We start from the raw sequence: 56,680 nt of genomic DNA on the forward strand, positions 1-56,680 counted from the left end.
CTGCGCAGGATCTTTGCCTCGAGCGCCGCGGCGACGAAGGCCCGTCGAGCGGCAGGCGGATGCGTCTCACCGCGCAACACCTGCAGGCAAGCATCCATGGCCTGTCTGCGTTTTTCGGTTTGACTCTGGAGGTCTCGGACCAGGATCATCGCCGCATCGTTGACATCGAAGACACTCCGCTCGGGACTGTGATGGCCAATCCGAACGACCACTGGCCTCTCAAATCTGGTCAAGCCGGCCATCATTCCCTCCCCTAAGGCGACGACAAGCAGCAAGGATTGCGTTTGCGCTTCTGCTCAAGCGGGCAACTCAGCTAAGTGGCAGAGTCGAAGAGCGCTGGCCAGCCCCGATACCTGTGCCTGGGTCAGGCTCCGTGCGAACGGACCAACCTTTGCACCTTTCCACGGCAGGGAGGTTTGCAAGTCGATAAGCCGCTGCGGAGCGCACTTGAGGGGTTCAAGCCGTCCCACGCGTCCCGGCACGCGCGATGGGCGGTCTGATAGATCATGTCCCTGCCATCTCCTGGCCACGCCCCGGCGAAATCGATAGTATCCGCAAGCTTCGCGATCTCTTGCAAGAGGTAGGTAGAGCGCGCCTAACGAATTTGGGACTGCTGACAATCTCAGCGTCATACGTGCTTCTTGGCCGAACGGATTATCCTGAAGACGCTGCCAGATCCGCAGCTTTGCGACGTGGCCGAATGTCTTGTCAGGAAGGTGACGGTTCAAGACGAGATAAGTGCGGCGCCGATCTTGAAGCACACCTAACACCCGACCCCGGCACGACGATGCAAGTGTTGCATTGGTTTAGCCACCGGCTCGATCGGGAATTCGGGCCTTGCGAGCTTCGCCGCTCTCATGGCCGAGGGCCTTGTTGACCGCGGGGATGATCTTGTCGCCCCAGAGCTCGATTTGGCGCAGCATCGTCTTCTCGTCGAAATCCCCCAGCTGGGTCTGAATTGCGATCTGGTCCGGTTTCAGGATCTCGATCTCTTCCAGCAGCCGATCGACGACGCGGTTGATGCCGCCGACTGGTAGGTTTTCGCGCATGGTTTCGAAGGACAGGTCCTGCTGGGTCGGCATTTCCCGCAGCAGATAGCCATCGTCGCTTTGCTGGCGCCGCCGATGCAATGCTTCCGATAAGCGACGCTGGAATCGGGCATTGTCGAGATAGCAGTTGATTTCCGTCTCATCCTCGCTGGCAAAGCAGCAGCGCAGCAGCGATATCTTGGCCGCCGCGGGGTTCTTACTCTCGCAAGCAGCGGCTTTCTCGATCTCCTCGCGCAGCATGGTCATGATCTCCAAGCCGTTGTGAAGTGCCGTGACGAGAAGATTGTGGCCGTCACGATAAGCTCGGCGCATGCTGTGCGCGGAGCCTGTGGCGATCCAAATCGGGGGCTGCGGCTTCTGGAAGCTGCGCATCGAGATCGCCGTCGGCGGCACCTTCAAATATCTCCCCTCATGTTCGAAGATCTTGCGATGGAGGCCTTTTAGAAGGATGTCCAGGTATTCCGAAAAGACGGCTGGGGCCTCATTTATATCGACGCCGAAGCGCTCGAACTCGAACTGCTGGTAGCCCGAGCCGACGCCGAGTTCCAGGCGGCCGTTTGAAACGATATCGGCGAATCCGATCTCGGACAGCAGTCGCTGCGGCTGATAGAGCGGCAGCACGCACACGGCGGTGCCCAGGCGAATGGTGCGCGTAACCCCGGCGCAGTGCGCCACCATCATCAAGGGCGAAGGAATGAGGCTATAATTATTGAAGTGGTGCTCGGCAAACCACGCAGTGGTAAAGCCGGCCTGCTCCGATACGATCGCCTGTTTAACGGAGTTGCGGATGACACTGTCGCACGACTGATGGTAGCCGCGCTGGCCAGCGAGGATAAAAGTGGCGAATTCCAATACTGCCTCCTTTGCAGAAAATTTTGCACACCACGCATGACTTTCCGGCCTGCCCGGGATTGCATTTGAGGCTGCGTCGCCTTCGCCTTGGAGCAACACTGTCGAGCAACTTGGCGCGAGAGTGGCTACTATCCGACCGACTTGCCAGGCCTGAGGCGTTGAGGCGATCTTGGCCCGGCAGTGGATACTTGCGTCATCGAAAACGGAAGCCCGCAGGGCAGGATGCTCATGGTCTGGTCCGCCAGCACCGAATGGCTCCGAGCGCGCGATCGGCACCCTCGCAGATGATAGACGCGAACTTGACGCCGCCGGATTGCAGGCCGCGCCAGAAGGCCAGCTTCCCGCGCGACTTTGGCAACCCCTGACCCGTCCTGGCAAAGCGGTACTTTACCCCCAGGAGTCCAGCCCTGGTCCGCGCAAAGTGGCTTTCGCCTTGTTCCGGTCCAAAGCAGCTATCGAAGTCGTTGCAGTCGCGACAATTTGGTGCAGCGCACATCGAATACCCTTCTGCACCACAGACCTTCCGATAGAGATACTTCTTCCATCGCATGTTTTGGGAATTCCCAGCCGCCAGTGTCGGGAAATGGCTGGCAAGGAGACGGCTGAGCTCGGCACGATCAAGAAGTCCAAGGTCCTGCCACAGATGGGCAGGGCGCATCGCACGGCGTGCAATGATTTTGGCGAAGGAGATGCTCATTGGGTCGCCTGGCCGTGCATGTGCCAGCAGCAAGCCGAGCAGCAGTTGTTCCTCCATGCAGGGATCCGGATCGGTGGCTTTCATCAACGCAAATGCAGCGATGTCAACCGCAGGGAAACTGCGAGCGAGGATCTCTGCCAGCTCGGATACCGAAAGCCCCGTTGCGTCGGTTGCCGTGATCTCGCCGGTGTCGATTTCGTCGAGTGCTCGCGACAGGACACAAGAAAGCACATGCTGGTCGAAGCTGGTCGCCCGCCTGGCCCGCTTGATCCCGAAATTTCGGACGGGGAAAAACGGCACTGGGGCCGTGCTGGCCATGCCCTTACGCGGCAGAACGCCGGTCTGGGACTGACCAGAGCTTTCGCTTCCCTTGGCTCGTGTCATACTGTCGCCTTCAGTGCCGTTGCGAGCGGACAGAACCTGTCCGCGCGGGCCACCCTCTCGCATGAAAGCAACAAGAACCGTGCCATTCCAAGCCAAGGGTGCCGTTCCCGAAGTTTCTCCTGTCCAGCTCGACTGGCCGATGTCGTCTAAGGCCCGGTTTGTCGGCAACCCGACAAAATTCGACAGCAGAAATGTCGGATGGCCAGCCGGCCACGAGCGATCGACAGCATTTGATCGGAGCGATCTTCGAGCTGCTGCTGCGCCCAAGCCCGCGGCGGCGCGAAGGACGACACTCGCCTCAACAATCCCGCCGATCTCCCCAGAGCTGTTCGACGCAGAACGGCCCTGCCTGCCCTCGTTGATCAAGACATTGATCTGGACACGGCGGAGATTTTTTTCGGGGGCTTCCGCGCGAGGGGGCATATCTTGCCGACCGCCCCTGCTTTGCCGGTTCGGGTCGACGCAACATGGATTCCCGGATCGAGTTCCAAGAGTCGCCTTGCCGGAGATTTTGAGGGGAACTGACAACCAGCTTGCCGGAACGCCTCATAGGCTGCGGGAGCCCGACCTGGAGGACATTTATGCCGGGCGATGAAGGTGGTTACGTCGCTGCGGGAAGACTGCTGGACGGGATTTCGTCGCGGTGGTGAATGAGATCACGCTCCGTTTTGCTTGATGGTCGGGGCAATCAAGCCCGACGGGCACCAAACCCGTGCTCAGACGATTCTTCCTTTCGACATCGACCCGCACAAGAATGTCTTAATGAAGGACCCAATGGACATGCTGCCAAGCCTACCCCCGGACCATCGACCCTGTCTTGGCAAGAGGGCGGGTCAATCCTTGTTGACAGCTGAGCCAAACAGCGTGCCGGGGCCGCCGATCAATTTGGGAAATGAAGGCCACATGCGAGCAAGACTTTGCCCGACTGAGGTGTGAGGACGACCGGCATGGGCTTACGGACGCTTGAACAAGAAGCCCGGCCCTCGTCAACCGATTATGCGGATGGTTTGGACCTCCGGGCATTTCTTGCCGGGTCTGCATTCGATGAGCACCCTTTGTCCCTCAAACAGTCCGCTTAGCTCTGAGCGCGCTAGCGTGGAGGCATGAACAAAGACATCTCTCCCGCCCCTTGCAGGAGTAATGAAGCCATAGCCCTTCCTGGGGTTATACCATTTCACCGTTCCTGTGCTTTCCCGAGCGTTTGTCGATGTGCTCGAAGTTGACTCCACAATCTCCAGCACTCGAGCCACCTGACGGCCCTTTTGCGTCTCTTCCAAGGTGACCGTGAGACGCGTTCCGTCGGAAACACCGTTGCTTGCAATCTCCTCCAGTACCCGCATATGCAAAAAGGCGTCCGTTCCGTCTGGAATTTTGACGAAGCCGTATCCCTTTCTCTCGTTGAACCACTTTACCTCGACGTCGACAGGCTTTGCGATGGCAGATGATGGCTGCTGGAAGGAGCTTGGCACGAAAGGCTCGTCAGGAGAACCTGACGCGTCGTCGTCTCGATTCCGACCCGGTTTGCGGTGCTTATTGTATCTGCTCATATCGTCTCAGCTGCATTGGAAGGCCGGTATTTCGACGAAAAAAAGGAATAAGGCGGCGGCGCATTGCTTATCAACATCAGCATCACAATGGACTCTGCGTCACCGAGGAACGTTCCTGCGTAGCCCGAAAGCTGGATGTAACCGCGTCCCGCTGCACGCTGGACAAGCCCGAACCCGTTCCTGCAGCCAAGGAAGCCTGCACCGGCGGCAGGTATGCAAGTCTCCAATCGCAAGTGTCCAAGTCGATGACTTCCTTGTCTAATAAGGAGGCTGACAACGGTTCATCGGCCAGCCTGCGGTCAATTCTAGGCTGCGCAGCGGCCCGTTATCTGTTGCGCATTTCGCCAATGATCTTTGGATATCGGTGCTTCCGATGGCGTGAACACGATCGTTCGCGAAATCACAGCCAGCGGTAGTCACCCGTCGACTGCTGCCTAAGGATCGACGAGATCGGCGGTGTTCGACAAAGCCCCGCTCGCAGTATCGATGTTTATTCGCACCCGGTCCGATGCTGGCCGGCCAGGGTCCATGCGACCTCGCCGGGGTTCGTAGCCCAAAGTCACAACATCGGCCAAGCCGGTTTGCCGCAATGGCCGTCTGCTCGTCGCCATCAGTCGCCATACCTACTGCAGTACGAGTTACGCCACCGCTTGCCTTGTTGGATCGCGTAATCACTCGGCCGGTCTCGGTGTCGCGGTAACGCTTGGGGGCAAATTTGGATATGTGATCTGCGGCTGGTCTCCAGTGAGGGCTTGCAGGAAGGCAGTGATTTTTGCGACCGACTCGTCAGGGAGTTGAATGCCGAGTTGCGCCCTTCCCATCACCGCCACCGCTTGCTCCAGGTCCCACACGCGGCCGCTGTGAAAATAGGGAGCCGTGAGTGCGATGTTCCTCAAGGTGGGAACTTTGAAGACATATTCGTCGTTCGGATTCTTGGTAACCTTGGCCCGGCCCTTATCCGCTGGCGGCAGCAATTGCTGACCGGGACTCTCAGCCAAACCAAACCGAGCATACATGCCACCGCCGACGTTTCTGCCGTTGTGGCAGGACGAGCATCCCTCGTCGATGAAAAGCGCTAGGCCCTCCTTCTGTTGTGCGGTGAGCGCGTTTTCGTCACCTTCCAGATAACGATCGAACGGTGCGTTGGGCGTGGTTAGCGTCGCCTCGAAGGCAGCAAGCGCTCGCTTGATGTTGTCGTAGGTGACGGCATCGTTATCCATCGGGAAGGCTTTGCCAAACGCATCGACATAGCCTGGGATGCCTTTTAGCTGGGCCACTGCTTGATCGGCAGTGCTGCCCATCTCCACCGGGCCAGCGATGGGACCGCCGGCTTGTTCCTCCAAGTCAGCTGCACGTCCATCCCAGAACTGAGCGGCATTGAATGCCGAGTTGAGCACTGTTGGTGCGTTCCGACCGCCGTGCTGCCAATCGTGGCCAAGCGAGGTGGAGCGGCCATCGGCACCGCCGCGTCCGATCTGATGGCAGGTGTTGCAGCTGATATTGTGTGCCTTGGAAAGCCGGGTCTCGAAAAAGAGCATCTTGCCCAGTTCGAGCTTTTCTGGGGTAGCCGGATTGTGCTCCAGGTCTGTGGGATCCTTTGGTACGATATCGAATTGCGATTTCGCCTCGTCGAGGAGATCGGCCTGACCCATGGTCGTGGACAGGAGCAGACAGCATCCTACTGCGACATACGGAAAGATTCGTGTCATCATGGCGACGAGATCCGGTCTGACGGAACGCATAAACATAGGCTGCTCCCCTCTCCGCCGATCAAACCTCTGCATCGTGCGCGTGCGAGGTTTGCCCCAGTCGCCATGGCCACACGGTCTGCAGACTGCCGGTTGCCCGAAGACGGTTTTTCGACGTTTGGAATTGAGACGAATCGCGAGGCCGGTCTTGCGCTTGCGAAAACGGACGGTTTGCGAGGATCCGGTGGAGAACGGCACATAAGAACAGGCTCGGGCACATCGATCTGTGGGCGCAACGGTAAGCTCATCGGTTCGGTCTTCATCTAATTTGCGGCAGCGCAGGCCGGCCCCGCGTAGGATCGGAAGTCCAGCTGAAACGAACTTCAGCAAGGAACGTGAACGAACTTCAGCAAGGAACGTGCCAAGCGGTCAGAACCCTCAGTTGATTTGGGATTCTCAGGCGAAGGGACATGTTGCTCGACCAGCTTCAGGATCGGTTTGTATGTTTTTGTAAGAAAACAGCCATTGGTGACATACAGCTATCGCGGCGAAGTCATATGCCGACCGGCGGCACCGAAAACTCCTCTGATACCCACCAAAGGATGGCCAGATAGCGCTATTCGAACAGCTTGCCGTCGTGGCACCTGCCTTTGCGTCTAACGTGATCAGCCTGTAAGTAGTCAGCGAGAGGCCTGCTCGATCAGCAGCGCAACCGCCCCCCGCTCGGAACGGCAAAATCTAGTCGGCGGACAGTTCAGTCTTCCTGCTCCTCGGGCGCTTAACCAGCTGAGCGTACGGTTCGGATGAAGCAATGGGGCGCCAGAGCCTTCCTGAGCCGACTGATGTGAAAATCGACGGTCGGCGAACCGATATGGATGTTGTTGGGTCAAGCCGCCTGAACCAATTCGTCGCGACAACAGACTTTCCCAAGAATTTCGATCAGGTGGCACAACAGGTTGTACTCGATCGGGCTCAATGGAGCTGCTCGCCGTTGTAGCTGACGCGGTGGCTGGCAAGCCGGATCTCGACCGGGCCGTCAAGTCAGCGACTCCCGACCATTCCAGTCATTGAGAGCGGGACGCGCAAATCGCCAGTTCCCTGCGCAGATAGGCAAGCAGCTTGGCGGGCACCAAGTGGCGCACGAAAATCTCGTCGATGCCTGTCTTGATCAGTTCCACATGCTGGAGCTCGGCGCCCGGCGCGATCAGAGCCACGATAGGAACTGCACTCACCTGCACCTCGCTCTTCAGCCGCGCACAAATCGTCGGGCCGATGGGCGCCAGCCGGCTGGCAGTCCAGGACGACTGCTGCGGTTCCCGCTCCACGGTCTGCGGAACCGCGTGTGCGACATCGATAAGCTATGCCGAGAAGCCGTGGAACATGAGAAGGTGGCTGAGGAACAGGCACAACTCGATGTCCTGTGAGCAGATCAGGACCAATGGCTTCATCTGTAGCCCTACCTCGCTTGGCGATATCGGCGCAGCTTGTGCAGCAGGTATTACAAGGCCCACAGGTTGCGTCTGGGAACCTCCAATCGCCGAGGCCGTCGGTCTCACCAGAGTGCCAGCGCCTCGGTCGACTTGAGCGCGCGACCAAGCGCTGCCGAAACCGAGTTGGAACGGAATGGGTCACGGATTCAGGCTGCCCGCGCCAGGGGGCGAAGCCGAATGGCCGAGACCGCCTGAGCGACGCGAAGACAGGCGGGCTCGGTTCACGAGCACCCGATGCGCGCCTTCAGGCGCGCAGCTGCCCAGCAATTTGCCAGCACAGACCGATTATTTGTCGGGACGAATCAAATCCATGTGGCTGACGCCAAGCGCCAATGCCAGTTCATAGATGGTGACGATCGTCGGATTGCGGCGGCCCTTCTCCAGACCGCTGATATACTGCTGGCTGAAGCCGGAAACTTCGGCGAGTTGTTCCTGAGTCAGACCTTTCTTCAGCCTGATGCTTATCACATTCCGACCAACCAACTGACGCATGTCCATGCGTGAGAAGTCAGCGGATCAGGCTGCTTGAGTTTATCAACTATAATATGTATTCCACACCAAGCGTCTCAATCCACCCGCGGACGGGTCTTGCGCGACCGCTCTTGGAGATAAAATCAGCGATGTTGCAGCCTGAATCGACTGTACCGGTAGCGGATGAAGCGCCATGGTCGGATAGCCTCACGGCTTACGACAAGGAGCACTTCACCATCTATATGCGCTTGCTGGATGCCGCCGCCGATGACGCCAGCTACGAGGAGATGGCGGATCTGATCCTCGGCATCGATCCGGAGCGCGAACCAGAACGCGCCCGCAATGCGGCCCGCAGCCATCTCGACCGGGCGAACTGGATGGTAACGACGGGCTACAGGGAGCTGTTCACCAGCTGACGCATTCAGGCGCGAGACACGTCAGGCAAGAAAGTCGAGATAGCCGCCATTCATGAGCACGCGAGCCCGTGCCACGGCACGACGGATGCGATCACGCAGATGGTCGCGAGGATCCGTCCAGTCGGCCCGGACACGCGTCTGACCAATCAGCGCTTCGGCGATGTCTCGGTACGAGGCGCCCGCAACTGAGCCGTCAAGAGCCCGCAGAACAAAGCACAGGCGACGACCGCGCGCTTCCGGCGGAAACAGCCTTTTCGGCAACCGTCCCCGTGCAACGAGACTATTGAGGCATTTGAGCGCCCAGAGGCGTTGCCGCCACTCACCGGCTGGCCAGACCGCATCGGTGCGCAGCCGAACGGAGCCAACGATACTCGGCCCCGAAACGGCGAGCTGAAGCTGCCGGCCGGCGCTGTGCAGCAGGAGATGCTGAGTACTGTCAACCAGCCTGAGCACACTCGCACGGCAGGGCACACTGGCCGGTTCGAACGCCGGCATCGCCGGCGAGGAGGACACCCGTTCGGCGACGACCGGCAATACCTGAGCGCATCGGCTCGGACACCAGAACGTGGCTGCGTCACGGTGGATCGAGGACGCGAAACAAAAGCCCCCAGCGCGACAGGTCGACGGAGGAGGCAATGACGTCGAGCGATGGCCGCTGATCGACAGACCTGGCCCGTTCCAATGCGTGGGACAGATCATGCCGGAAGACCGGATTGCGCCGCAGGAATTCCCAGGCCCAGCCGCGCCGCGTCAGCTCAAGGGTGTAGTCATAGGACCGCTCATCGCGCCAGTCCGGCCGGTAGGTTTCAGGTTCTGGCAGGCTCATAAGGTATCTCTGCGCGAAGCACGAAGTGAAGCCATCATGCGGCCTCGTGGATTGACGGGCGCCCACAGCGCCGGACCGGCCAGACCGCCATTGCGGCGAACGGCATTGAGGCGCTCGCTTGAGACCTCGAGGTAACCGGCCAGGGCTCGGGTGGGGCCGATCTCGCGCGGCTCGCCGAGCCGCTCGAGCGGCCAATCGGCCCGACGCAGGATGCGCTCCATGCGCAGGTCGGTGACGGTGACAATGCGGCTTAGACCTCGCCACAGGCCGAACTCGATCATGCCTGCGAAGAGCGCGTAGGTGCCGGCAGCGATGCCCCCTGCCCCCTTGGCGGCCGACGGCGGCAGGTCGAGCGCGAAACGACTGCTTTCCCAGATTCTTGGATCCTGCGGCGCCGGCTGTCCGTCCAGTAGGGCCGGAAAGATATCGCCAAGCATGGTCGGGCCGGTCGAGGCAAGCAGGCGGACGCAGCCGTCGACGCTGCCAATTGGGCCGCGCAGCAGCAGATAGTGGGGTTTCAGCGCGTCGAAGCGATCGATCTCGCAGCCGCCGCTGGTGTCGACGTCCCAGTCCAGCCGCTCCTTGAAGACACGGTGGCGCAGATGGTGCATTTCGTGGAGCTCGTCGGCGAAGTCGCCGTACCATTCGGGAGCAATGAGTTGCAGCATGATTATCGGCCTCCTGGCAGGATTGACCCTGCCATTGGAGAGCAGGCGTCAGGCCGAAGCAGCCTGTACAGCGGTACAGGTGCCTGATCAGCCGAGACCCGTTCTGGCGGCTGAGAATTGCGCCACGGCCTGCATGCGGGTGCGCAGCCCAAGCTTCTTTCTGGCGTTCTCCAGGTGAAAGGCGGCGGTGCGGCGCCTGATGCCAACAATCGAGGCGATGTCGGGTGCGGATTTGCCCTGCGCCGCCCATTCCAGGCATTCATCTTCGCGCGGCGTCAGCTGCACGCCGTTGACCACCCGATCGGCCGGCAGCTTGCGGCGCACGCAGATATGAAAGCAGGCCGTCATGAAGCGAAATGCCTCTTGGTAGCGCTCGGTCACCCGCAGGAGGGCCGGATTGAGCCCGTCGGCGGCAAAGCTCATGGCGGCGACGTTGCCCTGCTTGTCGAGGATCGGGACGGTCAAACCGCAGCGGATGCCGAATGCGGCCGCCTCGTCGAAGAGCTTCTGCTCGAAATGCGACAGCCCGGTTCGGCTGTGGTGCGGCCCCCATAGAAACGGGCATTGGCCGCCCTGCGCCCGCGCGATCACCGGATCGATGGCGTGATAATGGTTGCTCAGGTAATGAGCGGTCCAGCGTGGCGGATAGTTCGAAATCAGCCTTGGCTTTCCCAGCGCCCGTGGCGGCAGGCACAGATAGGCGAATTTGACGAGATCGAATGCCGCGGCAGCACGCGCCATCGCGTCGCGGAAATCCGTCTCATCGACGCTTTCCGAAAGCTGCTCCAGGAAGGTCTCGAAGACAAATTGCATGCCTAGTCGCACCCAGACCCTTCCGCCGCGCGGCATTCGCAGTCGCGGAAGCCGGCGAGCAGCTTGCCAAGGTGACATGGCCAAGTTCGCCGGCGCGGAGCGTTACGCGATCGCCAGTCCGACACCTTCCGGTTGGCATTCCAACGATGGGAGAATAGGGATTCGAGTCTCTTCAGCATCCGATTCGAACCGACAGGCGATAACACCGGATCTGCGGCACGCGCCATTCACCGTGCAGCCGCGACAGATTTTCAGCCGTTTCGCCAACCATCTGATTGCGCTTGCGCCACGCGACAGGCTTGCCTGGCCGCTGATCAAGCCGAGGCTTCGCCAAGCACTTGAGTATTGCCAGCCGGACCTTGACGAGCTTGCGCACCGGCACGTGATAATTTTGAGGAGCAGCGTCCACAACAAACACCAAGGAAGCTTTCGTTACATCATTGTTTGAAGATTGCGGGACTTGGGAGCAACTATTAAACAATCGGCCACAGACATGCTTGGCTGTCGGACACTTTCAACGATATTGGCTCTTTCGCTGTCACGCCGGAAAACGGCTGATGTGGCCACCCGGCCGACCGCATCGCCGAGCAGGCTCGAATTCCCGTGCGTCCGGTGAGCGCCGTCTGCGCGCAGGCGCCGCTGACTTCAAGGGGTGAACGCCGCCATCTAACCAGTCATGCCAACGGGGAATATGGATTGCTTGATCACCGGGGCGGCTTGATCAATTCGCAAGGATCGACATTCAGAGCTTTTGCGAGCCGACCCAGGACACTTACGCTCGCGGAGACGCGGCCACGCTCGATTGAGCCCACATAGCGCATGCTGAGCTGCGCGCGAGCCGCCAATTCCTCCTGCGTCAGGTCCTGATGATGGCGCACGCGACGCATGTTGATCGCCATCACCTCTTTGAGGTCCATGGCGATATACGGACCAGAACCGGAACTATCGTTCTAGGAACGATCGTTCCTATTCGTTATAGTGTGCCGCTCAAAACACATCTGGGATCGTGGAAGACGCACCCGGAAGCCGAACTCGCACAAAGCCACTTGGACACCGAAATGCAAGACGAAGTTCCCTGGTCGGATAGCCTCACGGCCTACGACAAAGAGCATTTTATGACCTATATGCGGTTCCTGGACGCCGCCGCCGACAGTGCCAGTTATGAGGAAATGGCGCAGATGATCCTCGGCATCGATCCCGAACGCGAACCGGAACGGGCCCGCAATGCGGCCCGCAGCCATCTTGATCGGGCGAACTGGATGGTCACGACGGGGTACAGGGAATTGTTCGCCGGCTGACCGGCGTTCCGTCAAAAATGAAGACGGCAGTCCGACACCGGCGGCGGTGCCAGTGGCGAGATATGGACCGGGGCGCTTCGCCTCATCCAGCGGACGGGGCGCTTGGGCCAGCATACGGTGATGCGGGCTGAGGCAAGATCCGACGGAGGCTCCGTTTCCTCAGCCAACACGCCCCTGCGGCCGACGAAAATGTCACTCAGGAACTTGGGGACGAAGGACCTCCAGCAGGAAATCCCTGCCCAATTGCGCGCCATGGGACAGCAACTTGCTTGCGGGAACTTCACAGCGCACCTGGCAATCCATCCGCCGCAACAGCCCACAATCCATTGGCAGCCTTTTCATCGCCCAAGCATGTTCGCAATGCCGTGCCGGACGAATGGGAGATATCCACCCAAGCGAAGCCCCACATGTCTTGCAAATCGGGCCGCCCGATGCTCGTTTGAGTAGATCCCGACCAGTATATTGGTAGCGTGATACAGAGGTGCCGCCCTCAAGCGCAGGTGGCTCTCGTATCTGCGCAACATGTCGGGGTCGGCAATGTCGTGACCATTGCGAATAGCCGTCAGTATTCCGTGGGCGAGTCGCTTTTGGCCGCCGAGGCCGATGTTGAAGCCATGGGCGGTCACGGGGTGCATGCCGACAGCAGCGTCACCGACGAGTGCGGCGCTCGGAGCCCAGAAGCTATGCGCCCAGGTCGTGACCAACGGATAGATATGGCGTTTGCTTGCAAGGGTCATTTTTCCGAGGCGCCCTCGACACCGGTCCGTCAATTCGATCAGGAATAAATCGTCGTCTAAAGCAAGAAGTCTATTGGCCTCGTTTGCGCGCAATGTGAGAAGCAATGACGACTCGCCTTCCATCAGCGGCAAGATCGCTATGGTCTGATGGTGATCGAACCATTCGATTGCGAGCTGATGGTGGGCGCGCTCGTGCCTGACCCGGCAAATGACCATCGAGCTGCCAAGCCGATTGATGTCGGCGGCGATGCCGAGCAGGTCGCGCGCTCGCGACAGACGCGAATCTGCTGCAACGAAAAGCCGAGCGGCCAACCGCGTGCCGTCGGAAAGCTTTACGACCGCCCCTTTGCGGCTGTTGGAGACACCAACGACCGAGCGGCCGCATAGGAGCTGGACTCGGTGTTGCGAGCGAATGATCTTGAACAGGGCATCGCGGATTCGACAATTTGGGACCAGAAATCCGAGTGGTTCTGCAGATCCTCTTGGAGAATCGAAACACAGAGCGAAAGGGCTCGATCCGTTGAGCACGCGCGCGCCTTGGACCGGGGACTTGTGACCAGCGGAGATGGCGTCCCAGGCGCCGAGCTCGCGAAGGATGCTGATCGAGGCGAAGGTCAGCGCGATCTCGCGACCATCGAAAGGCGGCTTCGCCAGGCTTTCGAGGGCCTGCTGCTCAACCACCGCCACTTTGAGATCGCTCTTTGCTAGCGATGCGGCGAAGGAAAGTCCGACCGGCCCGGCTCCGGCGACGATGATGTCGAAACTGTCGTCGCAGCTGGCCATCAGAGCGCTGCCATCGCGTCGGCTATCTGGGTGAGGTGCTGGTTGCGTTGAGCCGCAATCCGTGGACCAGTTGCCCTGGCTGCCAGCGTGCGCCGCATTGGCTCAAGCCGCTGGACACAAGAATGCGCATAAATCCGCAACGAAGGATGCAGCCAGTAACGCAGCCGATAGGACCGCGGGCCGAGCCAGGCCGATTGCCAGCCAGCAAGGAGGATTCTCACCTCGGCGGTTCGCTGAAGATAACGACCATACTGTCCGCTAGACATGCATTCTCCCTTGAAGGATTGGTCGACGTAACCACGCCGGTCAAAAGATAACCTTGATCTGGATCAGTCAGCCGCGGCAAAGCCGACAGCGGCGTCTGGATCGGCGGCCTGGCCATCTCCTGGGGCGTGTCCTATCGATATAGTTCTCAACGCTAAGATCGCCCTTGAACTGGCGATGCCTTCGCCGCCAATCCCTTATTGCCATGGCCGCATGTTGGCGAACGCTGACACAAGAGTCGATCATTATGATCTGGCCGTCGAAAGCCTTGGAAAATGCCGCGAGCACCCTCCAATGAAATAATAATTAGCGTAGGCTAATATCATTAAGGCGTTGGCCGAAATCACCTCGCGTCGAATCACATTTCAAATGAAACCGTTCTATGCTTGTCATCGCCTGCCTGGCCGCGATATCGCCGACCTGTGGCTCAGTTCGCTCCGTCCCACCTCGGGCAACACCCTCCTGTCCTGAGCGAATTGAGCCACACCCAGTTAGGCAAGCGGATGAAACCGAACAATCTAGGAGGCCACCCGGTCTGGAAAGCCTCAAGGCCGATGTCGTGGCATCCGTGATCGCTTACGACTTGGCCAAGCACCTCAAGGCACGAGATCGAAACACCTATCAGGTGCTCTGCGACGCATGGCTTAAGGACCCGTCTATCTTCAAGATCAACCGGAACCACCCAATTGCGGGACCGCGCCCGTCTATGCCGCCCGGTGCGCTATCTGCGACCGGTTGCCTAAAGATCGCTGTGAGGATCGTGACGCCGCTCTTTGCCCCGCCCCGCTTATGAGCGGACCGGGGTGTCAGCGAACTGTCGCGGCAAGATTTGTTAACCCGAGTCGAGATAGCGCCGAGGCAATGCTCCAGGGCCTGCCGATCGGCGACGAGAGTGTCAAGGCGCAGCGGCTGGGTCCCGGGGCCGTTCGCCTCTGCCACGCGTGCGGCCAGCGCCCGGGTGGCATCGAGCTCGAAGACGCCGCAATCATAGTGGTTGTCCTGCAGGGCCATGCGCACAGGCTGCAGGCGCGAGCGCGGCCGTGCGTTCTTGCGCCCTGCTGGACACTGCCATCCGAAGCGACAACCAACGCGAGCGGTCGCTGGCCCATGGAACGATCGTTTCCCTGTTTGACAGACGAAAGGAGCCCTGAGCCATAGACTTGGCGCCAGGCGCCGATCTGGAGGCAGTAATGCCATGGACCGCAGTTTCCAGCTCAGGCGACGGACAGGTGCAGGGGTAGGCTCATTCGGCGGTCCGCCCAACGGTGTGTCTCGGCGACTGTTGCAATGGTTAAATCTCGACGACGAATAGCCGAAGGTCGGTGGCCGACCAGATGCGAATGCCCCGGTCGGTTATCCGTATCTTCTGCAATTGGAAAACCCTCGCTCGGCGACCTCTGCGACGCTGCAGGTCTGAGACAGCCAAAACCGCTCTTCCCGCCGGCCTCAGGCTCCGCTGATTGGTATGCGCGCGTCTCGACGAATGACAGACGACGCAAGCGCAGGAGATCGCACTCCGCTCGACCAGCTGCGACGTTCATCGTTCAAGAAAACAGCTCCGGTGCGTCGCGCACGCCCTGCCCCTACTTGGACATCAGGGCCGGCGATACACTCGTGGTGGCGCAGCTCGATCGCTGGCAAGCGTTTGGCCCTGGCAATTCGGCAAGTGGCGACAATTCCTCCCCAATCGGACCTCTAAAACTTTCGGCATGAGGCGGGTCGGCGCGATCTACGTCTTTACAACTCTGCTCGAGATCGAGACCCCAATCGGCCTCACCTCGCCCATGGTTGGGAGGGGTGCTTAACCGACATTGGAATTGCTGCCGATCGGCTACGAGGTTGTCGAGACGCAGTGGCGCGTTGCCCGCCCGGTTACCAACAACTTTGCAACAAAATCACCAAAAACTCTGCAACAAATCCGCCAAATTGTCGTTCGGAGGTTCGGCAAGTTGACGATGCGCTGCGGTCAGACAACACGCCAAATCAGAAATTCTTGAGTTGGTACGGGGCTTGCTTGGTCATAGCAGCTTCCGATCGCTTGTGAGAGCGAGATGGAGAGTTTGCCCACATTAAGCAAAAGGCGAATAGCTATGCCGCGAACTGAAGTAGAGCGATTCATCAATGATCTTGGAGCAAAAGGCAGTCCGCTCGCAAACCTCAAGCCACGCGCTGGAGGGCTTGCATCGATTGTAGCAATTGGAAAGAGCCTCGACTACGACATCACGCTTGCCGATATCAAAAGGCACATACGTGCCCACAGCCAAGGAAGGTTAAGTAAGAAGCTTCGCGCGATTGCAGCCCGCAAGCGTGGTTCGAGTGTTTCGACCAGCCTTGTACACACGGTCGCGTTGGCTGATTCCGGTTCACATTTACCCATGAGTCCTCTGCAAGTCGGGGAAAAGGCTGCAATCGTCGCGGTGGTCATCGTTATTGTAGTTGTTGTTGCGGTCGCCAGTTGATGAAATCTGGCTCTGACCGATTTGGCTCGGACGAGCCTGAAGAGAACATGAAAGCAAACCTCGTCGAGCATGAGATCATGCCATCAATCCGGCAAGGGGCCGCTTCAGCGGCTCGCCTGCACCCTCGCAGCGAAGTCTGGCGGCAAGTTTTTGACCGGCGCACGCCCGAGGAACGGCGCACGTTGCCTCACATCAAGCGCTTCATGGAGCGGCTGTCCGGCGATAGGAAGTTCCGTACGGCGCTTTCGGAGAACGTCGACAACCCTCGAATAGTGAGCGCGTGCTACGGCATCGAAGTTGACCCAATGCAGATACTGCCGCTCTGGTGCGGTGACTACGTGAAGTACCGCTTCAAGTCGGAGTCGGCCCCGTGGCCGCTGGCTGTGATGTGGGATGAGTATGTGCGCGAGATGTTGCGCCATCGAGACCTCGTGCGCCGCCAAGGCGAAATGTCGACGATCAACCCTCGCTTTCATGGCTGGCGCGAGCGCCAAATCCGGCGCTGTAATGACGAATTGGGCGAATTGGGGACATCGATCGCGCACCACACCATCGCATTCGAGCTGAGCGAAGGCTGCACCGTCGGTTGCTGGTTCTGCGGCCTCTCGGCGGATCGCTTCAAAGGTTACTATGAATATAGTGAGGAGCATGCTGAGTTTTGGCGCGGCGTGGTCGGTGCCGCAAGCGATATGTTTGGTCCGGCGGTCCGCACTGGCTTCTGCTACTGGGCTACAGATCCAAGCGACAACCCGGACTACGACCGTTTTCTGTTCGATTTCTATCAAATCACGGGCGAATTGCCACAAACGACGACGGCCGCCCCTCTAAAGGATCAAGCACTCACTAGGCGCGTGCTCGAACTGTTCGAACGCTACGGTCGCGTGCCGAATCGTTTCTCCGTACTAAGCACGAAACATCTCGATCAGATTCACGCGGCGTTTTCGCCCGAGGATTTGATGGGGGTCGAACTCATTTTGCAGGGCAAGCATGGGCGGACCGCAAAGGCTGTTGCCGGGCGCGTGCGCGAGCGAAAGGAGAAGCTCAGGGCAACCAACAAAGATGAAGCAACCCTCTTGCCGGAGGGCTATCCCACGACGATCGCCTGTGTTTCAGGCTTCCTCGTAAATATGCGGCAGGGGCGTTTGCAACTGGTGGCGCCGGTACCGAGTAGCGACCGCTGGCCTCTCGGGTACCGAATCGTGGCTCAACGTTTCTTCAGGTCACCCGACGAGTTCCGGGAAGGGCTTGAGAGCATCGTCGACGAGCATATGTTCGAAAGCCCACCTCCGGACCTGCCGATCCGCTTCCGCGAAGACCTGCAATACGAGGCAGGGAATGGTCACTTCCATCTGCGCTCACGCAATACTGAACATTGGGTGCTCGACGGGCTCGTTCCGATTTCCATTGGCCAACAAATCGCGTGCGGCGCCTATACCGCCTCGGAGCTGATTATGCAGGTCGCGACGGACGGAGCGAGCGCCCTTGCAGTCGCCGACCTGCTCGATCAGCTTTACGCGGCCGGGGTGATCGAGGAGGATCTCGACGATTTTTCCCTCGGCAGAATGGGATGACGCGCTGCAACCCGTTGGCCTCGGCATCCACGCGACAGCGGCATAGGCAGGACGACAATCATGAGGCGCGGCTAGCATCCACCAAGCGAAATTCGGTGGCCGGTTCGGCTGGAGAACCAAATGAGCTCTAAAAGGCTCTCTGATTGGGGTCGTTGAGGTTAAGCTCCTGCTGATGATTTTCCGGACCATGTCGCCCCGAGGGTCACGGTCGATGTTAGGCCGTCGCATGCTGGGTCAGCAGAGCGAGGCATATCAATCTGTCGAACGCTTAGGAGAGTTCGTCCCGGGATCGTGCCTGCTAACGAGATCGCCTTGCCCATCGTTCTATCAACGAAGCCGCCTGTGGCACCGTTTGTACTTGTCGCCTGATCCGCACGGGCATCGTTCGTGGCGCCCAATCTTCTGAATCGTTGCAGGGGCTCATTCCAACAGGGGGCGCCCGTTCTGCTTCAGTGCTGCAATCGGCTGGAGCAAACTTGGCGCAAGGACCCATTTGGGTGGCGGCCGGACCGCAAGAAGCTGCCGGATCAAAACGCCCGGTCGAGTAAGACGGTGATGTTGTGCGGCGGCATCAAGCGCACTCAGGACGCCGACATCTACCGGGCCTGTGGCTATTGGCGCCGCTGGCAGAGCCGTACCGATTGAAGGAGTGATGACAACGAAAGACCGTAGCCAGATGCAATGGCCGATCTGTTTCGAGACGATCCGGCGACGGCAGCCGCCACGCTTGATGCGATCCTGGCCGACGGCGATCAGGGTGAATTACTGGCGACGCTCCGACAGATGACCAAGGCGTTCGGCGGCGTCCCTGCCGTCGCCAATTCGGCCGAGCTTAACCTCACGCAACTCTACCCTACCCTTTCGGAGAAGGGAAACCAGAGCTACCCAGCCTGAGTGCGGTGCTTCGCACGATGGGCCGACGCCTGGCGGTGCAGCCACTTGGCCAGTCCGTGCCGCACGTCTGACCCTGATCTTGTGCGCGGCGAGCACCGGTTCGGCGGGCTTACGGCCGCCTGCCGGAGCCCGAAATATCCGGGCTGCCTCAACGTTCGGGGCCGGTTGGTCGGCTGCGTCAATTGCTCCAGGCCGGAATCCAGTACTTGATGATCAGTCACCATCCCCCTCCCGACTTCGACACGATCACCGCCGGAAAAAGAAGCTTCCCGACTCCTCCCGCCTACGAGCCGCCCCGGTCGGCCGCTCGATCGCAAGCCTGGTGCGGGGCGGAAGCTCTCCGACATGCAATTCGAGAAGGCGATGATCCACCTCCTTGTCCGCCCCGGTCAGGCGATGGTTGAGGCGAAGGTAGTCCATCCAAGTGGGCGTGCGGAATGTCTCTGTCCAATGCAACGGCTCCTGCAGATCGCGCTGAAGGTTCCAATGCCGAGCGCCGACTCGGCTTTGCACCCGGCGTCGTTCCCGCATCAGGTCCAGGAAAGCTTCGACATTGGCCTCCGGTATCGAGTACTCGATCTTGATGACGATCGGACCGCTTCTTGACTTTAAGTCGAGGGCGAGTGCTGGGGTTTCGAAGCCAAGAGAATCCTGGTCGGACTCTTTCCACTGGCGGATTGGGAGCAGCAATCCGGTGGCGGCAACCAACAGCAAAGCGGCAGCGGAGCTTTGAAGGGCCAATGTGAGAGAATAGGCATCGGCCACCACGCCCCAAAGCCAGCTGCCGGCCGCGATACCGCCCGACGCGAGGGCGGAGTAGATGGAAAGCGTGCGACCCACGACCCACCGCGGGCTCGACAATTGCACGCTCACGTCAAGTCCCGTCCAGGTGACGACCCAGCCTGCGCCGCCGAGTGTCAAGGCAATCGTCGCCACCACCAGCGAAGGCGTAAAGGCAAGAGCCAGGCAGCTGGCGGCGCAGGAGATGCATGCCAGTGTCGTCAGGCGCTCCTGCGACAGTGAGCGTCTCAGCGCATTGTTGGAAATGCCCGCGCACAAAGCGCCGGCGCCAAATCCAGCCATCAGGACACCATAGGCGATCGGCCCTCCCCCGAGCTGGTCCCGGGCAACCATTGGCAGCAGTGCCAGTATCGAGATGCTCGTCAGACCGAAAAGGAATCCCCGCGCGATTGCCGCCTTGATCTCTCCGGATAGCGCCGTGAAGCGGGCCCCGTCACGAATGGCCGTGGTCAACGGCTCACGGGGAAGAGGCGAAGCGCTACCGTTCCATTTGTAGAGTCCTATGGACCACAGCATCGCCAGATAGGTCAGCGTCGCCGCGGCGAAAGCCGTCAGCGGCCCGAACGAGGCGACAACGACGCCGCCGAGCGCCGGACCGATGCTTCGCATGGCATTGTAGCCGACCGAGATCAGCGTGACCGCGGCCGGAACTTCGCGCTTTCGCAGGATGTCGCCAACCGAGGCATGCCATGCCGGATCAGTGAACGCAGCGCCGCATCCGGCCAGGCAGCTGAAGGCGAGGATCAGCCACGGATTGTAATACCCCAGCCCGACAAGCGCGGTCAGCATGATCGACGACAAGGCGATCACGCACCAGCCTAGCGCCATGACAGTGCGGCGGCTAAAATTGTCGGCAATGGCCCCAGCGAAGATCGACAGAATGAATACGGGCAGCGTGGTGGAAGTCTGCACCAGGGCGACCATCACGTCCGAGGTCGTGATGGTCGCCATCAGCCAGCTGACCGCAACCGTCTGAAATAGCCAGCCTAGACCGGAAACCTGTGCGGCAAGCCAGATCGCCCGAAAGGTTGGGTTCTCCAGCGGCGCGAACGTCGCCGACGAAACGGAAGCCGCGTCTGCGCGCGCCACCCTACTCATTGAGCGAGGCCTTCTCTGTTCGCGAACACGTTTAGTTGGAGATTTCTCTCTTTGGCGCCCTTGCCCATGAAGAGTGGCAGGATCAGGGCGTTAACGGTGCCGAACCGAAGTAATTTTCGAAGGCTGCTTCAAAGCCAAAACGAAACCGTTCTGCTGGAAATACCTATCCATCACCAATGCGCCTGAGCGCCCCAGTCGATCACTCTACTGGAAACCTGAGCCGTGGCGATGTGTCTATTCACGCGCGTATGCGCGTGCCCGCTCTGAGAAGACCGTATTGAGGGGATAGAACGCAACTTTCATTGCGTTCGGTGACTGCCTTCATTAATCAAGCTAATTCTTGCAGAAGCCATCAAAATCAGGAGCATTCCGTGACAGAAGAAATCGAGAACAATAGTGATGCCCTCATCGAGCTTACCGCCGACGTCGTATCGGCTTACGTCTCGAACAATCCGGTCCCCGTAGGCGATCTTCCGGGTCTGATCGACCAGGTGCATGCCGCCTTAAAAGGCACGATCGGCGGCCCGGTCGTGAAGCCTGAGGAGCTTAAGCCTGCCGTTCCCATCAAGAAATCGGTCACGCCCGACTACATCATCAGCCTGGAGGACGGAAAAAAGTTCAAGTCGCTGAAGCGGCATCTTTCAACCCACTATGGTCTGACGCCTGAAGAATACCGCGCCAAGTGGGGCCTGCCGGCAGATTACCCGATGGTTGCCCCGAATTATGCTGCAGCTCGCTCTGCTTTAGCCAAGACCCTGGGCCTGGGTCGAAAGCCTGATCAGGCCGAACAGGCCGCACTGGCAAAGAGGGCCCGCAAAAACGGCGCCCCCTGAGCGTTGTTCGGGCGCGCTGACTCGAAAGACGGGGAGTTTTGCACTACGTTCCCCGGCCTGCAACAATTTGCGCGAGGCTCCCATCGACTTCATGCACGCACGATTTCATTGCGGTGGTCGGTAGAGGCTCGCCGTCGGGCGGCTGTTGCGCCATGCGCAACAAGCCGTCAGCTCACTTTACTTTGCTGAGATTGCCGGCTGAGGATTTCCCGGTTCGGCGGTCCTGCTCGATCTCGTAATTGACCTTTTGGCCGTCAGCGAGAGTCGACAGACCCGATCGCTCCACAGCGGAAATGTGGACAAAAACGTCCGGGCCGCCCGCATCGGGTTGGATGAAGCCGAAGCCCTTCGTGCTGTTGAACCACTTCACCGTGCCAGTTGCCATCCATTTTTCCTTTGTATCGGTTGCAGCGTTGGTTTGCCCAAGCCAGTTAACATTCTAACTCGGGGATAGGGGCAGCAAAAGCGAGAAATCGCAGGCCCCCTGGATTGCCAGGAGGAAAATCAACTGCCCGATACCGGCTGTGAACGCTGAACTACTGCTTTGTCCCTTGGCTGCAACGGCTCGCCATGACCGGACTGTTAGTCCAAAAGCGTCGCGCCAGCCAGGATGGCGAAACTTCGCTATGACGCGCATATCGAGAATGCCGACCATGCGCGTTGCACCTTGGCTAGACCGCCTCAACGTGTTCATTGCGCTCGCCGTCTCTTCACGGTCGGCAAAAAGATCTGGCCTTCCCTTGCGTTACCTGCCGCTAGTGTCGCGTTTGGACCAGTTTTGTGCAAATGCCAGCACCAAAAGACTGCACGCCGTTGACGCGCGGCCCGGCATGGTACACGTTGATTAAATCGGTTTAGCCGCGTCGCCTCACAGAGGACGGCAACGTTCTGCAACATGCACGACCAAGCAACACCAAAAAAAAATAGCAACGCTCGGGGAGGCCGCGACATCAACCTGGACTTGATCGCGGTTGTCGCTGCCGTGACCGACCGCGAACCTTGTGTTCTCACCATCGGGCAACAGGACGCCCTGCCCTCCGGTCCGTTCGCGCTCAGTCACCGATCGTTGCAATCCGGCCTAAGGGACTGGGTCGAACAACAGACAGGCCATCCGCTGGGCTATATCGAGCAGCTCTATACGTTCGCCGACGGTGACCGCATCGAGGCTGGGCGCAAACAGCGCAACATCTCGATCAGCTATCTCGCGCTGACCCGGCAGGAAGCTGTGGCGGTGTCACGCAAATCCCACTGGAAAAGCTGGTATGAGTATTTTCCCTGGGAAGACCATCGAGCCGGCACGCCGGAGGCGCTGAATGTCTTGCGGCCGCGCCTGATGGCCTGGGCGAAGGGCGCCAGCAGCGCTGCGACGCGACGCGAACGCCGGCAGCGTGTCGCGATTGCCTTCGCCTTCGACGATCGCCCTTGGAACGAGGATCTTACGCTCCAGCGCTACGAGCTGCTCTATGAAGCTGCGTTGGTCAAAGAGTCCGGGGTGAAACCAGAGCCCACTCTATCGGTAGCCGTGTCAGGCAAGGCGATGGTCTGCGATCATCGCCGGATCCTTGCGACTGGCATCGCTCGGCTGCGTTCCAAGATCAAATACCGTCCGGTCGTCTTTGAGCTAATGCGAGCGAGCTTCACCCTGCTCCATCTGCAGCAAACCGTGGAAGCGCTGGCTGGCCGACTCATCAACAAGCCGAACTTCCGCAGGCTCGTCGAGCAGCAGGAACTGGTCGAAGAAACAGGCGAAACTGCCCTCGACACGGGCGGGCGGCCGGCGAAGCTCTTTCGCTTCCGTCGCAATGTCCTCGATGACCGGGCAGTCGCCGGAACAAAATTGCCGCTCTCGCGGGGCTTGACACCTTTATAGTCGACCTAGATATATGCCGCTTATTGTCAGCCGGAACATAAGCGGAGGCGCGGATGATCGGCGCGTTACCTACGGCCGCGTCGCTCTACGAGCGCGTCCGACGAGTGATCCCGCCAATCGAATGGCAGGCCTTTGCCGACGACATCGAGGCCATTCTGGCGCTGAAGCGTGAGCGCAGCGCCGTCATCCTGGCGCATAATTATCAGACGCCAGAGATCTTCCACTGTGTTGCCGACATCGTCGGCGATAGTCTGGCGCTGGCGCGCAAGGCAATGACGGTCGATGCGGACGTGATCGTGGTCGCCGGCGTGCATTTCATGGCCGAGACCGCCAAGCTTCTCAACCCGGACAAAACCGTGCTTATTCCGGATCTCGGTGCCGGCTGTTCGTTGGCCGACTCGATCACGCCCGAGGACGTGCGACTGATGCGGCAGCGCTATCCTTCCGCTCCAGTCGTCACCTACATCAACACCTCTGCCGCCGTGAAGGCCGAGTCCGACATCTGCTGCACATCCGGAAACGCGCTTGCGGTGGTGAAGTCGCTCAACGCGCCACGCGTCATCATGCTGCCCGACGAATATCTGGCAAAAAACATCGCGGCGCAGACCAAGGTTGAGATCATCGCCTGGAAGGGACGCTGCGAGGTACATGAGCGCTTCAGTGCCACCGACATACGTGAGCTAAGGGATGCGCATCCGGGCGTGACGGTGCTCGCTCATCCCGAGTGTCCGCCAGAAGTGGTCGCCGAGGCCGACTTCGCCGGCTCGACGGCGGCGATGTCCGACTATGTCGGACGGTATAAGCCGGCGCGCGTCGTGCTGATGACGGAGTGCTCGATGAGCGACAATGTCGCTGTCGACCATCCCGAAGTCGACTTCGTGCGCCCATGCAATCTCTGCCCTCACATGAAGCGCATCACGCTTCGTAACATACGCGCAGCGCTCGAGCAGAACGGCCACATCGTCACGATCGATCCGGGTGTCGCCGAGCGCGCCCGCTGGGCCGTCGAGCGCATGCTCTTCGTATGACCACCTACGTCCATGACATTGGCGGGGCGCCGGTCATCATCGGCGCTGGCCTCGCCGGACTGATGACGGCATTGCATCTGGCGCCACAACCAGTCGTCCTCCTCTCCAGGACGCCACTTGGGACGAATGCCTCGAGCACACTCGCGCAGGGCGGGCTCGCGGCAAGTCTGGGCGAGGACGACAGCCCTGATCTTCACCTCGCCGATACCCTTGCCGCGGGTGATGGGCTTTGCGACGAAGAAATGGCAAGGCGCGTGGTCGAGGCCGCGCCTCAAGCTGTCAAGAACCTCATTCGTCTTGGTGCTCCCTTCGATCGCGCTTTGGACGGACAACTGCGGCTCGGCCTGGAGGCAGCCCATTCAAGGCGACGGATCGTCCACGCCGCGGACGCCACAGGTCATGAGTTGTTCCATGCACTGCTCGCCGTGGCGCGGCGAACCCATTCGATCACAATCATGGAAGGCGCGACAGCCCTTCGCCTGGTCGTTGCGGAAGGCCGCATTGTGGGCTTGTTGGCCGTCCTGGACAGTGGCGTGTTCGCATTGCCCACCCGTCGTGTAGTGCTGGCGACCGGCGGCATCGGCGGCCTCTTCTGCGACACCACCAATCCGCTTGCCTCATTCGGTCACGGCCTTGCGCTCGCTGCCTGCGCCGGCGCGGAACTCTCTGATCTGGAATTTGTGCAGTTCCACCCGACCGCGCTCGATAGTCCGCGCCGGCCGATGCCACTCATGAGCGAAGCGGTGCGCGGCGAAGGGGCTGTGCTGGTCGACGAACATGGCGATCGCTTCCTGACCGACACGCCCGGCGCCGAGCTCGCGTCGCGCGACGTGGTCGCACGTGCGATCGCCGATCAGCTCGCCAGCGGGCATCGTGTCTATCTCGACGCCAGGCAATGTCTCGGGCAGAAATTCGCAAAGCGCTTTCCAACAATCGACGCTGCTTGCAAGCAGGCCGGCATTGATCCCGCCGTCAAGCCTATTCCCGTTCGTCCGGCGGCGCACTACCACATGGGCGGCGTTGCAGTGGACGCCGAAGGGCGCAGTTCCGTCCCGGGGCTGTGGGCGTGCGGCGAAGTGGCTCGTACGGGACTGCACGGGGCAAACCGCCTGGCCAGCAACTCCTTGGCCGAACTGGTTGCGACCGCCGCCTGGGTGGCAGGGTGTGTCGCGGGCACTTCCGCAGGCTGGCAGTGGCCCAGGATGCCCGCGATGGTAGCCGTGCGACCCGACCCGTCATCCATACGACAGGTGGTCTCCAATGCGCTCGGTATTGTCCGCAAGGGCAAGGCATTGCGCGAGGCGGTCGCGGACCTGCTGCCGATCGCCGTCGGGCACACGGAGGCTGCGGACCCGGCGCTTGTTGCGCTGCTGATCGCGACCGCAGCCCTTCGGCGCGAGGAAAGCCGCGGTTCGCACTACCGGTCGGATTTTCCGAGCCGCAATCCGCAAGCCCTGCCCTCGCGGCTGACGCTTTGCACTGCCTTTGAGAGCGCCGTCTCGCTCAACTGGCTGAGATCCGAACGGAGATGCTGACATGAGTTCCCTTGCACCACTTCCCCAGATCATCATGGAGCCGATCGTGCGCGGTGCCCTGCTCGAAGATCTGGGCAGAGCTGGCGACATCACCAGCGATGCCATCATCCCCGCCGATTGCAAGGCAACGCTGGCGTTGAATGCCCGCCAGGCCGGCGTGGTCGCCGGGCTTGATCTGGTGATGTTCGCCTTTCTGCTGGTCGATCCTGGGATCAACATGCAGTTGCGCTGCCCGGAGGGCGGCAAGGTTTCGGCGGGAGAAACCATTGCAATTGTAACCGGGCCGGCGCGCAGTCTGCTTACGGCCGAGCGGACGGCACTCAATTTCCTGTGCAAGTTGAGCGGCATCGCAACGGCGACAGCCGCGCTCGTCAATGCGGTGCGTGGACATAACGCAAAGATTGTGTGCACGCGAAAAACGACACCGGGCCTGCGTGTCCTGGAAAAGTATGCCGTGCGCGCCGGCGGCGGCGCAAACCACCGCTTCGCGCTCGATGACGCCGTGCTCATCAAGGACAATCATATTGCGATTGCCGGCGACATCCGCACCGCAATCGAGCGGGCGCGTAGCGCCATCGGCCACATGGTCAAGATCGAAGTCGAGGTCGACACGCTGGGCCAGCTTGAGATGGCGCTCGCGGCGGGGGTCGACGCCGTGCTCCTCGACAATATGTCGGTCGAGGATCTAACGCAGGCCGTGGCCATGGTCGGCGGCCGCGCGATCACTGAGGCCTCGGGCCGGATCACGCGGGCCAGCGCCGCGGCAATTGCGGCGACCGGGGTCGACCTTATCTCCGTCGGCTGGCTCACCCACAGCGCTCCGATCCTCGATATCGGTCTGGACGTGCGGGTCGATGGCAATTGCAGTCGGCGCTTGAACTGAGGGTAGGACCCGTGGAGCGAATTTTGCGGCGGCGGCCAAGTCGCGAATTGGCCACCCGCGACTTAGGTCGCTCCTCAAACCATGGCGCAACTGCGTTGCCATGCGATGACTTTGAACTGGCAAGGGGAAGTTATGACGGACAATGACCAAACAACAAGGCGCGGCGAAGCACTCGGCGTCATCGTCTGCCGGCTCGATGAGCTGCGCCAGCTGGCCGCCGCGCAGGGGCTGGAGTTTCTCGGCTACCTTCTGGACGTCGCTTTCAATGAGTCATGCGACGCTATCAGAAGGGAGCGTTCAGCCGCTCACGGCCCAGAAAAGACGGGCTAGCGTTACATTGCCGTTGATCCAGGGCCCATAGGCAGGATCGAAGTCGTTTGGGAGGAAGGGATGCGCAAGATCGTTGCCGGCAAGCTGCACGGCATCCATGTCACCGAGGCCAATCTCGACTATCACGGCTCGATCACGCTCGATCCCGACCATTGCGAGGAGGCAGGCATCCTGCCGATGGAATTCGTCGAGATCTGGAACAAGAATTCGGGCGCGCGCATCTCGACCTACGTGATCCTCGGTGAGCGCGGATCGCGCTGCTGCATCCTCAACGGCGCCGCGGCCCGCACCTGCCAACCTGGTGACCAGGTCATCATCTGCAATTCCGTCTATGCGCACGAGCGGGAACTGACCACGCTCAAGCCGCGCGTGCTCACCTTCGACAAGGAGAACCGCGTCGTTGACCGTGTGACATATTCGGTCGAGCGCGATGCAGGCGGAGGTTACAGCTTTTCCATACTCAATGAAGCCAACAAGGTCCTGCCCGTGCCGGCGCTGGTAGCCAGATCCTGACAGGCATTCTCGCCTGTTTCTCTTTGCGACAAAGGGCCGGAACTTTCTAGAATTGGAGACGGCATGAACCTCGAACCGCAATGGAATGACGACCCGGTTGCGACCAGTCGGTCCTCCACCCGATGGAGCCGTGAAACAGCACAGGTCGTCTACGACCTGCCCTTCAACGATCTGCTTTTTCGGGCCCAGACGATCCATCGTGAAAATTTCGATCCCAACCGGGTGCAGCTGTCGCGCCTGCTTTCGATCAAGACCGGCGGCTGCCCCGAGGACTGCGGCTATTGCAGCCAGTCTTCGCATCACCAGTCCGGCCTCAAGGCTTCGAAGCTGATGGAGGCCGAGCGCGTCATCGCGGAAGCGACGAAGGCACGCGACGCGGGCGCGACGCGCTATTGCATGGGGGCGGCCTGGCGCAGCCCCAAGGAGCGCGACATGGACGCCGTGGTCGCCATGGTCGAGGGCGTGAGGGCTCTCGGCATGGAGACCTGCATGACGCTCGGCATGCTCGACCTCGATCAAGCGCAAAGGCTCAAGCGAGCCGGGCTCGACTACTACAACCACAACATCGACACCTCCGAGCGCTACTATAGCGAGGTCATCTCGACACGGACCTTTGCCGACCGGCTGGATACACTTGCCAATGTCCGCGACGCGGGCATCAAGGTCTGCTGCGGCGGCATCGTCGGCATGGGCGAGGAGAAGGCTGACCGCATCGATATGCTGGTAACTTTAGCCAACCTGCCGGAGCCGCCCGACAGCGTGCCGATCAACATGCTGATCCCGATCGAGGGCACGCCGCTCGGCGAGGCAGAACCGATCGAGCCGATCGAATTCGTGCGCACCATTGCGCTAGCCCGCATCATGATGCCGAAGTCGCATGTGCGGCTTTCGGCCGGCCGCACGGCGATGAGCGACGAGATGCAGGCGCTGTGCTTCTTCGCCGGCGCCAACTCCATCTTCGTCGGCGACACCTTGCTGACCGCCGACAACCCCGGTGAAGACAAGGATAGCGCGCTGTTTCGCCGCCTGGGCATCAAGCCGATGGAACGTCAGAGGCGGTGAGCGGGCGCGCTATGCTCGAGCGCTACGAGGCGACCTTGAGCGGTCTTGCCCGCAGAAGCCGGCTGCGTTCGCTGAGCAGCCGGTCAGGTCTGGACTTCGCCTCCAACGACTATCTCGGCCTCGCACGCTCGAAGCGCATGGCCGACGCGGTCGCGGCCGCACTCGCCGCCGGCACGCCCGTCGGGGCGACCGGCTCGCGGCTGCTGCGCGGCAATGACCCCGAACACGAGGCGCTCGAAGCCAAAGCCGCCGACTTCTTCGGTGCCGAGCGCGCGCTGTTTTTCGGCGGCGGCTATGTCGCCAATTTCGCGTCGCTCACGACCTTGCCCCAGAAGGGCGATCTGATCGTGCTGGACGAGCTCATCCATGCCAGCGCGCACGAGGGCGCGCGAGCCGGCCGCGCCGAAGTCGTGGAGACCGCACACAATGATGCGGGCGCGGTGGATGACGCCATTGTCGCTTGGCGCCTCATGGGCGGAACTGGCCGGCCGTGGATCGTGGTCGAGAGCCTGTACAGCATGGACGGCGATCTCGCTCCGCTCGGAGAGCTCACTGAGATCGCGGACCGCCACGACGCATTCCTGTTCGTCGACGAAGCGCATGCCACCGGCGTCTATGGCGCGGATGGGCGCGGTCTCGCGCACGATCTCGAAGGCCGCGACAATGTCGTGGTGCTGCACACCTGCGGCAAGGCGCTGGGCGCATCCGGCGCGCTGGTTACCGCGCCTGCGGTACTTTGTGACTATCTCGTCAACCGCTGCCGGCCCTTCATCTATGCCACGGCGCCCTCACCGCTGATGGCGGTAGCGACGGCTACGGCCCTCGACATCGTCGCTCACGAGCCGGATCGCCGCCAGCGGTTGGCGCGGCTGGTCGCGCTTGCAGGCAGGAAGGCCGAGGCACTGGGCTTGCCTGCGAGCGGCTCGCAGATCCTGCCGATCATCGTCGGCGACAATGCCCGCGCCATGGCGCTGGCAGCGGCCCTGCAGTCGCGCGGTTTCGACGTGCGCGGCATCCGCCCGCCGACCGTGCCCGAGGGCACGGCAAGGCTCAGGATCTCCCTGACGCTGAATGTCGGTGAGGCCGACGTTTCGGCACTGTTCGATGCTCTTGCCGCAGAATGGAAGCGCCCGCCATGACGGTACAGATTGTCATCACCGGAACCGACACCGGGATCGGCAAGACAGTGTTCGCGGCTGGCCTTACCGCGCTGCTCGACGGCATCTACTGGAAGCCGGTGCAGTCAGGCACCGCCTCAGAGACAGACAGCGAAATCGTCTCCCTCCTCGCAGGGCTGTCTGCCGATCGGGTGTTGCCGGAAGCCTGGCGCCTTACCGAGCCGCTGTCACCGCACCGGGCGGCCGAATTGGACGGCGTGGAAATCGACGCGCTTGCACTTGCTCTGCCGCCGACCGAGCGCCCACTTATTGTGGAAGGTGCCGGCGGGTTGATGGTGCCGCTCAACAGACACACACTTTACATCGACGTCTTCGCGCGGTGGAATGCGCCGGTGATACTCTGCGCCCGCACCGCGCTCGGCACCATCAATCACACGCTGCTTTCCATTGAAGCTCTTCGCGCCCGCTCGATACCGCTGCTTGGCGTGGTGTTCATCGGCGACCTCGTGGTCGATACGCAAAAAACGATCGTCCAGATGGGCAAGGTGCGCGTGCTGGGTCGCCTCCCATTCCTGCGGTCGCTGACGCCGGGAACACTGTCCGCTAGCATGCAGGAACTATTCAGGGCCGCCGACTTCATCGGAGCTAGTCGATGAGCAACTCCGCCGTCTGGCATCCCTTCACCCAACATGCCACCGAACCGGTGCCGCCGACGATCGCGCGCACCGAGGGTGCCTATGTCGAGACGCGCGACGGCAAGCGCATCCTCGATGCGATCTCGTCGTGGTGGGTCATCACCCATGGCCATCGGCATCCGAAGATCGTGGAGGCGATCCGCCGCGCGACTGAGACGCTCGACCAGGTGATCTTCGCCGGCCTCAGCCACGAGCCGGCCGAACGCTTGGCCTCGGCGCTGGTCGAGATGGCGCCGGCGGGCCTCGACTGGGTGTTCTATTCCGACAGCGGCTCGACCAGTGTCGAGGTGGCGTTGAAAATGGCGCTAGGGTTTCATCGCAACTCCCGCGCGCCGCGCTCGCGCATCGTCGTCATGGAACACAGTTATCACGGCGACACCATCGGCACGATGAGCGTCGGTGCGCGCGGCGTCTTCAACGCCGCCTACGAGCCGCTGCTATTCGAAGTCGACACCATTCCCTTCCCCGCCGCAGGCCGGGAGCAGGAAACGCTCGACGCCTTCGAACGACTGGCGCGTGACCGCAAAGTTGCCGCGCTGATCGTCGAGCCGCTGGTGCTCGGCGCCGGCGGCATGCTGATGTACCCGGCTTCAATCCTCGCCGAGCTCAAGCGCATTGCCGAGCGCTCCGAAACACTTTTCATCGCCGATGAGGTCATGACCGGCTGGGGCCGCACCGGCACCATGTTCGCCTCCGAACAGGCGGCGATCGCGCCCGACATATTGTGTACCTCCAAGGGGCTGACGGGCGGCTCGCTGCCGCTTGCGGCGACGCTTGCCACCGATGCGATCTTCCGCGCGCATTACTCCAGCGATCGGGCCAGGACCTTCTTCCATTCGAGTTCCTACACTGCAAACCCGATCGCCTGCGCGGCAGCGCTGGCCAATGTCGGCATCTGGAACGACGAACCAGTAGCCGAGCGCGTGACCGCGCTGTCGCGGATGCAGGCGGAAAAGGTTGCGCGGTTCAACGGGGATCCGCGTTTCGAGAATGTGCGCACGGCCGGCACCATCGCCGCGCTCGACCTCAGCGTCGGCAGTGCTGGCTATCTGGCCGAGGTCGGGCCGAAGCTGCGCGCCTTCTTCCTCGATCGCGGATTGCTGGTGCGACCGCTCGGCAACGTCATCTACGTGCTGCCGCCCTATTGCGTGACATCGGGCGAACTCGACCGCCTCTACGCGGCAATAGACGAGGCGGGCGGGCTGGCGGGCACTAGCCGATGAACCGCACGGCGCGCATCATCGGCCTTGGCCATCACGTGCCGGCCCGAAAAGTCGGCAACGCCGAGATCGAGGCAAGCCTCGGGCTGGAGGCAGGCTGGATCGAGGGGCGCACCGGCATCCGCACGCGTTTCTGGGCGGAGCCCGACGACACGCTTTCCGGACTGGCGGCCAAGGCAGGCGAGATGGCGGTGCAGGCAGCCGGCATCGATCGCAAGGAGATCGGCCTGCTTTTGCTCGCAACGTCGACGCCTGATCATCTCTTGCCCCCGAGCGCGCCGCTGGTGGCGCACAGGCTCGGCCTCCAAAAGGCCGGCGGGGTCGACCTGGCGGGCGCCTGCGCGGGGTTCATCTACGCCATGACCTTCGCCGATGGCTTCGTGCGCCTGCACAACAAGCCAGCCATCGTGATTGCCGCCAACATTTTGAGCCGTCGGATCAATCCGGCCGAGCGTGCGAGCGCCGTGCTGTTCGCCGATGGCGCAGGTGCGGTGGTGCTTGCCCCCTCCAGCGATCCCGGCCACGGCATTCTCGGCTCGTCTTTTGCCTCGGATGGATCCGCCTACGGCCTGATCAACATCCCGGCGGGCGGCAGCAACCGTCCGTTCGCGCAAGAAATCGACATTGCCGAAACCCGCATGACCATCGCGAACGGCCGCGACGTCTTCGCCAAGGCGGTGGAGATGATGAGCCGCTGCTCCGTCGAGGCGCTGGAAGCGGCCGGCCTTTCAGCGCCGGAGATCGCCCGTTTCGTGCCGCACCAGGCGAATGCCCGCATCTTCAACGCGGTCGGCAAGTCGCTTGGCATCGACGATGAGCGCATCATCAAGACCATTGTCGACCATGGCAACTCGTCGGCGGCGACGATCCCTCTGTCGCTGTCGGTCGCCCACAATGCCAATCCCTTTCGACCAGGCGAGAAGCTGCTGCTGGCAGCCGCCGGCGCAGGCCTTACCGGCGGGGCGCTGGTGGTTGGCTTTTAGGCCGGCAGATCCCCCGCCGCACCCGGTGCAACGCAGCGCCAACAAGTTGCAACTCAATCTTCGAGGGCTTGACTGCGCGCCACGCGCCATAAGAATCGCCAAGGCAACGTGTGAAGTGCCAAGTATGTCGACACTACGATGCTCGAGCGTCCAAAACCGTCCCCACGATTCGGGCAGCGGCTTGATGGAACACTTCAAGACCGCGACAAAGCCAGCTCGATTTGTCGATGAGCCGCGTTTGTCCAAGCCACGCAGCGACCAGCAGCCGCGCGGGTGATCTGTGAGTATAGGGGCGAGGTCTAATCGCGCGCAGCTCAAGATACTCGACCTTCGAGAAGCCGGCGGCGAGGATTGCCTCTCGGCCGTCCCTGAGAGCACACTGTACAGACTCTCCTGAATTCAGCTGTCCGGCTGCTTGGACCAGGATTTCAGCCAGTCGAGGCGCCCTTTGGCGCTCGGCCAAAGACAGCCGCATGTGCGCCACGATTTTGCCAATCACCATCGGCTTCGCGGAACGTAGGGCCAGCGATAATCATGCTCCCCAGCAACGCCGTCAGTTCCATCCGCTCTGATGTCGCTGTCGGGGCAGATCTGCTTCAGCGGCGCAAAGGCAACGACCATGCCCGGGTAACAATCTCGGCACATCATCCAGCGAGGATTGCGCACCTCCACGGTGCCGAAGACGGTCCGGATCCGGCCGCGTCGTGTAGTCCTTGACCGGCCGAAACCTGTGGCAATCCGGGCAGACCCGACGAAAGAGGGAATACGTCTCCGCCTCGTGGTTCACAGCCGCGCTCTGCAGGGCCGGCTTGATCGTCTTCGACAGGCCAAGGTCGCCGTCAGACAGTCGGTGCCAGCTCTTGTCGATGCGAACCGCCTTCCGGCAAACGTCACGGAACTCGCTCCTGCCCTCGATCGTGATCGGCCATTCCACCGGTCATCGCCTTCTCTTCGAACAAAGCGACGCTGATGGACTACGCAGGCCTAACAACCCGTATTCGACCCCAGAGAAACTACCAGTCTGCCGTACTGCCCCGATGGCCAAAGGGATATTCGCCCCCCGCGACAATGTCGTCATTCGACGTGAATTCGCGGATTGTAACCGATGCTAGGATGACATCTTTGCGCGGGCAAATCGTCGGGCGACTTGCAAGCCAGGTGTACGCCTGGCTATACGAGGGGTCTCGCGCAACTTGACGGAGAGATGGCAGCTCAAAAAGCGGGAACATACTGTCGTCGGCAGTTTGGATTCGAATATAACGCGTGGGTACGCATCAAGCCTGCACAGCGGTTTTCTCACCGCGGCTCGATCGCACTGAAACCGGGGCGGACTCCATGAGGTGTTTAAGTTGGAAAACCGGAGAGAGAAATTTGACAACCGGTAGCAAAATCCCGGTCCGGATCGAGTTGGAGGCCATTAGCTCACACGCGGTCGAGCGCTTCGAAAATTCTATTCGAAAGCATCCCGAAATCGAAGAATGCTATGCGGTGAGCGGCAAGACCGATTACCTTCTATACGTCTCCGTAAAGGACATCCGTGGCTACGAAGAGATCCACCGGCAGGTCCTTTCCAGGCTACCTGGGGTAAGAAAAATTAGGGCGGATATTCCTCTACGTCGTGTCGTTCCATTTTGATGGATGGCGTGACCCGAGCGCATCCACGAAATCTTCATTTAGGTGGAGGTAAGGCCAAGGCGCTTCTAAATTGCCTAGAGGCTGGCTGACGTTGCTGGCGATTGATACGAGAGGAAGATACGTGCTGAGGATGACGCGGGCCGAGCTTTACGATCTCGTCTGGTCGAAACCGATGACCGAAATCGCAAGGCAGTATGGCATCAGAGACCAGCATGTGGCGCAGACATGCGATGCGTATGAGATCGCTCGGCCGCGTGCCGGCCATTGGCAAAGAGTAGAGCACGGCAAGTCGGTGGAAACCGCTGCGCTCGATAACAAGAACCATTCTCCAGAGACAATCATCGTCATCGAACCGGCGCTAAGGAAACCCGGCGGGCTCCAGCGGGGCGACCACGATGACGCAGCTAAGAAATGCGCAGCATGATCCAGGCTGGTGAGGGGATTGCCGCTCGAAAATGGCGTCTTGGCTGAGGACACCGCGAACATTCGTGGATTTAGGGGCTTCGGGTACCGTCCTCGCCGTTTGTTACGGCAGAGCCGATCTCGCGGGCTCTACTAGAACAGCGCGCACCTCGAGGGTCAATGTCTCGCCACGAGCTGGCCGAAACGTTCCTGGCGATCGGTCATGGCGGTCCGATAGATGCTACGCGACTGCCTCGGAAGGTTGCGGCGACGCATCGCGCTCGAACGCCAATGTGCGCTGCCCAGGCCGGGGTGGGCGAGGTAGGAGCGCCACTGAGGTCTCGTTCAAGGGCTGTTTCGCCTCGGCCGCCCACCGCAACGTTGTTCCAGCCGGCTCATGTTGTCTACCGTGACACGGCGGTTGTTCTCGATCCGGATCACGCCTTCCCTTGTCAGTCTGGTCAGCTGACGGTTCACCGTCTCATTTGTAGTTCCTAGGAAATCAGAGAGGTCGGTGCGCGTCAGCGGCAAATCGAAACACGCCGATCTGGTCGCCCGCCCCACACTGGAATCGATGTTGCGGGCGATCATGAGAAGAAAGCTCGCAACCTTCTCAGGCGCGGTCTTGCAGCCCAGAGTCACTATCCATTCGCGTGCTTCGTCGAGTTCGTTCAGCGTCTGCTTGAGCAGGCGATGCTCGAGTTCCGGTGATTGCTCGATCATCTTTTCAATTGCCCCTTTCGGAAACGAGCATATCGAGACAGTCGTTGCCGCTTCGGCACGGATCGCGCTTTTCGCCTCGAAGGGCTGTCCCAGAAAATCCGGCGCGAATTGCAGACCGACGATTTGCTGGCGGCCGTCCGCAAGGCTCTTCGTCAGCTTCACCACGCCTGAAAGCAGGTTCGAATAGCTGTTGAGGGCATCGGCATCGCCAATCAGTTCGACGCCCGGTTCGACCCTGTGCCGCGACGAAGTCCTGGCGAGCTTGGCCAAGCGATCTGGATCGAGCGCGCTGCAGAGGCCGCGGCGCCGTGCCTGGCAAGACAGGCAATGGACGGGGATGCCGGAACTGATAGCGTCGTGCCGTACTGTCATTGATCGCTCTCCCGATCAGATTGCTCTCCCGGCCCAAGCGCCGGCACGTGTCACCAGATGCTGCGGCTTCAGCACGGTCGGCGAACCGCCACCACGGAGGGCGTCAGGCTCTCGCCGAGCCCGGGAATTGAATGGCCGGGTGCGGTGCCGAGGGCTATGGCGGCAAGTCTTTGGGCGCAAAGCTTGGCATAGAAGGGTTTGCGGAGTTCGGGAACCGAACCCCGGACTAGTGGAGCTGACATTGTTCTTTCCCTGACTGGATCGAGAGGTGGGTTCCGACCTTCGCGGGCTTCTCCCCATCGCGGCGCCTCAGTCGACGCGACAACGGTCGCAGCAAGCGCCGTGCCAAAACTGCGGCAGCGTGAAAAACGCGCAGGATCCTTCATGCCGTGCTTAGGCGGATTTATGCACTGACCGCTGGTGCGTGCCTACCGACAGAAGGGCCACCCGTCAGGGTGGAATGTCGCTCTGGGCGCTACATGCTGCCTGGCAGCGACAGGAAGGCCGTCGACGCAAGCTCTTAACGAGACTGCGATCGGCATCTTGATTGTCGATTTCTAGCTATGGGATGCCGAAGGCTGTCGCCCGCCGGCTAGACGCCTCGTTTGTTACCCCAGAGCATAACGTGCAGCTGTGGTAACACGCGGGCTTCGAACCACCTGTCACGGGTTACGCTATCAACCAGCCACTCCATGCGTTTCATTATTCCATCAACGTCGACAGGCGCGTGTTCATTTCCGGGGTGTGGCGGCGTGTGATTGCCGGGTTGCAGATAGACTGGAAGTCGCGGAAATCTCGCGGCGGCCTCTTTCGCAAAGGAATAGTCTGTTTCGTCGAAAATAACGAGCTTCAGTACGATTTGCGGCTTGTCCTGCGCCGCCTGGAAGCATGCCTCGATAGTGGCCCAATCGGTCCTCATTTCGCTTGACGGCGGCTTTGGGCTGACGACCAGCACGTCAAGTTCGGCGAACCATTCCCTTACCACGGAACCTTGGGTTTCCAGCGCAAATCGGTAGCCCTGATCATGGCCTCGCTTGATGAGAGCACCCAAAGGCTGGATCGCCGGATTGCCGCCTGACAGCGAAACCATCAACGGGCGGCCGCCGGAAAGCGCGACCACGTTTTGCCACACCGCATCGGATGACATCATCTCCCATTCATGCCGGAATTGCCTGTCCACCGCATGCAGACTGTCGCACCAGGAACAGCGATAATCACATCCACCGGTTCTGACGAAGACCGTCGGCAGACCGATGAGCACGCCCTCGCCCTGGATCGTCGGCCCGAAAATCTCACTCACGCGGATTGCGGGATGCGTATCGGTCATGGTCGGCATTCGGCCCATGTTTTCGGCGTTTCGCTAACCCGCACGGCCGTGGTTTCGGGCAAGCGTGCCTTGCACCATTCATAAAAGTGTCTGGCTAGACATTCCGCGGTGACCTTTTCATGTCCCAGCACGTCATTGAGATGTCGGTGGTCGAATTTATCGTCGATATAACGTTTGAGCGGTGCCAAATCGTGATAGTCGCGGACAAAGCCGTGCTCGTTCAGTTCCTTGCCCGATAGCTCCACTTCGACGATGTAGTTATGCCCGTGCAGGCGCGCGCACTGGTGGTCAGGCGGCAAGGACGTGAGTTGATGAGAGGCCGAAAAGTGGAATTCCTTGGTGATGCGGAACATTACACGTTCCTCCTGCGCAACGCGTCGAGCCAGAAGTCGGCGTCCTCGTAGTCGGTGGGATCTGGATGCCCACAGAGATGAAACGCCTCGCGCCGCTCGACGCAGGTCCCGCACCGTCCACAGTGACGCCTGCCGCCCTTGTAGCAGGACCAGGTCTCAGCAAATGGCGTGCCGTGTCGGGCTCCATCCTCAACTATGTCCGCCTTCGTGAGATTCACATAAGGCGTATAGAGGCGAATATTCGCGTAGCCGTCGAGCGCGCGGTCTTGCATCATCTGGAAGGCGTCGATGAAGGCTGGCCGGCAGTCCGGATAGATGAAGTGATCGCCACCATGCACGGCCATCGCCACCGCTTCGGACTTGCGCGCGGCAGCGAAGCCGAAGGCGATGGCCAACAAGATGGCGTTCCGGTTGGGCACCACCGTGACCTTCATCATGTCTTCGGCGTAGTGCCCATCGGGTACCTCCATATTGTCGGTCAGCGCGGAGCCGAAAAGGCCGCGGCCGATTTCGCGGATGTCGATGATGCGGTGCGGGACGTTCAGACGCTCCGCGCAAAGGCCGGCGAAGTCCAATTCCTTGCTGTGCCTTTGGCCGTAATCGAAGGATAGGAGGCCGTCGAGTTCCTGCTCCGCTGCCACCTTGTGCGCAAGGGAGATGGAGTCCAATCCGCCGGAGCAGACGACGAGAGTTTTCATCGTTGGGGTTTCCTGTTTTGACCGGGTAGGCTGCGACCGGAGATTTCTCTGCTCTCCCAGTACCCCAGGGAGCCTCGTTTGTGAACTGAGGACGAGTTTGATGCGCTGACGTGCCGCTGTGCTGAAGCGGGCTGAGCCTGCAAGAAACACGAACCTGACAGACGGCCCACTTCACTGCATGTTCAAGATCCAGCATAACAAATAAAATAGACTCTGAACGAGGCCCGGACCTTCAGAAGCAAGGTCTCGACGCCTCGATCAAGCGCCCAGTGGCTGAGCTTCGAGGACTAAAGGAACCGAGTTTGTTAATGGGCCTCGAGCGGAAGCCACCTCATTAAAGCGTGTTGCGGCGTTTGTGGATGAGGGCAACAGCAACCTTGAGGCGTCGCGTCCTTTCAGGGTTTCGCCGAAGTTCGTGAACGACCTGATGAAGCTGCGCGCCGAGAGAGGTACACTTGAGCCCGCGCCGGCAAGGCCACGGCCCTGGCGGAGGCAAGCTGACTGCTCATGCCGACTTCGTGCGCCAGCGGATGGCCGAGAATGGCGATCTGGCGCTCGACGGACTGTGCGTGGAACTGTACGGGCGCGGCATCACGGTGCACCGGTCGAAAGTGGCCCGTCTTTTTCACCGGCTGGGCCTCAGCCACAAAAAAAGACACTCCGGGCGGGCGAGCACCAGGGTCCCGACATCCGGCAGGCGCGCGAGCATTGGATCGGGGGGCGCAAACCGTTCTTCGACAGGGCCTTCACGCGCCTCGTCTTCATTGGTGAGACCTCGACCAACACACGGTTGACCAAGCGAACCGGCTGGGCACCCAAGAGCCAACGTTACCGAACATCCGCACCATTCGGGGCTGGAAAACGAAGACCTTCATCGCCGGCTTGAGATGCCACGCCATGATCGCGCCTTGGATCGTCGATGCGCCGATGAACAAGGCGCGTTTCGAGCTCTATGTCGAGACCCAGCTTGCACCCGAACTCAAACCGGGCGACGTCGTCATCCTCGACAATGTCGCCTTCCACAAGAGCGAGCAGGCGGCCGAGCTGGTGCGCCAGCGCGGTGGCCGGTGCTGCCGCTGCCGGCCTATTCGCCAGAACGGCGACCCGCGGCACCAGTTTGAATCGATCTTGGGCGGCCTGCTCGAGCTGCCGGTTGCGACGCTGGTCTATCCGGCGCACGACCACAAGGGCGATACCGTCTCGACTATAGGCGAAGAGAAGGCCTTCAACCCGCAGGTGGCTCGCCAATCCGAAAATGATGGATGTCGCCGTGCCGCCAATATCAAGGTCGGGCTGCACCAGGACAAGATCGCGCGGCGCGGCTGGCGGCCAATGCGAACGAAGCGTCGGCGCTGGCCGGCAAGCCGGATGTCGCGCTGGTCGACCTGCGCGAACGCCATGACATTATCCCGGGGTGCTGCATGTGCTTACCCGAGGCTGCAAGAAAACATCACTTCCGGCGGCGTGTTGCACGAGCTCGTCCGTTCGACCGGCAAGCGGCTTGTGCTTTGCTGCGCCTTCGGCGAGCGTTCGGCCCTGGCGGTGCAGGCCGCCGCCCAGGATGAGGGCCTCACATCAGCCTGCCACATCGAGGGCGGAATCGACGCCGGGAAGAGGGCGAATGGACCATTGGTAATGGTACCTCCGGCCCTCTCCCACGACAAAAAAACAAAGTGGGCCTCGTCAGAAATCCATGCCGCCGCCCGGCATCGCCGGGGCGGGAAATTCCTTCTTCGGCTTCTCGGCCACCATCGCCTCGGTGGTGACGAGCAGGCCGGCTACGGAAGCGGCGTCCTGCAGCGCCGTGCGCACGACCTTGGCGGGGTCAATCACGCCCTGACCGAAGAGATCGCCAAATTCGTTGGTCTGGGCGTTCCAGCCATAGCCGAACTCAGACTTCTCGCGAACCCTGCCCACGATAATGGAGCCTTCCGCCCCGCTGTTTTCGGCGATCTGGCGAGCGGGAGCCTCGATGGCGCGCCGCACGATCTCGACACCCGTCCTCTGGTCGGGGTTGTCGAGAACGACATTGTCGAGCGCCGTTGCTGCCCTGAGTAGTGCAACGCCGCCGCCCGGCAAGACACCTTCCTCGACCGCCGCGCGAGTGGCGTGCAGCGCGTCGTCGACGCGGTCCTTACGCTCCTTGACCTCAACTTCGGTCGAGCCTCCGACGCGGATCACCGCGACTCCGCCGGCGAGTTTGGCCAGGCGCTCCTGCAATTTCTCGCGGTCATAGTCGGAAGTGGTTTCCTCGATCTGGGCCCTAATTTGAGCAACCCGGCCGTTGATTTCGTCCTTCTTGCCGGCACCGTCGACCACGGTGGTGTTTTCCTTCTCGACCACCACCTTCTTGGCGCGGTCGAGCATCTCCAGCGTGACGTTCTCAAGCTTGATGCCGAGATCCTCGCTGATGGCAGTGCCTCCGGTGAGGATGGCGATATCCTCCAGCATGGCCTTGCGGCGGTCGCCGAAGCCCGGAGCCTTGACAGCCGCAACCTTCAGGCCCCCGCGCAGCTTATTGACCACCAACGTCGCGAGCGCCTCACCCTCGACATCCTCTGCGATGATGAGCAGGGGCTTCGCCGACTGAACCACCGCCTCCAGAACCGGCAGCAGCGCCTGCAGGTTGGAAAGCTTCTTCTCGTGGATCAGCAAGTAGGGCTCTTCGAGCTCGACGCGCATCTTGTCCTGGTTGGTGACGAAGTAAGGTGAGAGATAGCCGCGGTCGAACTGCATGCCTTCGACGACTTCCAGCTCGGTCTCGGCGGTTTTGGCCTCCTCGACGGTGATAACGCCTTCGTTGCCGACCCTTTGCATGGCTTCAGCGAGGAAGCGGCCGATCTCGGCATCGCCATTGGCCGAGATGGTGCCGACCTGGGCGATCTCGTCGTTCTTCGTCACCTTGCGGGCTTTGGCCTTCAAATCGGCGACGATCGTTTCCACCGCCTTGTCAATGCCGCGCTTCAAATCCATGGGGTTCATGCCGGCCGCGACTGCCTTGGTGCCCTCGGTCACGATTGACTGCGCCAGCACCGTGGCGGTGGTGGTGCCGTCGCCTGCGATGTCGCTGGTCTTGGATGCGACCTCGCGCACCATCTGCGCGCCCATGTTCTCGAATTTGTCCTCAAGCTCTATCTCCTTGGCGACGGTGACGCCGTCCTTGGTGATACGCGGGGCGCCGAACGACTTGTCGATAACCACGTTGCGGCCCTTCGGACCAAGCGTCACCTTCACCGCATTGGCGAGAATGTCGACGCCGCGCAGCATGCGCTCGCGGGCATCAGAATGAAATTTCACTTCCTTGGCAGCCATTGATTCACTCCTGCGGATAGGCAGTTCTTGTTGACTTCTTGTATAACGCGGTTTCGGTCACGCGGCTTGCCTGGCCAAGGCCGAAACCTCGATCACTCCCAGGATGTCGCTTTCCTTCATGATGAGCAGGTCTTCGCCGTTGAGTTTGATTTCGGTGCCGGACCACTTGCCGAATAGGATGCGGTCGTCGACCTTCACGTCGAGGGGCACGAGCTTGCCGCTCTCGTCGCGGGCGCCCGGGCCGACGGCGATGACTTCGCCTTCCTGCGGCTTTTCCTTGGCAGTGTCGGGGATGATAATGCCGCCGGCCGTCGTCTCTTCGGCCTCGATGCGACGGACGAGTACGCGGTCGTGCAATGGACGGAACGTCATATCGTTCTCCTTTAGGACAAACAAATTGCGAGAGCCTCCCCCGATCCGGGCCCTCAGGGCCAGAATGGGGCTCGCGCGACTTTGGCGGCATCGCGCGCGCATGCCGAACTGGTTTTGCTCCTTTCACGTTTCAAGAGGTGGACTGACTGGGGACAACATCATGACCCCTGAGATTTCCCCAACAGACGCTTGTGATTTCCAAATGCGCGTCACTTCGGGTAGGCTGGAGTCAACTTGCGGTAATTGACGAAGACGCATCCGCTTTCCCAATTAACAGAGGAGAGTGCCTTCTGGTGGCTGCACGGATACGTCTTGTCACCCCTGCGAGCATAAATACTTCTCCATTTCGTCAGCTTGTTTTACGTCAAACGAGAACGCCAACGTCCGCACGTCATGACGCTGTCTTATTAATACTTGCTATTTGTCTTCTTCCATTTCCTAAATGAGAATGTTCCTTTTCGCACCTTCGAGTAAACCGTATCGACACGCATTATAATTTTATAATGCCTTCATATATTGTAAAACGGCTTCACGGATTAACAGGCAGAGAGCAAACGCCATGCCAGATGCAGCGGCGGCTTAAATTTCAATCAGTTGCCAATTCTCCGCGCCTTGTGGGTAAAGCAGCGTCGCTATTTTGTCGAATTCCCTCCAGGAATTTGAAGGAAACCAGTCGATGTGCTTTCATATATTAGCTCTCGTGACGCCGAAGGGATGAGATGCTCATTGCCGTTCGCGAGCCGGTAGCCACGGTGGGCGACCCAGTGGCAACAGCCATGCTGAAGCCGGGCGACCGGTGTGGACTGATGTGGATCAAAACAAAGCCAAGCGGCGACCCGCTGCGCTCGAATGGTGGAGCCAGAACCTGACCCCTCCGACACCCCATCGGTCCGATCCGGACAACGAGCCGGCGCCGCTGGTCGCGCCCAGCGGGCGCATTCACACTGGGGACGCCCGGACTTTCGCAAGGGCTTCCGGGCCGTGGCTCCGACCTCGGGAAACCTGACGGCGTGGCATTCGAAAATCGGTCGGACAGGCGGACTTTGAGGGTCACGAGCTCCTCAGAAATCGAAGAGTTTCATGCTGCAACCCTTTCACCGGGAATTTGCGACAGGATTCTTTGGCATTGTGCGAGGCGCGACAAATGTCGGACATGCGGCAATCGATTGGCATGTGTCTAAAGAGCTTTTTCATTGGCACGCATGTTGCTTCGAGTCTCACTTAACGCGTCTCAGGGAGAGTGTTTCAACGTTCGCACCATGCTGTCAGCAGATCAGCCGTAAAGTGGGACCTGCCGATACAGAAGGAGCAAACGGCCGCACCGCAAGCAATACTCGAGCCAAGGGCTGTACAAGCACTTTGCCACGATGACCCTCTTGGCTGGCGTCCAACTCTGCAGTCGGTCCAACGTGGCCAATTTTAGCAAGTCCGTCGACAGAACCCGAAAATCAACACAAACAAGAATTTGGTGATGCGGCGAGTGGTTTTGACATCTCGTCATGAGGCACCGCCTGACGCGTACTGAGCGGTGCCGCCGCATTGATGTCTCGATATCAAGGCTCACAACGCTGTCGCCTTTGAACGAAATCTGTCGCGTATCGAACACGCGGACCATTAAAAAAACCTGGCGTTTTCGGCTGCGGCTTGGTCTCAAGGCAGCCGCGGACGTTGTCCGCCACCGGCCAGCAGCATCGCATTGCCGAACGGAATGGCTGGCGGATCATGACGCCTCGCCATGCTCCACATCCAACCCTCGAAGGCCACCTGACCTTCGCGCTGAAGTATGAAGGACTCGGCCTTGCCGTCCTCAAGCGGCACCAGGCGCTGGAGAAGGTGGGCGGCGTCGCCGAAGAACTGACCTGGGAGGTCTATCGCGACACGCTGATCGAGCAGGCAGAACAAGGCGTCGACTACTTCACCATCCATGCCGGCGTGCGGCTTGCACTACATCCCGCTGACCGTCGACCGGGTCACAGGCATCGTCTCTCGCGGCGGTTCGATTATGGCGAAATGGTGCCTGCACCACCATCGAGAAAGCTTCCTCTATGAGCATTTCGAGGAGATCTGCGATATCGCCAGAGCCTATGACGTCTCCTTCTCGCTCGGCGACGGCCCTCGCCCCCGGTTCGATCGCGGATGCCAACGACAAAGCGCAATTCGCCGAGCTGGAAACCCTGGGCGAATTGACGAAGATCGCCTGGGCGAAAGACTGCCAGGTGATGATCGAGGGCCCTGGCCATGTTCCCATGCACAAGATCAAGCAGAATATGGACAAGCAGCTTGCCGTCTGCGGCGAGGCGCCTTTCTACACGCTCGGGCCGCTGACGACCGACATCGCGCCGGGCTACGACCACATCACGTCTGGCATCGGCGCCGCCATGATCGGCTGGTTCGGCACCGCCATGCTCTGCTACGTGACGCCGAAGGAACATCTCGGCCTGCCGGATCGCAACGACGTCAAGACCGGGGTGACCACGTACAAGATTGCTGCACACGCAGCGGATCTCGCCAAGGGACACCCGGCGGCGAAGACCCGCGACGACGCGCTTTCGCGGGCACGGTTCGAGTTCCGCTGGGAAGACCAGTTCAACCTGTCGCTCGATCCCGAAACCGCGCGCTCGATGCACGACGAGACCTTGCCCAAGGAAGCGCACAAGCTGGCGCATTTCTGCTCGATGTGCGGACCGAAATTCTGCTCCATGCGCATCTCCCACGACATTCGCGCGGAAGCGCAGAAGGAGGGGATGGCGGCGATGGCGGAGAAATATCGCGCGGGCGGCGATCTCTATATGCCGGTCGAAACGCCCGGGGCGGAAGAACAGGCTTTTGCGCAGGACGATCAGGAAACGCACTGAGCCATGCGCCGTGTCCTCGTCAAAGGCGCCGGTGTAGCAGGACTCACCGTCGCCCATGAATTGGCCGAGCGGGGAGCGTCGGTCACCGTTGCTGAAATTCGGAGCCAGGTGGGCGGCAATGCCTCCTGGCTCGCCGGCGGCATGCTCGCCCCCTAGTGCGAACGCGAAAGCGCCGAGAAGGCGGTTGTCACGCTCGGCAGAACTTCGGCCGACTGGTGGGAAAGGGCACTACCTGGGCTCGGGACAAGAGCCGGCACTCTCGTCGTCGCCCAAGCGCGTGACGCCTTCGAGCTTGCCCGCTTTGCGGCTCGTACCCGCAATCATGAGTCCGTCGACGAAAAGGCGGTTGCCGCCCTTGAGCCCGATCTTGCCGGTCGCTTCCGCCAGGGCCTGTTCTTTGCCGGCGAGGCTCATCTCGATCCCCGTCGGGCTCTCGAAGCCCTTGTCGATAAACTGCGCGCGATGGGCGTCGTCTTCCTTTTCGAGGTGGGCGAGGTGGTCCTTTCCGGCTTTGATCGGGTGATCGACTGCACGGGCATCGTGCGGGCCGACGACGACTTGCGGGGTGTGCGCGGCGAAATGCTGCTCCTTCGCAGGCGTGATGTCTCGCTTGCCCGGCCGGTGCGTCTCCTCCATCCGCGTCATCCGATCTATGTAGTGCCGCGGGCCGATCATCACTTCATGGTCGGCGCGACATGATCGAAAGCGACCATGACGGACCGATCACCGCCCGTTCGCTGATGGAGCTGCTCAACGCGGCCTACGCACTGCATCCGGCGTTCGGTGAGGCCGAAATCGTCGAGACGGGAGTGGGCGTGCGCCCGGCCTATCCCGACAATCTGCCGCGGGTGAAGTGTTGGAAGGAGGGCACGATCACGATCAACGGCCTTTACCGGCACGGCTTCCTGCTCTCACCGGCCATGGCCGAGCAGGCTGCGGGCCTCTCTTCAATTCATCTGCCGACAACTCATCTGCCGGCCTGGAGACTAAAAATGAAGCTGATCGTCAATGGCGAAGCGCTTGAGGTCGAGGCGACGACGCTCGCCACCCTTTTGAAGGAGCTCGACTACGAGGGCGGCTGGTTCGCCACCGCGCTCAATGGCGATGTCGTGCCCGCCGCAGCACGCCCTGAATTCCATTTGAGTGACGGCGACCGGATCGAAATCCTGTCGCCCATGCAGGGAGGCTAGCCGATGTTCGATCTTTTCGGGACAAAGCTTGCCTCGCGCCTGCTGCTGGGCACCGCCCAATATCCTTCGCCGGCGATCCTTGCCGAGGCTGTCAAAGCGTCGGGCACCTCGGTGGTGACCGTCTCGCTGCGCCGGGAAATAGCCGGCGGCAGGGCCGGCGAGAAATTCTGGTCGCTGATCCGCTCGCTCGGTGTGAGGGTGCTGCCCAACACCGCCGGCTGCCATTCGGTCAAGGAAGCCGTGGCGACCGCGAAGATGGCGCGCGAGGTCTTCGACACGTCCTGGATCAAGCTCGAGGTGATCGGTAACCACGACACGCTGCAGCCCGACGTTTTCGGCCAGGTCGAGGCGGCACGCATCCTTTGCGACGACGGTTTCGACGTATTCCCCTATACCACCGACGACCTTGTCGTCGCCGAGCGGCTGCTCGATGCGGGCTGCAAGGTCCTGATGCCGTGGTGCGCGCCGATCGGTTCGGCGCTCGGACCGGTCAACATCATGGCGCTGCGCTCGCTGCGCGGGCATTTCCCCGGCGTCCCTTTGATCGTCGATGCGGGGCTCGGACGGCCGTCGCACGCGGCAACCATCATGGAACTCGGCTTTGACGCCGTGCTCCTGAACACGGCGGTCGCCAAGGCGGCCGATCCGGTCGGCATGGCGCGTGCTTTCAGCAAGACGGTCGATGCTGGCCGCGAAGCCTATGGTTCGGGACTGCTCGAGCCGCGCGACGTCGCTGTGCCATCGACGCCTACCATCGGCAGGGCGGTTTTTTCATGAAGCTCGGTCCCTTCTACCTGATCGTCGACAGCACCGCCTGGATCGAGCGGCTGGTGCCGCTCGGCGTCAGGCTGGTGCAACTCCGCATCAAGAATATGGACGAGGACGGGCTGCGCGCGGAAATCCGCAAGGCGAGAGCGCTGTGCGCCCGACACCATTGCCAGCTTATCGTCAACGATCATTGGCGCCTCGCGATCGAGGAGGGCTGCGACTTCGTCCATCTCGGCCAGGAGGATCTGCGGACCGCAAACCTCCCTCAGATACGGGCGGCCGGCATCAGGCTCGGGCTGAGCACCCATGATCATGACGAACTGGAGATGGCCATGGCCGCCAAGCCCGACTATGTTGCGCTGGGTCCCGTCTATCCGACCATCCTGAAGAAGATGAAATGGGCACCGCAGGGGCTCGAAAGGGTTCGCGCCTGGAAGAACGCCGTCGCACCCATTCCGCTGGTCGCCATTGGGGGTCTCAATCCCGAGCGGCTTGATGGGGTTTTCGAGGCCGGACCGACAGCGCGGCGGTGGTGACGGACATAACGCTGAACCCAGATCCCGATGCGCGCACCGCGCAATGGATCGAAAAGACGGAGGAATGGCGCTGAGTCAAAACCTGAATGTGCTTGTCGTTGGCGGATCGGACTCCAGTGGGGGTGCCGGAATTGCGCGCGATATCGAGACGATCTCTTCAATCGGCCTGCGCACTTGCGTTGCTGTCACTGCGGTAACGGTGCAGACGCACCACGCAGTCGGGGATATCCGTCACATGCAACCCGGCCTGGTGGCCGATCAAATGCGGGCGGCGTTCCAGGCCAACGCGGTGGCGGCCATCAAAATCGGCATGCTCGCAACTGCGCAGATCATCGCTGCTGTCGCCGCCGTGCTGCGCGAAAATGCGCGGATACCGGCAATCCTCGATCCGGTGCTGGCTTCCTCGTCGGGCAGGCCGCTGCTGGAATCGGGTGCGATCGACGTCATGAAGCGTGATCTCATGCCGCTTTGCCGCCTGGTCACGCCCAACCTTCTTGAACTGGCGGTGCTGACCGGCTCGGAATTGGCCGCGGGCGACGATGACGCGCTGCGGCAGGAGAGGCGTTTGCTTGCGGAAGGGCCGCAGGCGCTGCTCATCAAGGGCGGCCACGCGGAAGGGCCGAGGTCCACAGATATCCTGTTGAGCCGCGGCCGGGAACCCATCCGCTTCGACATGCCGAGGCTTGCCGGATCGATGCGCGGCACTGGCTGTATCCTGGCCAGCGCGATAGCGGCGTATCTAGCGACCGGGGATTCGATCGAGAAAGCCGTGCTCCAGGCCAAGCTTCTTGTCTTCGAAAAGATTTCAAAGAACCCGGGTCGCAATAGTCGCCCCTGCTTCGCCTCGAAGGATCATTGTTCGCCGGCCGGTGCCTCATGACGAAAGCATCTGGATGCTGATTGCTTTTGTGGCTCTGGTTCGTCGATTGATTTTCGGTTCGGCTCACAATAAGCGGCGGGAGCTAGACGTGCAGTCCCCGAGCATTATCGTGCATCGCCAAACCTCAGTCGACAGGGTGAGGATGCCTATGCCAAATGTTCTTCACGCCAGCGCCTTACGACGCTGCGTCGTGGAGCCGACCGCAATCGCTGTCCTCGACGATACAAAAGTGGCGGCGATCCCTGAGGCTCGCAGAATATGAGCAAGGCGGCAATCGCATTTGAGCTGCTTTGCTGACAGCGAGTGTGCGGGCCGTCCCGAACAAAGATCGCCACGCTCCAGAACTTTCAATCGACCCACCTGTATGATGCCGCCTGCGGGTTTCTCCTCGGCCTCAATATCGCTGACCAGGATACTGTCAGACAGAACCTCATGTCGTTCCCCTCTGCACCGCGGGCCAATAGCGGCCCGCTCGGAACTGGCACCCTCCGTCAGCATTGCGCACATGCCGACTTAGTTTTGCTCATTTCCCGTTTCAAGAGGTGGACTCACGTATCATCCCGTGACGCCGCCAGCCCGAAGTCGGCAAACTCCAACCTTCGAAGGAACCTAGGGACCAAGTTCATATCTGTGCGACGACTGCGCAGACCTGCAGAGAGAGACAATTGGAAGAGCACAACCCCAAGGAAGAACCGATCGAGACCGTCTTCCGCAACGGCACGATCACCGTCGTCGGCATATTGCTGGCGTTTTCGCTTGGTTTCGTCACACATTGGGCGGCAAACCCGGTTCCGTGGCGACTTTACGACCTGTTCGCAGTGGCCCCAATCCTGGTCGGCATAGCCTCGCAGATGCGGGCGCTGTCGCTGTTGCTCGACATGAGTTCACTGCGACGCCACGTCTATGAACGCGCCAACCGCATTTTCATGGCCGGCCTCATCCTGACCGATTGCGGCGTCGGGTCGGCAATTCTGCTTGACGTCTTCGAAGTGGCGTCGACGGGCACGCTGCCTGGAGCGTAACCAAGGCACCACTATCAAGCGCTTTCGTCCTGTGAGTTCATCTCAGCGCTGTTGCGACTGCTGGCCTCGAACTTGTCGAGCACGTCTTCAAACTCCAAATGCCGCAGGCCCGTACCACGATCGGTGCGCTTCGACGTAGGATGTTTTCGGCATTCTTCGGGTCCCATGTTGCCCCATTGGTTCGAAACCGTGCGGCTCGGCCCACCTTGACCGGCATCTCGTCGGGCAGGAATTGCAACAGTTTCTTCAAAGAAATTCATAGACTTTTAGCAACCCGAAATCGCTGTGAATGGTAGGCTTATCTCAATATATCAGGTCAGCCAGAGGGTTCAGAACCGCGGCACTTCTATTCTGCGACCGCCGAACCGTCCTGAATCTATGACTAAACGCAATAGCAAGAAGAGTCTCTCGCAATGGTTGCTCATATCGGTTCGAAGCAATACATTCGCTGAAATAAGTACGTATCTACTTTAACGCTTCGAGCGCCTGGTTCGATATAGGCAACGAGATAATTGGTTCGAAAGCTGCAACATCTGCGGAGAGCGCCAAATGATAAATTCCGTACAAAGATTCACTTCTTTCCAAATGGTTTGATGCTGAACAATGATGACACTGGTCAGTCGTCTACGGGCGGCAGCGCATTTTGATCGCCTTCGAATCCTGGGCCTCTGCGCGCATGCGGATCTAACAGTCTGCGAGCTGGCAGACATTTTGGATCTGCGTCGCGATCGCATTGTGCGACACGTCGGGCTACTCGCCAGAGCCGACTTTCTTTGCTGCGAAGAACACCGCCCGCTCAAACCAGGAGATAAGGACGGCGGCCTGGTCCAATTGCTAGTCGATCTCCTGCCCCTCTGCGATGGCCATCATGAACGAGACTTACAACGGCTCGAAGCGATACAAAGTGAGCAGCCGAAGGGGGACAGCCTGCTTGATCGTCAAATAGATCGACCCAATTGGAGCGCGAGCCCATGATGGACAACTCTGACGAGCGCGCCATCGCGCAGCCCGACACTTACGGACGCTTTTCCTTAGCCTCGGTTGATAGCTGCGTTCACGAACTGCTCCTGAGACAAGAGCGACAGGAGCGCACGACGCTCAAACTAATCGTCACCCGCAGGCAAGACGGGCTAAGCCAAATGCCCATGCAAACCCCAACAAACCGAAGCGAGGCTTTCATGGCTAGACAGTTCGTTTTCTCTTCCGAGTCGGTTGGCGCGGGACACCCGGATAAGCTCGCAGACAATATCTCGGACGCAATCCTCGACGCAGTCTTGCGCTTCGACCCGAAGGCGCGCGTCGCTTGTGAAGCCCTGGTGAAGACATGTGAAGCCTTGGTGAAGACAGGAACCGTCGTTCTGGCTGGCGAGATTACCAGCGATGTGACGGTCGACTACGGCCAAGTGGCCCGCGATACGATTGTTGATATTGGATACGACGATGAGGCGGTTGGCTTTGACGGCCGGCGTTGCTCCGTCATTCATGCCCTCACCGAGCAGTCACCCGACATTAGCCAAGGGGTTGACGAAGGTCGGGGACAAGATCCCGAACAGGGAGCAGGAGACCAAGGCCTCATGTTCGGCTATGCATGCCGCGAGACCGATACTCTGATGCCTTTGCCCATCCAGCTCGCCCACCGTTTGACGAAAAGACAGGCAGATGTCCGCAAGGCTGGACAGCTCACCTGGTTGCGCCCCGACATGAAATCCCAAGTCTCCGTGCGCTATGAGGGCTTGTGCCCCGTCGCCCTGGATACCATCGTGGTGTCGACGCAACACAATGAGCAGGTCTCGCAAGAGACAGTTCGCGAGGGCGTCATTGAGGAAATAATCAAGCCGGTCCTGCCGACCGACCTGGAAACGAAAGACGTCAGAATTCTGGTCAACCCAACAGGGCGGTTCGTGGTCGGGGGGCCTCGCGGCGACTGCGGCCTCACCGGACGCAAGATCATCGTCGATTCCTATGGCGGAATGGGGCGTCACGGCGGCGGCGCCTTTTCTGGCAAGGACCCATCCAAGGTCGACCGCTCGGCTGCCTATGCCGCCCGCTATGTTGCGAAGAATGTGGTGGCTAGTGGACTCGCAGACGTCTGCGAGGTGCAGCTTGCTTACGCGATCGGGGTGGCAAGTCCGGTTTCCGTCATGGTCAATACTTTCGGGACAGCAAGGGTCGAGGAAAAAAGGATCGAGCAGCTCATTCCTGAGCTGTTCGATCTCAAACCGAAGGGCATTATCAAAATGCTTGATCTCTTACGCCCGATTTACCGCAAGACTGCGACTTATGGTCATTTCGGTCGCGAAGAGCCCGAGTTCACCTGGGAGATGACTGACAGAGCCGACGACTTGCGACGCGAGGCAGGGCTCGCCCCATCTTGAAACCCGCGCCAAAAGGACGCGCAACACCCTTCTATGACCAGACTTCGGCCGGCTGGCATGGAAGAAAGCCAGGGTCCCATAGGCAAACCAAGAAAGCCAAACTTGCTCGTGCACCTCGACCCCCGTCTTTTTCCCGCTCGCTAGAGCCAAGCGCGAATCTCAATTAAATGCAAATTCTCAATTTAAGTATACAGCTAGACTAAGTCATTGAAACGTTCACAGCGGAGTTTCAGCAATGAATACAGTGCGACACGCAGCTCTCCTCCTTCCGACTGATCTTCTCGATCTTGCGAGAGACTGCCTCGATCCGGATGTCGAGCCCGTCTGTCACCATAGATCAGCGCGCGCGGAGAACTGCAATATGCTCTTTGCCGCGATTATCGAGAATACCTACCAAAAGCCGAAGCGGGGCTGATCGCTGATCTCGAGAAGGGGGTGTTTGGCGTATTCAATGCTTAGACATGTGCCGACGAATTAACCATCCATCTTGGTCGATCATTGCTCAGAGCAGCATGCTGCGCGCCTCAGCGCATTTTTTGGGTTAAAAAGGAGCCCGAACAAGATGCCCAGGCTCCTGAAGTGGCATCGCATACAAAACAGTAGCTAAGGATCAACTGCTCAGATCGCGCCCGCGTGTCTCGGGCAGCAGAAACACTCCGATCACCGCCGTCAGTCCGGCAAATGCCACTGTGTACCAAAGGCCGCCGAAGATGTTGCCGGTATTAATCACTACCGCCGTCGCGACGAAGGGGGCGAAGCCGCCGATCCAGCCGTTGCCAAGCTGCAAGGCGACCGAAACACCGCTATAGCGGATGCGGACGGGAAAGAGCTCGACCAGAAGCGCGCCGAGGGGTCCGTAAACGATCGTGGCGAGGAAGACCAGGCAGAACAGAATTGCGATCACCACCGGTCCATTCGGCCGAACGGGGGCATTCGGATCAGGCATTCCGGCTGCCGTCAGAGCCGAGAGCAGTTCGGCTTCGTTAAAAGACTTCATCTCGCTATGGTTCACCTGGACCCGAAGCGGCTCCGCGTCGACCTTGACCGCATAGGGAACCGCACGGGCGGTCAGAAGCGACTTGACCTTCTGGCACTTGGTGGTCGCCTGTGGGCTGAATAACTGCCCGATAAACCATTGATCGTGGTCGCAGTCGTTTCCGACAAGCGTTACCGACGTCCTTGCTCGGAAGTCGGCTAGGGCAGGATTGCCATAGGTCGCGAGCGCCTGGAACAGCGGCATGATCAGCAACGCCGACAGCGCACAGCCCGTCACGACGATCCACTTGCGCCCGACCCGGTCCGAAAGCCAGCCGAAGAACAGGAAGAAGGGCGTGCCGAGCGTCAGCGCGACAAGGAGATAGAAGTTGGCCTGATCATTTGTCATCTTTAGCGTCGTCGTCATGAAGTAGAGGCTATAGAAATGCCCCGTATACCAGATGACCGCCTGACCGGCGACGACACCGAAGATCGCAACCAGCACGAGGCGCAGATTGCGTCCGTCGACGAAGGTCTCTGCTATCGGGTTGGTCGAGCCTTTGCCCTGCGCCTTCATGTCCAGGAACACGGGTGACTCATGCAGCTTCAGGCGAATATAAAGTGAGAGAATCAAAAGGAGAATCGAACCGATGAAGGGTAAGCGCCAGCCCCAGCTTGCGAATGCCTCCGGTGACATGGAGGAGCGGCACAGAACGATCGCGATCAGCGACACGAACAGACCAAGCGTCGCCGTGATCTGGATCCAACTCGTCGTAAATCCGCGCCGATTGTGATCGCAGTTTTCTGCGACGAAGGTGACAGCGCCGCCGAACTCGCCGCCGACAGCCAGTCCCTGAAGGAGGCGCAATGCCACCAGCAATGCAGGCGCTGCCCGACCGATGGACTGGTATGTCGGCAAAAGGCCGATGGCGGCCGTTGCCAGGCCCATGACCAGCATCGTCACGAGAAAAGTCTTCTTTCGGCCGACAAGGTCACCCAGCCGCCCGAACACGACGGCGCCGAAGGGGCGAAGGACAAAGCCGGCACCAAAGGTCGCGAGCGCTGCGAGAAGTGCCGCGGTTTCGTTACCCTTGGGGAAGAACAGCGTACTGAAGAAGGCGGCAAGCGACCCATAGATGAAGAAGTCGTACCATTCAAAAACGGTCCCGAGTGCCGCGGCGAAAACCGTCCGCTTGGTCTTTCGATCGAGGCTTTGGGCGTGCGCAATAGTTCCAGACGAAATCTCATGAACAGACATGTCGTGCTCTCCCCCTAGATCGAATGTTGCGAGAGGCCTTGGCCGCTCGTCGGACAAACCTTCTCTTCGCAAGCCCAGAGAAAAGCTGTCAGCACTTCGTTGAACTTCCGAGGCTGCTCGAGCATCGGGAAGTGCCCCGCATCCTCTATCACTTCCAGCCTGCTGTCCGGTATGCTCGCAGCCAGGATGACCGACTCCGCCGGCGGCGTGATGACATCCTCGTTTCCGACGACCACCAGTGTTGGCACCCTGATGTCACCAAGGCGCGAGCGAGTGTCGGACGCATTCAGCGAGGCGATCGCTTCGCGCGCCACGAAGTCGGGTGTCTGCGCGACCTCCTGTCTGGCAAAGTCCAGGAGTTCCTGGCTGGCCGCGCTACCAAATGACCGCTCGATGACGTTCTGGCTGGCTTGCACGACACCCAGGTCGTCGATTGCCTTGAGGACATTGTCGACGTTGACGTCTTCTCCAAGCCCATGCGGCGTCGCCCCGACGAGCACCAGCGCCTGGACCCGCTCCGGGTGCGCAAGCGTAAAGCTTTGCGCGATGGTTCCGCCCATCGAGAGGCCGACAAGGACCGCTTGTCGAATGTCGAGCCTGAGGAAGACTTCCAGCACGTCATCTGCAAAAGCCTCGATCGTGTAGCTGCGCCCCGGAGGCCGTGGCGACAGGCCGTGTCCCGGCAAGTTGATTCGGACGACTTTGTAGCGGGACGAAAAGGCCCCGATCTGCTCGCGCCAGAATTCAGCCGTAGTCGTAAATCCGTGCACGAAGACGAGCGGCGTGCCCGCACCCGATACCCGAGCGACTACTTCGCCGATCTCTATTGTTTCTATATGCATTGTAGTTCCTCCCTTTCGGTTCTTACGTCAGGGAACATCGCAAAGCGCGGGCCAGATTTGTGCGACCGACTGCTGCGGCTTCTAACCTTATGAAATGTAACGGTGTTAACAGGCTCCCCCAAATCGCCTGACAGTCTCGAAGGCGGCATTTCTCTTGATGATGGGTCTCGGTTCGGCGACATGTCTTGTCTCGCATCCGAGACAAAACCCTGTATCATGCGAGCTGTGATAGCTCAGCCACAATCAGGCAGGTTAAGATGCCACTCCCGGAATGGCTTCCAGGCTCCTCTGAGGAAGCCGAATTTCTCCGTCTTGTCCTCGATCACGTTTCCGACTGCCTCGTCGCCGTTGATACGGAAGGAACGGTCGTCCTGATCAACGAACCTTATTGCCGCATTCTTGGCGGCAAGGCTGAGGAGTTTCTTGGGCGGCACATAACCGATGTTGTCGGGCCGCAAACAAAGCTGCATTTCGTAGCGCGCGGTATCGGCACTCATGTCGGCTATCCGCTTGAAGTGCGTGGCCACAAGCTCGTGACGAAACAGGTGCCTGTGCGCAAGGACGGGAGGATCATTGGCGCCGTGGGTCTGGCGCTGTTCTCGGACTACGGCGCCTTGAAGAAGACCTATAGCCGAATCTCAAAAGCGGAGCTCGCCATCCCGTCAAAACCGAAAGCCTGGCAGTCGAGATTCGGTCTAGATGATATCATCGGGACCGGTCCGTTAATGGAAGCGCATCGTGATGACCTCAAACTGGCGGCAGCCTACGATCTGCCTATTCTGATTCGCGGTGAGACGGGCACCGGCAAAGAACTGGCCGCTCAGGCAATCCATTCGTTGTCGGAGCGCAGTGGCGGCCCTTTCGTGTGGGTCAACTGTGCATCTATCCCAAGCGAACTGATCGAAGCCGAGCTTTTCGGATATGAGGGCGGTGCGTTCACGGGCGCCCGCAGCCACGGCAAGCCGGGCAAATTCGAGCTGGCGGCAGGCGGCGTGCTTTTCCTTGATGAGATTGGGGATATGCCGCTTGCCCTGCAGGGCAGTCTGCTGCGCGTGCTACAAAACCGCGAGATCGTCCGCGTCGGTGGCACTAGCCCGGTCAGCATTGACCTGCGCATCATCTGCGCTACCAACCACCCGCTCGTTGAACTGGTGCGAGCAGGGCGTTTTCGACAAGACCTCTATCATCGGCTGAACGTACTGCCCATCGAGGTACCGGCCCTTAGAGAAAGAGACAATCTGGCTCAATTTGCCGAACTACTCCTTGAACGTATCTCCAGCCGGCTCTTAAAGCTCGCGCCAGAACTGACACACGAAAACCGTGCGATGCTTGTCGCTCATAATTGGCCAGGCAATGTGCGGGAATTGGAGAACGCCCTGACGCGACTGGTCGTAACGGGCAAACTCTCGATTCCATCCCTGGACGCCCTGCCAACCTCTGCGAAGGAGGGGATCGACTTGAAGAGCCGGGTGCGGTCCGAAACTCATGCAGCCCTTCGCGCCGCCCTCCAACAGACGGAAGGCAACAAGCGACGTGCAGCCGAGATGCTCGGCATCAGCCGGGCGCAATTCTATCGACTCTTAAAGGAACCACACCCTGCCTAGTGATGATCCTGGAGTTATCCAGGTCTGACAGGAGACAGCCTTTGACTTCGCCCTTTTTGCACGAGCCAACATCTTTCAATCTGCCATGTCCTGCACTGTCAGCTTCTAATAAGTTTCTCGGTCCGGCAATGTTCGGGAACTCGACATTGGCCCGACCCGCTTTATCGCACCAGTACTCTGTGCTTAAACGATGGTCGGTGGCATCAGGAGGCGCAATCAGATTACGCAACGCCAGGGCAGTCGCTCCTTCGAAACAGACCACCGCCGAGATTCCGGAATAGGCCGAGGAGACAGGCGTCGCGCCG

General features: G+C 60.4%; 51 protein-coding genes and 8 pseudogenes (1 of these 59 cut by a window edge). 31 read left to right on the forward strand and 28 right to left on the reverse strand.

Going from position 1 to position 56,680, the window contains the following annotated elements:
- The 7 genes and pseudogenes from DPM33_RS33260 to DPM33_RS33295 all read right to left on the reverse strand — a co-directional run.
- On the reverse strand, positions 1–245 hold a 245-nt coding region (locus DPM33_RS33260; protein ID WP_342634391.1), incomplete at its 3' end, for a DUF982 domain-containing protein.
- Positions 246–806: 561 nt separating this feature from the next.
- Positions 807–1,901: an LLM class flavin-dependent oxidoreductase gene (locus DPM33_RS33270; RefSeq protein WP_112101601.1), complete on the reverse strand. Its 1,095-nt coding sequence runs from the start codon at positions 1,899–1,901 to the stop codon at positions 807–809.
- Positions 1,902–2,325: 424 nt separating this feature from the next.
- Positions 2,326–2,916: pseudogene (locus DPM33_RS33275) on the reverse strand (nitrogen fixation protein NifQ); the annotation flags it as partial.
- 1,052 nt (positions 2,917–3,968) lie between these two features.
- The gene (locus DPM33_RS37560) at positions 3,969–4,529 is read right to left on the reverse strand and encodes a cold-shock protein (protein WP_112101602.1); all 561 of its coding nucleotides are present in this window, start codon (positions 4,527–4,529) and stop codon (positions 3,969–3,971) included.
- Positions 4,530–5,200: 671 nt separating this feature from the next.
- The gene (locus DPM33_RS33285) at positions 5,201–6,277 is read right to left on the reverse strand and encodes a cytochrome-c peroxidase (RefSeq protein ID WP_245442615.1); all 1,077 of its coding nucleotides are present in this window, start codon (positions 6,275–6,277) and stop codon (positions 5,201–5,203) included.
- Positions 6,278–7,281: 1,004 nt separating this feature from the next.
- Entirely contained in the window at positions 7,282–7,542 is a 261-nt protein-coding gene (locus tag DPM33_RS36000) for a response regulator transcription factor (protein WP_146770370.1), read from the reverse strand.
- 450 nt (positions 7,543–7,992) lie between these two features.
- Positions 7,993–8,205, reverse strand: a complete 213-nt coding sequence (locus tag DPM33_RS33295; RefSeq protein ID WP_112101603.1) for a helix-turn-helix transcriptional regulator — start codon at positions 8,203–8,205, stop codon at positions 7,993–7,995.
- A gap of 122 nt (positions 8,206–8,327) precedes the next feature.
- Here DPM33_RS33295 and DPM33_RS33300 point away from each other — a divergent pair, with 122 nt between their 5' ends.
- Positions 8,328–8,594, forward strand: coding sequence for a DNA -binding domain-containing protein (locus tag DPM33_RS33300; RefSeq protein WP_112101604.1), 267 nt, complete (start codon positions 8,328–8,330; stop codon positions 8,592–8,594).
- A 21-nt stretch (positions 8,595–8,615) separates the two neighbouring features.
- Here DPM33_RS33300 and DPM33_RS33305 read toward each other — a convergent pair whose 3' ends face one another.
- The 4 genes from DPM33_RS33305 to DPM33_RS33315 form a co-directional block, all read right to left on the reverse strand.
- Entirely contained in the window at positions 8,616–9,128 is a 513-nt protein-coding gene (locus DPM33_RS33305) for a DNA -binding domain-containing protein (RefSeq protein WP_245442624.1), read from the reverse strand.
- 40 nt (positions 9,129–9,168) lie between these two features.
- Positions 9,169–9,420, reverse strand: coding sequence for a transcriptional regulator domain-containing protein (locus DPM33_RS37240; protein ID WP_245442626.1), 252 nt, complete (start codon positions 9,418–9,420; stop codon positions 9,169–9,171).
- Complete coding sequence (locus DPM33_RS33310) at positions 9,417–10,088, reverse strand: acyl-homoserine-lactone synthase (protein ID WP_112101606.1); 672 nt, start codon at positions 10,086–10,088, stop codon at positions 9,417–9,419. Before DPM33_RS33310 ends, DPM33_RS37240 begins: the two co-directional genes overlap by 4 nt.
- Before the next feature lie 87 nt (positions 10,089–10,175).
- Complete coding sequence (locus tag DPM33_RS33315) at positions 10,176–10,901, reverse strand: autoinducer binding domain-containing protein (RefSeq protein ID WP_112101607.1); 726 nt, start codon at positions 10,899–10,901, stop codon at positions 10,176–10,178.
- A 76-nt stretch (positions 10,902–10,977) separates the two neighbouring features.
- Between DPM33_RS33315 and DPM33_RS36005 the strand changes: the two genes are divergently transcribed.
- The gene (locus tag DPM33_RS36005) at positions 10,978–11,349 is read left to right on the forward strand and encodes a hypothetical protein (RefSeq protein ID WP_146770371.1); all 372 of its coding nucleotides are present in this window, start codon (positions 10,978–10,980) and stop codon (positions 11,347–11,349) included.
- Between the two features lie 256 nt (positions 11,350–11,605).
- Here the strand turns inward: DPM33_RS36005 and DPM33_RS33325 are convergent, their stop codons facing one another.
- Positions 11,606–11,818: a helix-turn-helix domain-containing protein gene (locus DPM33_RS33325; RefSeq protein WP_112101609.1), complete on the reverse strand. Its 213-nt coding sequence runs from the start codon at positions 11,816–11,818 to the stop codon at positions 11,606–11,608.
- Here DPM33_RS33325 and DPM33_RS37830 point away from each other — a divergent pair.
- Positions 11,771–12,199, forward strand: a complete 429-nt coding sequence (locus DPM33_RS37830; protein WP_425373609.1) for a DNA -binding domain-containing protein — start codon at positions 11,771–11,773, stop codon at positions 12,197–12,199. The two genes, DPM33_RS33325 and DPM33_RS37830, sit on opposite strands and share 48 nt — an antisense overlap.
- 338 nt (positions 12,200–12,537) lie before the next feature.
- Here the strand turns inward: DPM33_RS37830 and ubiM are convergent, their stop codons facing one another.
- Both ubiM and DPM33_RS37835 read right to left on the reverse strand, forming a co-directional pair.
- Entirely contained in the window at positions 12,538–13,719 is a 1,182-nt protein-coding gene (ubiM, locus tag DPM33_RS33335) for a 5-demethoxyubiquinol-8 5-hydroxylase UbiM (RefSeq protein ID WP_112101611.1), read from the reverse strand.
- Positions 13,720–14,190: 471 nt separating this feature from the next.
- Positions 14,191–14,271 (reverse strand): annotated as a pseudogene (locus DPM33_RS37835) (IS5/IS1182 family transposase); the annotation flags it as partial.
- A gap of 1,763 nt (positions 14,272–16,034) precedes the next feature.
- Between DPM33_RS37835 and DPM33_RS33345 the strand changes: the two are divergent.
- Both DPM33_RS33345 and DPM33_RS33350 read left to right on the forward strand, forming a co-directional pair.
- Complete coding sequence (locus DPM33_RS33345; RefSeq protein WP_245442630.1) at positions 16,035–16,442, forward strand: hypothetical protein; 408 nt, start codon at positions 16,035–16,037, stop codon at positions 16,440–16,442.
- Between the two features lie 47 nt (positions 16,443–16,489).
- Complete coding sequence (locus DPM33_RS33350) at positions 16,490–18,013, forward strand: radical SAM family RiPP maturation amino acid epimerase (RefSeq protein WP_112101614.1); 1,524 nt, start codon at positions 16,490–16,492, stop codon at positions 18,011–18,013.
- A gap of 327 nt (positions 18,014–18,340) precedes the next feature.
- Here DPM33_RS33350 and DPM33_RS37840 read toward each other — a convergent pair whose 3' ends face one another.
- On the reverse strand, positions 18,341–18,421 hold the full coding sequence (locus DPM33_RS37840; RefSeq protein WP_112101650.1) for an SEC-C metal-binding domain-containing protein: 81 nt from the start codon (positions 18,419–18,421) through the stop codon (positions 18,341–18,343).
- A gap of 273 nt (positions 18,422–18,694) precedes the next feature.
- On the opposite strand from DPM33_RS37840, the gene DPM33_RS33365 reads away from it, so the two are divergent.
- A complete protein-coding gene (locus tag DPM33_RS33365; RefSeq protein WP_281004848.1) occupies positions 18,695–18,907 on the forward strand; it encodes a helix-turn-helix domain-containing transcriptional regulator in 213 nt (70 codons plus the stop codon).
- Positions 18,908–19,153: 246 nt separating this feature from the next.
- On the opposite strand, the gene DPM33_RS33370 is transcribed toward DPM33_RS33365, so the two are convergent.
- Positions 19,154–20,806 carry an MFS transporter gene (locus tag DPM33_RS33370; RefSeq protein ID WP_112101615.1) on the reverse strand — a complete coding sequence of 551 codons (1,653 nt, stop codon included), beginning with the start codon at positions 20,804–20,806 and terminating at the stop codon, positions 19,154–19,156.
- Between the two features lie 371 nt (positions 20,807–21,177).
- Between DPM33_RS33370 and DPM33_RS33375 the strand changes: the two genes are divergently transcribed.
- The gene (locus DPM33_RS33375) at positions 21,178–21,639 is read left to right on the forward strand and encodes a Ros/MucR family transcriptional regulator (RefSeq protein WP_112101616.1); all 462 of its coding nucleotides are present in this window, start codon (positions 21,178–21,180) and stop codon (positions 21,637–21,639) included.
- Positions 21,640–21,811: 172 nt separating this feature from the next.
- On the opposite strand, the gene DPM33_RS33380 is transcribed toward DPM33_RS33375, so the two are convergent.
- Positions 21,812–22,024, reverse strand: coding sequence for a cold-shock protein (locus DPM33_RS33380; protein WP_112101617.1), 213 nt, complete (start codon positions 22,022–22,024; stop codon positions 21,812–21,814).
- Positions 22,025–22,534: 510 nt separating this feature from the next.
- Here DPM33_RS33380 and DPM33_RS33385 point away from each other — a divergent pair.
- The 11 genes from DPM33_RS33385 (at position 22,535) to DPM33_RS33435 (ending at position 32,876) form a co-directional block, all read left to right on the forward strand.
- The gene (locus DPM33_RS33385) at positions 22,535–23,509 is read left to right on the forward strand and encodes an NUDIX hydrolase (RefSeq protein ID WP_112101618.1); all 975 of its coding nucleotides are present in this window, start codon (positions 22,535–22,537) and stop codon (positions 23,507–23,509) included.
- A gap of 53 nt (positions 23,510–23,562) precedes the next feature.
- Positions 23,563–24,537 (forward strand): quinolinate synthase NadA, encoded by a 975-nt coding sequence (gene nadA / locus DPM33_RS33390; RefSeq protein WP_112101619.1) that lies wholly within the window; start codon positions 23,563–23,565, stop codon positions 24,535–24,537.
- On the forward strand, positions 24,534–26,072 hold the full coding sequence (locus DPM33_RS33395) for an L-aspartate oxidase (RefSeq protein ID WP_112101620.1): 1,539 nt from the start codon (positions 24,534–24,536) through the stop codon (positions 26,070–26,072). Before nadA ends, DPM33_RS33395 begins: the two co-directional genes overlap by 4 nt.
- A gap of 1 nt (position 26,073) precedes the next feature.
- Positions 26,074–26,955, forward strand: a complete 882-nt coding sequence (gene nadC / locus DPM33_RS33400; protein WP_112101621.1) for a carboxylating nicotinate-nucleotide diphosphorylase — start codon at positions 26,074–26,076, stop codon at positions 26,953–26,955.
- 132 nt (positions 26,956–27,087) lie between these two features.
- Positions 27,088–27,285: a hypothetical protein gene (locus DPM33_RS33405; protein WP_112101622.1), complete on the forward strand. Its 198-nt coding sequence runs from the start codon at positions 27,088–27,090 to the stop codon at positions 27,283–27,285.
- A 60-nt stretch (positions 27,286–27,345) separates the two neighbouring features.
- Positions 27,346–27,798 carry an aspartate 1-decarboxylase gene (gene panD, locus DPM33_RS33410; protein WP_112101623.1) on the forward strand — a complete coding sequence of 151 codons (453 nt, stop codon included), beginning with the start codon at positions 27,346–27,348 and terminating at the stop codon, positions 27,796–27,798.
- A gap of 63 nt (positions 27,799–27,861) precedes the next feature.
- Complete coding sequence (gene bioB / locus DPM33_RS33415) at positions 27,862–28,860, forward strand: biotin synthase BioB (protein WP_112101624.1); 999 nt, start codon at positions 27,862–27,864, stop codon at positions 28,858–28,860.
- 11 nt (positions 28,861–28,871) lie between these two features.
- On the forward strand, positions 28,872–29,999 hold the full coding sequence (locus DPM33_RS33420) for an 8-amino-7-oxononanoate synthase (RefSeq protein WP_112101625.1): 1,128 nt from the start codon (positions 28,872–28,874) through the stop codon (positions 29,997–29,999).
- Complete coding sequence (gene bioD, locus DPM33_RS33425; protein ID WP_112101651.1) at positions 29,996–30,634, forward strand: dethiobiotin synthase; 639 nt, start codon at positions 29,996–29,998, stop codon at positions 30,632–30,634. The genes DPM33_RS33420 and bioD overlap by 4 nt, the downstream gene beginning before the upstream one ends.
- A complete protein-coding gene (locus tag DPM33_RS33430) occupies positions 30,631–31,896 on the forward strand; it encodes an adenosylmethionine--8-amino-7-oxononanoate transaminase (protein WP_112101626.1) in 1,266 nt (421 codons plus the stop codon). The genes bioD and DPM33_RS33430 overlap by 4 nt, the downstream gene beginning before the upstream one ends.
- Entirely contained in the window at positions 31,893–32,876 is a 984-nt protein-coding gene (locus tag DPM33_RS33435) for a beta-ketoacyl-ACP synthase III (RefSeq protein WP_112101627.1), read from the forward strand. The genes DPM33_RS33430 and DPM33_RS33435 overlap by 4 nt, the downstream gene beginning before the upstream one ends.
- 133 nt (positions 32,877–33,009) lie before the next feature.
- On the opposite strand, the gene DPM33_RS37845 is transcribed toward DPM33_RS33435, so the two are convergent.
- Entirely contained in the window at positions 33,010–33,378 is a 369-nt protein-coding gene (locus tag DPM33_RS37845) for a pantoate--beta-alanine ligase (RefSeq protein WP_112101628.1), read from the reverse strand.
- Between the two features lie 833 nt (positions 33,379–34,211).
- On the opposite strand from DPM33_RS37845, the gene DPM33_RS37850 reads away from it, so the two are divergent.
- A complete protein-coding gene (locus tag DPM33_RS37850; protein WP_112101629.1) occupies positions 34,212–34,511 on the forward strand; it encodes an Lrp/AsnC ligand binding domain-containing protein in 300 nt (99 codons plus the stop codon).
- Positions 34,512–34,632: 121 nt separating this feature from the next.
- Positions 34,633–34,935 carry a hypothetical protein gene (locus DPM33_RS33450; RefSeq protein ID WP_146770373.1) on the forward strand — a complete coding sequence of 101 codons (303 nt, stop codon included), beginning with the start codon at positions 34,633–34,635 and terminating at the stop codon, positions 34,933–34,935.
- Positions 34,936–35,258: 323 nt separating this feature from the next.
- Here DPM33_RS33450 and DPM33_RS33455 read toward each other — a convergent pair whose 3' ends face one another.
- The 4 genes from DPM33_RS33455 to queC form a co-directional block, all read right to left on the reverse strand.
- Complete coding sequence (locus DPM33_RS33455) at positions 35,259–36,008, reverse strand: Crp/Fnr family transcriptional regulator (RefSeq protein WP_112101631.1); 750 nt, start codon at positions 36,006–36,008, stop codon at positions 35,259–35,261.
- A gap of 592 nt (positions 36,009–36,600) precedes the next feature.
- Positions 36,601–37,335: a 7-carboxy-7-deazaguanine synthase QueE gene (gene queE / locus DPM33_RS33460; protein WP_112101652.1), complete on the reverse strand. Its 735-nt coding sequence runs from the start codon at positions 37,333–37,335 to the stop codon at positions 36,601–36,603.
- The gene (gene queD / locus DPM33_RS33465; RefSeq protein WP_041003134.1) at positions 37,332–37,688 is read right to left on the reverse strand and encodes a 6-carboxytetrahydropterin synthase QueD; all 357 of its coding nucleotides are present in this window, start codon (positions 37,686–37,688) and stop codon (positions 37,332–37,334) included. The genes queE and queD overlap by 4 nt, the downstream gene beginning before the upstream one ends.
- Positions 37,688–38,386 (reverse strand): 7-cyano-7-deazaguanine synthase QueC, encoded by a 699-nt coding sequence (gene queC, locus DPM33_RS33470; protein WP_112101632.1) that lies wholly within the window; start codon positions 38,384–38,386, stop codon positions 37,688–37,690. The genes queD and queC overlap by 1 nt, the downstream gene beginning before the upstream one ends.
- Positions 38,387–39,283: 897 nt before the next feature.
- Between queC and DPM33_RS37685 the strand changes: the two are divergent.
- A pseudogene (locus DPM33_RS37685) lies at positions 39,284–39,385 on the forward strand (IS630-like element ISSpo6 family transposase); the annotation flags it as partial.
- A gap of 93 nt (positions 39,386–39,478) precedes the next feature.
- Positions 39,479–40,024, forward strand: a pseudogene (locus DPM33_RS37245) (rhodanese-like domain-containing protein); the annotation flags it as partial.
- Between the two features lie 45 nt (positions 40,025–40,069).
- Here DPM33_RS37245 and groL read toward each other — a convergent pair.
- Positions 40,070–41,698, reverse strand: a complete 1,629-nt coding sequence (gene groL, locus DPM33_RS33480; RefSeq protein ID WP_112101633.1) for a chaperonin GroEL — start codon at positions 41,696–41,698, stop codon at positions 40,070–40,072.
- A 57-nt stretch (positions 41,699–41,755) separates the two neighbouring features.
- Positions 41,756–42,070, reverse strand: coding sequence for a co-chaperone GroES (groES, locus tag DPM33_RS33485; protein ID WP_112101634.1), 315 nt, complete (start codon positions 42,068–42,070; stop codon positions 41,756–41,758).
- A gap of 1,815 nt (positions 42,071–43,885) precedes the next feature.
- Between groES and thiC the strand changes: the two are divergent.
- From thiC to DPM33_RS33530, 7 genes and pseudogenes are all read left to right on the forward strand, one after another.
- Positions 43,886–44,925, forward strand: a pseudogene (gene thiC / locus DPM33_RS33500) (phosphomethylpyrimidine synthase ThiC); the annotation flags it as partial.
- Positions 44,926–44,928: 3 nt separating this feature from the next.
- Positions 44,929–44,991 (forward strand): annotated as a pseudogene (locus tag DPM33_RS37875) (hypothetical protein); the annotation flags it as partial.
- Positions 44,986–46,115, forward strand: a pseudogene (gene thiS / locus DPM33_RS33505) (sulfur carrier protein ThiS). The pseudogenes DPM33_RS37875 and thiS, both read left to right, overlap by 6 nt.
- A 3-nt stretch (positions 46,116–46,118) precedes the next feature.
- Positions 46,119–46,892 (forward strand): thiazole synthase, encoded by a 774-nt coding sequence (locus tag DPM33_RS33510; protein WP_112101636.1) that lies wholly within the window; start codon positions 46,119–46,121, stop codon positions 46,890–46,892.
- Positions 46,889–47,493 (forward strand): annotated as a pseudogene (locus tag DPM33_RS33515) (thiamine phosphate synthase). The gene DPM33_RS33510 and the pseudogene DPM33_RS33515 overlap by 4 nt, the downstream one beginning before the upstream one ends.
- On the forward strand, positions 47,484–48,299 hold the full coding sequence (locus tag DPM33_RS33520) for a hydroxymethylpyrimidine/phosphomethylpyrimidine kinase (protein ID WP_112101637.1): 816 nt from the start codon (positions 47,484–47,486) through the stop codon (positions 48,297–48,299). The pseudogene DPM33_RS33515 and the gene DPM33_RS33520 overlap by 10 nt, the downstream one beginning before the upstream one ends.
- Before the next feature lie 665 nt (positions 48,300–48,964).
- Complete coding sequence (locus DPM33_RS33530) at positions 48,965–49,321, forward strand: hypothetical protein (RefSeq protein ID WP_112101639.1); 357 nt, start codon at positions 48,965–48,967, stop codon at positions 49,319–49,321.
- 14 nt (positions 49,322–49,335) lie between these two features.
- On the opposite strand, the gene DPM33_RS36010 is transcribed toward DPM33_RS33530, so the two are convergent.
- Entirely contained in the window at positions 49,336–49,581 is a 246-nt protein-coding gene (locus DPM33_RS36010; protein WP_146770374.1) for a hypothetical protein, read from the reverse strand.
- A 918-nt stretch (positions 49,582–50,499) separates the two neighbouring features.
- On the opposite strand from DPM33_RS36010, the gene metK reads away from it, so the two are divergent.
- Positions 50,500–51,696 carry a methionine adenosyltransferase gene (gene metK, locus DPM33_RS33540; protein ID WP_112101653.1) on the forward strand — a complete coding sequence of 399 codons (1,197 nt, stop codon included), beginning with the start codon at positions 50,500–50,502 and terminating at the stop codon, positions 51,694–51,696.
- 610 nt (positions 51,697–52,306) lie between these two features.
- On the opposite strand, the gene DPM33_RS33545 is transcribed toward metK, so the two are convergent.
- Together DPM33_RS33545 and DPM33_RS33550 are read right to left on the reverse strand one after the other, a co-directional pair.
- Positions 52,307–53,929 carry an MFS transporter gene (locus DPM33_RS33545; RefSeq protein WP_112101641.1) on the reverse strand — a complete coding sequence of 541 codons (1,623 nt, stop codon included), beginning with the start codon at positions 53,927–53,929 and terminating at the stop codon, positions 52,307–52,309.
- Positions 53,930–53,943: 14 nt separating this feature from the next.
- The gene (locus DPM33_RS33550; RefSeq protein ID WP_112101642.1) at positions 53,944–54,771 is read right to left on the reverse strand and encodes an alpha/beta fold hydrolase; all 828 of its coding nucleotides are present in this window, start codon (positions 54,769–54,771) and stop codon (positions 53,944–53,946) included.
- A 257-nt stretch (positions 54,772–55,028) separates the two neighbouring features.
- Here DPM33_RS33550 and DPM33_RS33555 point away from each other — a divergent pair, with 257 nt between their 5' ends.
- Positions 55,029–56,375, forward strand: coding sequence for a sigma-54 interaction domain-containing protein (locus DPM33_RS33555; protein ID WP_112101643.1), 1,347 nt, complete (start codon positions 55,029–55,031; stop codon positions 56,373–56,375).
- Here DPM33_RS33555 and DPM33_RS36015 read toward each other — a convergent pair.
- Positions 56,326–56,680 carry the 3' portion of a hypothetical protein gene (locus DPM33_RS36015; protein WP_146770375.1) on the reverse strand. It continues 17 nt past the right edge of the window, so 355 of the gene's 372 nt are visible here — the last part of the coding sequence; its start codon lies beyond the right edge, outside the window; the stop codon is at positions 56,326–56,328. The two genes, DPM33_RS33555 and DPM33_RS36015, sit on opposite strands and share 50 nt — an antisense overlap.

It is taken from the genome of Mesorhizobium hawassense, assembly GCF_003289945.1.
GTDB classification, from domain to species: Bacteria; Pseudomonadota; Alphaproteobacteria; order Rhizobiales; family Rhizobiaceae; genus Mesorhizobium; species Mesorhizobium hawassense.

Excerpts from the sequence above, each read along its gene's own strand:
- DPM33_RS37560 (WP_112101602.1), bottom strand. The coding sequence starts at position 4,529 with ATGAGCAGATACAATAAGCACCGCAAACCGGGTCGGAATCGAGACGAC.
- DPM33_RS33285 (WP_245442615.1), bottom strand. The coding sequence starts at position 6,277 with ATGTTTATGCGTTCCGTCAGACCGGATCTCGTCGCCATGATGACACGA.
- DPM33_RS33295 (WP_112101603.1), bottom strand. The coding sequence starts at position 8,205 with ATGGACATGCGTCAGTTGGTTGGTCGGAATGTGATAAGCATCAGGCTG.
- DPM33_RS33300 (WP_112101604.1), top strand. The coding sequence starts at position 8,328 with ATGTTGCAGCCTGAATCGACTGTACCGGTAGCGGATGAAGCGCCATGG.
- DPM33_RS37240 (WP_245442626.1), bottom strand. The coding sequence starts at position 9,420 with ATGAGCCTGCCAGAACCTGAAACCTACCGGCCGGACTGGCGCGATGAG.
- DPM33_RS33310 (WP_112101606.1), bottom strand. The coding sequence starts at position 10,088 with ATGCTGCAACTCATTGCTCCCGAATGGTACGGCGACTTCGCCGACGAG.
- DPM33_RS33315 (WP_112101607.1), bottom strand. The coding sequence starts at position 10,901 with ATGCAATTTGTCTTCGAGACCTTCCTGGAGCAGCTTTCGGAAAGCGTC.
- DPM33_RS36005 (WP_146770371.1), top strand. The coding sequence starts at position 10,978 with ATGGCCAAGTTCGCCGGCGCGGAGCGTTACGCGATCGCCAGTCCGACA.
- DPM33_RS37830 (WP_425373609.1), top strand. The coding sequence starts at position 11,771 with ATGGCGCACGCGACGCATGTTGATCGCCATCACCTCTTTGAGGTCCAT.
- DPM33_RS33325 (WP_112101609.1), bottom strand. The coding sequence starts at position 11,818 with ATGGACCTCAAAGAGGTGATGGCGATCAACATGCGTCGCGTGCGCCAT.
- ubiM (WP_112101611.1), bottom strand. The coding sequence starts at position 13,719 with ATGGCCAGCTGCGACGACAGTTTCGACATCATCGTCGCCGGAGCCGGG.
- DPM33_RS33345 (WP_245442630.1), top strand. The coding sequence starts at position 16,035 with ATGGAGAGTTTGCCCACATTAAGCAAAAGGCGAATAGCTATGCCGCGA.
- DPM33_RS33350 (WP_112101614.1), top strand. The coding sequence starts at position 16,490 with ATGAAAGCAAACCTCGTCGAGCATGAGATCATGCCATCAATCCGGCAA.
- DPM33_RS33365 (WP_281004848.1), top strand. The coding sequence starts at position 18,695 with ATGGCCGATCTGTTTCGAGACGATCCGGCGACGGCAGCCGCCACGCTT.
- DPM33_RS33370 (WP_112101615.1), bottom strand. The coding sequence starts at position 20,806 with ATGAGTAGGGTGGCGCGCGCAGACGCGGCTTCCGTTTCGTCGGCGACG.
- DPM33_RS33380 (WP_112101617.1), bottom strand. The coding sequence starts at position 22,024 with ATGGCAACTGGCACGGTGAAGTGGTTCAACAGCACGAAGGGCTTCGGC.
- DPM33_RS33385 (WP_112101618.1), top strand. The coding sequence starts at position 22,535 with ATGCACGACCAAGCAACACCAAAAAAAAATAGCAACGCTCGGGGAGGC.
- nadA (WP_112101619.1), top strand. The coding sequence starts at position 23,563 with ATGATCGGCGCGTTACCTACGGCCGCGTCGCTCTACGAGCGCGTCCGA.
- DPM33_RS33395 (WP_112101620.1), top strand. The coding sequence starts at position 24,534 with ATGACCACCTACGTCCATGACATTGGCGGGGCGCCGGTCATCATCGGC.
- nadC (WP_112101621.1), top strand. The coding sequence starts at position 26,074 with ATGAGTTCCCTTGCACCACTTCCCCAGATCATCATGGAGCCGATCGTG.
- DPM33_RS33405 (WP_112101622.1), top strand. The coding sequence starts at position 27,088 with ATGACGGACAATGACCAAACAACAAGGCGCGGCGAAGCACTCGGCGTC.
- panD (WP_112101623.1), top strand. The coding sequence starts at position 27,346 with ATGCGCAAGATCGTTGCCGGCAAGCTGCACGGCATCCATGTCACCGAG.
- bioB (WP_112101624.1), top strand. The coding sequence starts at position 27,862 with ATGAACCTCGAACCGCAATGGAATGACGACCCGGTTGCGACCAGTCGG.
- DPM33_RS33420 (WP_112101625.1), top strand. The coding sequence starts at position 28,872 with ATGCTCGAGCGCTACGAGGCGACCTTGAGCGGTCTTGCCCGCAGAAGC.
- bioD (WP_112101651.1), top strand. The coding sequence starts at position 29,996 with ATGACGGTACAGATTGTCATCACCGGAACCGACACCGGGATCGGCAAG.
- DPM33_RS33430 (WP_112101626.1), top strand. The coding sequence starts at position 30,631 with ATGAGCAACTCCGCCGTCTGGCATCCCTTCACCCAACATGCCACCGAA.
- DPM33_RS33435 (WP_112101627.1), top strand. The coding sequence starts at position 31,893 with ATGAACCGCACGGCGCGCATCATCGGCCTTGGCCATCACGTGCCGGCC.
- DPM33_RS37845 (WP_112101628.1), bottom strand. The coding sequence starts at position 33,378 with ATGGTGATTGGCAAAATCGTGGCGCACATGCGGCTGTCTTTGGCCGAG.
- DPM33_RS37850 (WP_112101629.1), top strand. The coding sequence starts at position 34,212 with ATGAGGTGTTTAAGTTGGAAAACCGGAGAGAGAAATTTGACAACCGGT.
- DPM33_RS33455 (WP_112101631.1), bottom strand. The coding sequence starts at position 36,008 with ATGACAGTACGGCACGACGCTATCAGTTCCGGCATCCCCGTCCATTGC.
- queE (WP_112101652.1), bottom strand. The coding sequence starts at position 37,335 with ATGACCGATACGCATCCCGCAATCCGCGTGAGTGAGATTTTCGGGCCG.
- queD (WP_041003134.1), bottom strand. The coding sequence starts at position 37,688 with ATGTTCCGCATCACCAAGGAATTCCACTTTTCGGCCTCTCATCAACTC.
- queC (WP_112101632.1), bottom strand. The coding sequence starts at position 38,386 with ATGAAAACTCTCGTCGTCTGCTCCGGCGGATTGGACTCCATCTCCCTT.
- groL (WP_112101633.1), bottom strand. The coding sequence starts at position 41,698 with ATGGCTGCCAAGGAAGTGAAATTTCATTCTGATGCCCGCGAGCGCATG.
- groES (WP_112101634.1), bottom strand. The coding sequence starts at position 42,070 with ATGACGTTCCGTCCATTGCACGACCGCGTACTCGTCCGTCGCATCGAG.
- DPM33_RS33510 (WP_112101636.1), top strand. The coding sequence starts at position 46,119 with ATGTTCGATCTTTTCGGGACAAAGCTTGCCTCGCGCCTGCTGCTGGGC.
- DPM33_RS33520 (WP_112101637.1), top strand. The coding sequence starts at position 47,484 with ATGGCGCTGAGTCAAAACCTGAATGTGCTTGTCGTTGGCGGATCGGAC.
- DPM33_RS36010 (WP_146770374.1), bottom strand. The coding sequence starts at position 49,581 with ATGAATTTCTTTGAAGAAACTGTTGCAATTCCTGCCCGACGAGATGCC.
- metK (WP_112101653.1), top strand. The coding sequence starts at position 50,500 with ATGGCTAGACAGTTCGTTTTCTCTTCCGAGTCGGTTGGCGCGGGACAC.
- DPM33_RS33545 (WP_112101641.1), bottom strand. The coding sequence starts at position 53,929 with ATGTCTGTTCATGAGATTTCGTCTGGAACTATTGCGCACGCCCAAAGC.
- DPM33_RS33550 (WP_112101642.1), bottom strand. The coding sequence starts at position 54,771 with ATGCATATAGAAACAATAGAGATCGGCGAAGTAGTCGCTCGGGTATCG.
- DPM33_RS33555 (WP_112101643.1), top strand. The coding sequence starts at position 55,029 with ATGCCACTCCCGGAATGGCTTCCAGGCTCCTCTGAGGAAGCCGAATTT.